The following is a 57671-nucleotide window of genomic DNA, read 5'->3' as shown; positions in this document are numbered from 1 at the left end:
CACCCGGATGAACATCTGCTCGTCGTGGCTCGTGGTGGTCGGCGTCAGCGTCAGCTCCACCGCGTGGAGCACGCCGGCGGGCACCGCGCCCCGGGCCGCGGCGACCGCCTCGGCGCAGGCGTGGACGAGCTCGGCCGGCTCGGCCGGGGCGCCGTGCTCGGCCGGGAGTCCGGCCGCCGCGGTGAGGGCGCGCAGGGCGGCCCGGGTACGGGCCAGTCCGGCGGGGGCGCCGGCGAGGGTGGCGGCCTCGACGGCCACCACATCGGCGAGCAGGGCGGTGATCACCTGCGCCGTGCCCGCCCCGGCCACCGCCGACGAGGCGTAGACCGGGCTCCCCAGATAGCTGTCGTAGTCGCCTTCCCGGCCGTCCACCACCTGGGGCAGCCAGTCCGCGAGCAGCCGCTCCGCCGGGTCGGCGGTCCCGGTGCGGGGCGGTTCGACGGCGCGCAGGGCCGTCAGCAGCTCGGCGCCCACCGCGTTCTTGCCGACCGCCCGGTAGTGGCCGAGCACCGCGCGGTACGGGAACCGGTCGGCGGCCCGGCCGCCGGCCCGCCAGCGGGCCAGCTCGTCCAACGCGCGGCGCGGGTCGGCATCGGCCCGGTCCGGCCGGGCGGCGGCCAGGCTCGGGCCGCCGACACCGGGCGCGCGGGCCGGATCGACGGTGGGGGCGGCCTCGGGTGCGGTGGCGGGGGCGGTGCCAGGTATGGACGTCGGGGTCGGCGGGGCTGTCTCGGCGGTGGGCGTGGTGGCCGCGTCGGCGGCCGGGGCCGTGGAGAGGGCGGTGGTCACGGGGCGCTCCGTTCGGTGGTCGGCCGGGCCGGGAACGGCCCGGTGGGGCGGTGCCGCGGGCGGCTGCCTGCGGGCAGGACGGCACAGCCCGGCCGGGCGCGGACCGGGAGGTCCGCGCCGGCCAGGCTGCGGGGTGAAGTGGACGGCTGCGGTGGACGCGCTGCGGCGGACCGGCCGTCAGACGGTCTGCTCGGCGAATTCGGCCGGGTCGGCCGGTTCGGCGGGGTCGGCCAGCACATAGCCGTCGCCCGCCCGGTGCGCGCGCGAGCGGCGCAGATCGGCGAGGACGAAGGTGCGCTGGAGCCACCGGTCGGTGCCGTCGAACCGCGGACTGAACGCGGTGCGTCCGTGCACGGTGATCCGGTTGTCGACGACGGCCAGGTCGCCGGGTTCCAGCCGGGCGGTCCGGGCGGTGCGCTCGAAGAGCCGCTGGAGCTCGTCCAGGGCGGCCGCGGCTCGCTCGGTCAGGGGCTCGGTGGCGGCCATGTCCACCCGCAGGTCGGGGTCCTCGGGTGCGCCGCCGAGCACCGGGTGCGGCTCGGCGGGGCCGTCGGTGGCGCCGAAGGAGGGCGGCGGCGCGGTGCGGAACTCCGGGCGCCGCAGGTCCCTCCGGGTCCGCTCGTCCAGCAGCGGCAGCACCTCGCGCACACAGGAGGTCCGCAGTCCGGCGAGCCCGTCCGGGTCGGCACGCAGGCAGAGCAGCATGACGAAGTCCGGCCGGTGCGGGTGGAAGGCGTTCTCGTTGTGGAACGTGAGCAGCACCGAGCCCGCGTTGCCCTGGAACTCCTCCTGCCCGGGCACCGGGACGACGTCCTGCACCAGCGCGCCGGTCTTCTCCGGGCGGAAGGCGGCCGGGTCGCCGAGCCCGCACGCGGCGAGCATCAGCACCGCGGCCGGCACGGTGGCCGTGCGCTGCACCGAACCGCCGGTCAGCGGCGTGCGGCCGAGCGCGGGTGCGGCGACCGGGAGTCCGCGCACCAGCAGCGCGCCGCCCGGTCCGGGGTCGCGGCGGAAGGCGCGCAGGGCGCGCCGCAGCCGGGCGGGCAGGTCCTCCCAGCGGTCGCGGGCCGCGGCCACCCAGGCGGGCTCGTCGACCAGGGCCTCCGGCGGGCCGCAGAGCAGTGCGGCGACCCGTTCGGTCGCGGCGCTCTCGGCCCCGGTCAGCACCAGGTCCGGTGCCGAGATCTCGATGTCCGGTGAAACCGGCACAGCTGTCAGCCTTTCTCGAAGTGTTCGGGGGCGCTCGGCCGGTGGGGGCCGGCCGGCGGGCGGTCAGCGCGGGGCGGCCGCGTCCAGCTGCCCGGCGACCACGGCCCAGAGGCTGCCCACGGTCTCGAAGGCCTCCGGTCCCAACTCCTCGTCGGGGATGGCCACCTGGTAGGCCTCTTCGAGCCGCACCAGCAGTTCGACGGTGGCCATCGAGTCGAGTCCGGCGGCGCGCAGCTCGCGGTCGGCGGGCAGCGGGCGCTCCTCGGCGAGCCGGGGCATCAGGTCGGTCAGGACGGCCTCGTAGCGCTCGTCCCAACTGGCTTTCGTGGTCAAGGTGTTCAGCTCCTCGTGATGGTGGGGCGGTGTTCGGTGGGGTGGGGCTCGACGGGGCGGTGTTCGGTGGGGTGGTCGACGGGCTCGGGGGTCTGGTGGCCGGGCAGCGGTTCGCGCCGGAGGACGAGGCGGTCGGCGCCGACCACCCGGCCGTCCCGCACCGTGACCTCGGCCGGGGCCGGGCGGCTCAGGAAGCCGAGCAGGCTCGCGGTGGCGCCGTACGCGCCGACGTTGGGCACGGCCAGCAGGTCGCCCGCTCGCGGCGGGACGGTCTCGGCGGCCCGGCTGATCACGTCGGCGGGGGTGCAGAGCGGTCCGACCAGCGCCACCCGCCGGGTCTCGACCATCCCGTCGGCGGCGGCCGTTGAGCCGGCGAGGCGCAGCGGTTCGGCGCGCAGCGAGGGCAGCCGGCCGACCCCGGAGAGCCCGCCGAGGTGGTTGATCCCGCTGTCCAGCACGCCGTACGCGGTGCCGCGGCTCTCCTTGACCTCGGTGACGGTGCAGATCAGCCGCCCGCTGTCACCGACCAGGTAGCGGCCGGACTCGAAGGCCAGCTCCAACCGGCCCTGCCAGCCCGGCAGATGCTCGTCCAGTGCGGCCGTCAGCGGTCCTCGCAGCGCCTGGTAGCGCGGTCGCTCGCCCGGCGCCGCGTACGGGCAGGCGAAGCCGCCGCCGAGGTCGAGCATCCTTAGCGGCAGGCCCCAGTGGGCCTCCAGTGCGGCGGCCGTGCGGATCGAGGCGACCGCCTCGGCGAGCAGCCCCGCCGGGTCGGCCGCGTTGGTCAGCGGGAAGAAGTGCAGGCCGCACAACTCCGTGCCTTCCCCGGTGAATTCGGCGAGGTCAGGCAGGCCGTCCGCGATGTCGTGGCCGAACTGGGAGGCGCCGCCGGTCATCCGCAGGCCGACGCCCGCACCCGCGCCGGTGCCGTTGATCCGCAGCAGACAGCGCGCGGTGACCCCGAGGGCCCGGGCCTCGGCGCCGACCCGGCGCAGGTCGGCCGGCGACTCGACGGAGAAGGTCCGAACCCCGGCCGTCAGGGCCTCGCGCAGCTCCTGGGCGGTCTTGCCCGGGCCGCCGTAGAGGCAGTCGGCCCCGTCGAAGCCGGCCGCCAGGGCGGCGGTCAGCTCGCCGGTCGAGCAGATCTCCGGGCGGCAGCCGGCCAGGCGCAGGGTGCGGACCAGCCCGGGGTGCGGGTTCGCCTTCAACGAGTAGTAGAGCCGGGCGCGTTCGGGCAGGGCCGCCCGCAGGTCGGCGGCGGCCCGGGCGACCCGGTCCAGGTCGTAGACGTAGAGCGGGCTGCCGTAGCGGCGCACCAGCTCGGCCGCCAGTACGTCCTCCGCCGGCGGCAGGTCCTCGGGCGGCAGGTCCTCGGCCGGCAGGTCCGCGACGGCCGCCCGGCCGGGGGTGGGGGAGTGGTCAGTGCGCATCGGTCTCCAGCGCCTTCCGGTCGATCTTGCCGTTGGGGGTGAGCGGCATCCGGGCCAGGACCCGGCAGGCGGCGGGCACCTTCGCCGCCTCCAGCCGCTGCTCCAGTCCGTCGAGGACCCGGCGCGCGGTCAGGCCCTCCTCGCAGGTGACGACCAGGCGCAGGTCCTGCCCGTCCCGGGGCGGCAGCGCGGCCGCCGCCAGGACGCCCGGCACGTCCAGGGCGGCGGCCTCGATCTCCGGCGTCCCCATCCGGACGCCGCGCCGCTTGAACTGGTCGTCGAGGCGCCCGGCGAAGTAGAGGTGCCCGTCCTCGTCCAGCCGGCCGTGGTCGCCGGTGTGCAGCCGGATCCGACCGGTGCCCGGATCTGGGCGGTAGCGGCGGGCGGTCAGCTCGGGCGCGTTCCAGTAGCCGGACATCACGTGCGGGCCGCCGACGACGATCTCGCCCACCTCGCCCGGCGGCAGCGCGCGGCCCCGCTCGTCGAGCACCTCGACCGTGGTGCCGTCCAGTGCCCGGCCCACCGAGCCGGGGCGCTCCCGGTCGGCATCGGGCTCCGCGATCGTCACCCGCTTGCACTCGGTGATCCCGTACATCGCCACCACGGCCGCGCCCGGGAAGCCGGCGCGCAGCGCCTCGATGGTCGAACCGGACAGCGCGGCACCGGTGTTGGTGAACAGCCGGACGTGGTCCGGCGGCGTGCCGCGGACCGCGAGCCGGCACAGCATCTCGGCCAGCGAGGGCACCACCGGGACGACGGTGGCGCGGCGCTCGCGCAGCGCGGTCAGCGCCCGCACCGGGGCGGCCGCGTCCGCCAGTACCACCTCGGCTCCGCCGATCGCGGCCAGCAGGAGCTGGTAGAGGCCGTAGTCGAAGGAGAGCGGCAGCGCGGCGAGCACCACGTCGTCCGGACGGTAGGCGAGGCGGCGGGCGATCGCCCGGGCGGCGAAGACCACTTGGCGGTGGGTGCAGACCACACCCTTGGGCGCGGAGGTGCTGCCGGAGGTGTAGATCAGCTGGGCGACCGCGTCGGCGGACGGCCGTCCGTCCGGTGCGCGTCCGGCCGTGGTGCCGGTGCCGGTGCCGGTGCCGGTGTCGTGGCCCTGGCTCTGGCCCTGTCCCTGGCCGGTCCAGGGGCCGTGGTCGGCGCCGCCCTCCTCGGCCAGCAGTTCGGCGGGCCCGGCCGACCGGGCACCGCACGCGGCGACCGTCTCCCGGACCGGCTCCGCCTCGGACGGGTCGAGCACCACGACGGCGGGCGCGGCGTCCGCCAGCACCCCGCGCAGCACGAAGGACTTCATCTCCGGGTTCAGCGGCACCGCGACGGCGCCGGCGCGCAGCACGCCGTAGTACAGGGCGGCGAACTCCCGCCGGTTGCCCAGCCGCAGGACCACCCGGTCACCCGGCGAGACACCGCCGGGCCCGCGCAGCCAGGCGGCCACCGTGCGGCTGGCGCGGGCCAGTTCGGCGTAGCTCCAGGCGCCGCCGGCGTCCCGGACGGCCGGCCCGGCGGGGCGGTCGGCGGCGGCCGCGTCGAGCAGGTCGACGACGAGGGTGCCGTCCCCGCCGGGCGCGCCCGCAGGAGAGGCGGCGTCCGGCGCACCCGCGGGGAGGGCGGCGTCCGGCGCGCCCACGGCGAGGGTGCTCATGAGCACCCGCCCGCGGGCTCGGTGATCTCGACGACCGCGCTGGTGCAGCTGTAGCCGGTGCCGCCGCCGACCAGCAGGACCCGGTCGCCCGCGGCCACCTCGCCGGTCTCCAACAGCTCGTTCAGACCGGCGATGTGGTCCCCGGCGCCCAGGTGGCCCACCTCGCGGCAGAATTCCCAGGTGGAGCGCTTCTCGTCGACGCCGAGCTGCCGTTCCAGCTGCCAGAGCATTCGCTGGTGCCCGGTGGCATTGAGGACGACCCGGGCGACGCGCTCGATCGGCGTGTCGGCCTCGGCCAGCGCGGCCCGGATGGACTCCGCCGCCACCTCGGCCGTCCGGACCGTCACGGCCCGCAGGTTGCGGTGGGTGCGGAAGTACTCCTCGGTCCGCGCCCCCAGGTCCACCGGCCGGTCCGCCGCCTCCGGGCCGGGGCGGAACCCGGTGCCCCGGGGCAGGCCCTCCAGCGAGTTGTCCACCCGGGTGGCGGTGGCCAGCAGCCGGCCGACCGCGTTCTCGGGGGAGGCGCTCAGGACCACGGCGGTGCCGCCGTCGCCGTAGACCAGACCCCGCTCGGCCCGCCAGCGGTCGAAGGCCGGCGGCGAGAAGCGGTCGGCCGTGGTCAGCAGCACGGCCTCGTCCCGGCCGGGCTCGCAGGCCCGGAGCCGGCCGGCCGCCAGCTCCATCCCGGCGAGCCCGGCGTTGCACTGCTGCAGCAGGTCGAAGGCGGGCACCGCCGGGCCGACCGTGTGCTGCGCCACGTACGCGGCCGCGGGCCACAACTCGGCACCCTGGAACCACAGGTAGCTGTGGAAGACGGTGCCGATCCGCTCGGCCGTGCGGCCCGCCCGGCGCAGTGCGGTGCGGGCCGCGCGGACCGCCATCTCCGGCGGTGCCAGGTCGTCCGGCCCGCCGGCGGTGGCCGCGCTGACCGAGTCGATCCGGTTGACGGCGTGCTCCCGGGCGTCGTACGCACCGGCCGCGACCGCCGCGGCGGCGTCCGCGCGGTCGGCCAGCCAGACACCCGTGCCGGCCAGGTACACCTGCTCCCAGCGCATGTCCCTCCGATCTCCGGCCCCGCGGCAGCGCTCTGCCGGGGGCGACTGTCGGTGACGATGCTTCCGCCCGCGGCCTGCCGCGCGGTTGCCCTCCACTGGCGCCCGGTCGGTGCTGCGCTGGCCGCCGTCTGACGGCGCACGGACGGCCGACTGACCGGCCGGGGTGGTGCCGCTGACGGCGGACGGGCCGCCCACCGGCGGCCCACGGGGAGCGGACCGGAGCGGCGCTGAAGCCGCACTGAAGCCGCACTGAAGCCGCACTGACAACGCGCTGAAGCCACGCCGGAGCCCGCCCGGGGCACCACCGCAGCCCGCCCGGAGCGCCGCCGGTGCCCGCCCCCGGCCCCGTCGCGCGCCGGTGCCCGGCCCCGCCGAAGGCGGGACCGGGCACCGGGAGTGACTTCCGGAGAGAGCTCCGGGGGCGAGCGCGGCGGCGCGGCCTCAGGGAGTCAGGCGCAGGCGGTCGCGGGCGGCCGCGTCCACCGCCGCCGTCCCGTACGGCCAGGCCAGGCTGTCGCCCCTGGCCCAGAGCGCGGTCTGGTCGGTGTAGGTGTCCGCGGTGGCGTGGCCGGAGGCGCCGGTCAGGTTGATCCAGCGCGAGCGCTCGAAGTCCGCCAGGTCCACCACCATCCGCATCGAGGGGACCCAGATCACCTCGAAGCCCTTCTTCGGGTCCCAGCCGTTGGCCAGCACCGTGTCGGTACCGCCGCCGACGCCGATCGGGTCCGCGTTCAGCAGCCACTGCAGCGGGGCGGGCCCGGCGGTGCCCAGGGTGGGGTTCTCCAGCGTCAGGGTGTGCAGGGCGCCCCAGCGCCACTTCTGCGGGTCGTCGCCGAGCCGCTTCTTCAGGTCGGTGGCGGCCTGCTCCATGGCCCGGCGCAGCATGGCGTCGCGGCCCTGGACGGCGGGGTCGGCGGTACTCGTCCACCAGAGGCTGTCCGGCTTGTCGAGCAGGCCGCGCACCACCTCGAACCAGTGGCCGCCGCCGTCCGGGTAGGCGTAGCCCTTGACCCCGGCCCGGCTCAGCCGGTCGGTGAACGCCTCCTTCAACAGCTCGCGCCAGACCGCGTTGAAGTAGGCGGCCGGTGCCGAGTCGGCGCCCTGGTTGAAGTCCCAGCCGCGCAGCAGCTCCCGGGCCGGCCCGGCCTCGGCGCCGACCTGGACCCGGAGCAGGTGGGGCACCAGGTTGGCGGCGTTGCCGTTCCAGGTGTCCTGGGTGATCCGCTCCATCGCCGCGACGTCCAGCTTGCCGGCCTGCTCGATCAGTTCGCCGATCCGGCGGCTGCGGTGGCCGGTGCCCCAGTCGGCGCCGATCAGGTGCGGGTAGCCGGGGCCGACGACCGCGTTGTTGGCGGTGACGATGTAGCCCTCCGGCGGGTTGAAGCTGGTGGGCAGCTGGTCGAAGGGCAGGTAGCCGGTCCAGTCGTAGGCGCCGGTCCAGCCCGGCACCGGGCGGCGGCTGTCGCCGGCCTTGCGGACGGGGATGCGGCCCGGCGTCTGGTAGCCGATGTTGCCGGCGGTGTCCGCGTAGATCATGTTCTGCACGGGGGAGGCGAAGACCGCGGCGGCGGCGCGGAAGTCCTTCCAGTCCTTGGCCCGGTCGAGGGCGAAGAGGGCGTCCACCGTGGGGGCGGGGTCGAGTGCGGTCCACTGCATCGCCACCGCGTAGCCGTCCTGCTCGCCGTGCGGCGGGACGTCCGGCACCCGGCCGCGGTCGGCCACCTCGTCGGCGGTCTTGAGCACGTCCGAGATCAGCGGGCCGTGCAGGGTGGACCGGACGGTCAGGTCGACCGGACGTCCGCCCGCCACCTTGATCCGCTCCTGGCGTAGGGTCAGCGGCAGCCGGTTCCCCTCGTGCTCGTAGGTGGAAGCGTCGACCCGTTCCACGAACAGGTCGGAGTCGGCGGCGCCGAGGTCGGTGAAGCCCCAGGCGATGTCGGCGTTGTGGCCGATCACCACGCCCGGCATGCCGGCGAAGGTGAAGCCGCTGACGTCGAAGGCGCAGTCCGGGCCGATCCGGGTGCAGTGCAGGCCGACCTGGTACCAGATGCCCGGCAGTGAGGGGGTCAGGTGCGGGTCGTTCTCCAGCAGCGGCTTGCCGGTGGTGGTGCGACTTCCGGCCACCACCCAGGAGTTGGAGCCGATGCCGGTGCCCTGCGGGCCGAGGACGGCGGCCAGGACGGTGCGCACCGCCGCGCTGTCGGCCAGCGCGGCCGAGGCTGCGGCGGGGACGGCGGGGACGGCGGGCGGTGCGGGCTGGGTGGGCGCCGGTGCGGCGGCGGGTCCCGCCTGAGGGTCGGCCGTCCGAGGGTCGGCCGCCGGCTGGGCGGCGGGCGCCCGGTCGGGCACGATGGGCGTCCAGCGCCCGTAGTCGTACGGGGGGAAGAGGTCGTCGGACGCCCCGTCCGGCAGGTCGGCGGGCAGCATCGCGTGCTCGAACTGGTCGATCATGCCGGTGTTGAGGTTCCAGGCCATGGTCTTCAGCCAGGAGACCGAGTCGGCCGGGGTCCACGGCTCGGGCCGGTAGTCGCCGGCGACGAAGCCGAGCACCGGGTACTCGACCGACAGTTCGGCGCCCTCGTGCCGGCCGAGGTAGGCGTTGACGCCGTCGGAGAAGGCCCGCAGGTACTCCTGGGTCTGCGGCGACAGCATCGTCACCTCCTGCTCGGCCACCCGGTACCAGCCGAAGGTGCGGGCCACCTTGTCGGTCTGCACCTCGCTCGGGCCGAACATCTCGGCCAGCCGGCCCGCGGTGACGTGCCGTTGGACGTCCATCTGCCAGAACCGGTCCTGCGCCTGGGCGTAGCCCTCGGCGAGGAAGAGGTCGTGCGCGTTGTCGGCGTAGATCTGCGGGATGCCGGAGGCGTCCCGGACGATCCGGGCCTCGCCGTGCAGCCCCGGCACGGTGGTGGTACCGGAGAGCTGCGGCAGCGAGCGCTGCACCGTCCAGTACGCGTAGCCGGCCAGGCTGCCGGCGGCCAGCAGGACCAGGGCCGTGAGGACGACCGCGGTCCGCTTGAGTATCCGCAGCACGCGCCGGCGCCGTGCGCGCGGCGCGGGGGCGGCGTCGGCCCCGGCCTCGGCGGGCGGGCCGGCGTCGGGCGTGTCAGCGGCTGGGGCCGGTGTGCGCTCGGCCTCCGGTGCGGCTGCGGCCTCCGGTACGGGTTCGGCGGCCGGTGCGGTATCGGCGGCCGGTACGGGTTCGGTGGCCGGACGCGGATCGTCCGGCGCGGTGGTGTCGGTCTGGACTGTCACGGGGTGGTGCTTCCTTGTCTCGACGGGATTCCGGCCATGGCAAGTGCCGCCGTGCGCGCGCGGGCAGGCGCGGGCGCACGGCGGCGGGGGGCAAGCGGGCGGGGACAAGCGAACGGGCAGACGGAAGGGCAGGCGCGGGGCGAGCGCGCGGGCAGAGGGGGCGCGGCGGACGGGCAGGGCCGGCGTAGGGCCGGGCGCCGCGGATGCCGGTCGAGCCGACGTGCGGTCGCGGGGAGTTCACGGTCCTGCGTCCCTGACCGCACCGGGGACGGGGCGGACCGGTGGGGCGCCGGTCCGCCGTGTCAGCGGGCCAGGCGGGTCGGGCCGTCGGCCCAGGGTCCGCGTGCGGCTGCGCGCGGTGCGGGCACGGTGGCCGGCGTCGTGCCGACCAGGGCGAGGTGCGGGCGCCCGACCCCCGGCTCCGTGCGGAGCGCCGCCGTCGCTGCTGCCGGTACGTCATGGCCCGGGGCAGGGTCGGCGCCAGGCTCGACCGGGGTGGCGGGGTGGGCGAGGGAGAGCGGGACGGCGGGGCGGGCCAGTACGAGCGGGTCGGGGCGTCCGGCGAGGATCGCCTCCTCGATGCTGCGCAGCTCCGGCCCCGGCAGCAGGCCGAGGTTCTCCGTCAGGGTGTGCCGGGCCCGCTGGTACGCGGCCAGGGCGTCGGCCTGCCGGCTGCCCCGGTAGAGCGCGACCATGAGCAGGGTCCAGAGCCGCTCGCGGTACGGGTGCTCGGTGGTGAGGACGAGCAGGTGGGGCACCAGCCAGGCGTGGCCGCCGAGTTGGAGCGCCAGCTCGGCGTGCTCCTCGACCACGGCGAGGCGCAGTTCGGCGAGCCGGGTGCGTTCGACGTCGAGCAGCGGCCCGCTGACTCCGGTGAGTGCGGGGCCGGACCAGGAGTCCAGGGCGGCGGCGAGGGTCCGTTCGGCGGCCTCGGGCTGCCCGGCCGAGCGCAGCGCCCGGGCATCGGCCACCGACCGCTCGAAGCGGCCGAGGTCGCACTGGTGGGGGCCGACGGAGAGCCGGTAGGAGGCGCCGATCCGGGTGAGCACGCCGCCGGTGGTGCGCGGTGCGCGGTCGGGTTCGAAGAGCCTGCGCAGCTTGGAGACGTACGCCTGCACCAGGTTGGCGCCGTCCGCCACGGTGGCGTCGCCCCAGATCCCGTCGATCAGGTGGTCGCGGCCGACGGGCGAGCCGGCGCGCAGCAGCAGGACGGCGAGCAGGGCGCGCTGGCGGGGCGCTCCGAGCGGGAGTTCGATGCCGTCCCGCCAGCCCCGGACTTCACCCAGCAGTTCGAAGCTGAGGCCGGCCGGGTGGGTGGGCGGAAGGAGAGGAGTGGTCATGGCAGCCTCCGCCGAGCCGGGGCCGTCGCGTGGCGGCTCGGACGCAGTTGTGGGATCTGGTGCGGGGTCAGGGCCGCGCCGGGGAAGCCGGGTCCGGTCAGGGTCGGTCGGAGCCGGGGTGGCGCGGGTCCGGGCCGGCCGGACGGTGGTGCCGGGCGGCCCGGCGCCGGTTCACCACTGCCAGCCCATGTCGTTCGTGTCCGCGTTGTGGTGCTGGGCGCCCGTGTTGGTGGCGCTGGTGGTGTTGGTCGCGGTGCCGGTCGACGTGGTCGACGTGGCCGGCTCCTGGCCGGCGACGGTGGTGGTGCGGTCCGGCGCCGCGGTCCCGGTACCGGCGGCGAGCCCGGCGGCGGCGGCCAGGACCACGGTGGCGGCGGCGAGGGCGGAGACGAGACGGAACTTCAGGGCGGACATGGTGGCTCCTTTCGGGCATGGGGATGCCCGGTCGTGTGGTGTGGGTGATCGGCGGGGCGGCGGTCGGTGCCAGTGCTGCTCGCCGCGCTTCGACACTTCGATTCTGCCCGGCCCGCAAGCCGGTTGTCCCTGCTCTCGGGTGACACAAGTTGTCGCTGGCATATCTGTGTCAGCGGCCGCGGCCGGATCGTGCCGGGGGTGCCGCGACGGTCAGACGTCCACGAACCACCCGGTCAGTTCGGGGGTCCCGGCGATCGCCTGGGCACAGACGGTCAGGCAGAGGGCGCGCGCGGTGTCCGGGCACGGTGCGATCACGAACATCACGCCGCGCGCGCCGGCGCGCGAGCCGTGCACGCGGATGTGCTCCGGGCCGCGGTGGAGGTGGGCGGCGGCGCGCAGCGCGGTGGCCACCGCGCCGTCGGCCGGAACCGGCGCGTCGCGGGGGCGGGTCATGGTGAAGTGAACGACATGCACGCAGCCACGATGGTGGAAGTCGGGCGCCGACAGGCGGGCCCGGGCGGGCACGTTCTTGCCATGGCCTGCCTGTGCCAGCCCGAAAGTCCGATTTCCTGTGATCGATCCCGTTCTGCGACCGTCGGCCGTCGTCCGGTCCCGGTCCGCTTCCGGTGTGTTCGCGTCCGGTTCCGTCCCTCTGTGGTGGCACCGAACACCGGCTGATCGGCGGGTGCCTGGGCTTTCGGCGACGGTGGTATTTTCTGACCTGGACCTGCTCAGATGTGCATGCCGGGGCTCTGTGTCCATCGCCGTACGTGCGCGAACCGATTCCTGGTCGCGACGCAGCTCGTTTCACGTCAGGGGGCCGATCGAATGCTGACCACGCTGGGACTCACGCGCGAGGCCGAGACCGTCTACCGCCTCATGCTGAGTCAGCCGGACTGGGGCGTGGTCCGCATCGCCGAGTCGCTCGCCTGGGCGGAGACGGCCGTCCGCGCCGCGATGGACGAGCTGGCCGACCACGAGCTGATCCGCCCGTCCTGGGAGGGCGGCGGGGTGATGCGCACGGTCAGCCCCAAGGTCGCCTTCGAGGCGCTGATCGCCCGCCGGCAGGCCGAGGTCGCGCGCAAGCAGCACGAGGTCGAGTCCAGCCGGGCCGCGATCGCCGGGCTGGTCGCCGAGTACTCCATGCTGCGGCCCGAGGAGGGCTCCGGAGGCGTCGAACACCTGACGGGCCTGGACGAGATCCGGGCCCGCCTGGAGGAGTTGGGCGCCCAGGCCGGCCGCGAGACGATGTCCTTCGCCCCCGGCGGCAAGCAGACCCCGGAGAACCGCGAGGCCAGCCGCCCGATCACGCAGGCGCTGCTGGACCGCGGGGTCAAGGTGAGGACCGTCTACCTGAGCAGCATCCGCAACGACCCGGGCAGCGTCGAGCACGCCAACTGGCTGGCCGCGCAGGGCGGCGAGACCCGCACCACCAGCGTCCTGCCGATGCGGATGCAGATCGTGGACCGCGAGGTCGCGATGGTCCCCCTCGATCCCGACGACCTGACCAAGGGCGTCGCCGTGATCCGCGAACTCGGCGCCGTCGCCGGCCTGTGCGCGCTCTTCGACCAGATCTGGGAGCAGTCCGAGGTGCTCGGCGCCGCCCCCGTCACCCCGGCCGGCGAGATCACCCCGCAGCAGCGCGAACTGCTCCGTCTGCTCTCCGCCGGCCTCACCGACGAGGCCGCCGCCCGCCGCCTCGGTGTCTCCCTCCGGACCGAGCGCCGGATGATCACCGACCTGATGGACCAGCTCGGTGCCCAGAGCCGGTTCCAGCTCGGCCAGCGGGTGACCGAGCGCGGCCTCCTCTGACGGGCCGCCGGGCCCGCCCGCCCCCGCTGCTTCCCGGCGCGGACGGGCCGCGGACCGGCTCAGCCTGCGGACGGCCAGGGGACGGTGGTCCGGACCGGGGCGTCGTAGTCGGTCCCGGGGACGTGCCACCCGTAGAGCCGGCCCACCTGCGCCCGGAACCAGTCGGTGTCCGCGAGTCCGGTCAGCGTGTCGGTGGTCGCGGCGGCCCAGCGCTCGTGGACGGCGGCCTGGACCTTCTCGTCCATCTCCCAGCCGTCCAGGCGGATCCGCTGCTGCCCGTCGAGCTGGAGCGGCGCCGCGCCGGTGAGCTGCTGCCACAGGGCGGTGGCCTGCTGGGCGGTGCTCCGGAAGCCGTCACCGAGTTCGGCGCGGAGGAGGCTGGTGTAGAGGGCGATGGACGGGATGGCCGTCGACGCCTGGGTGACGGCCGCGCCCGCGACCACGGTGTGGGCCTGTCCGCCGACCGGGGCCAGGTCCTGCTGGAGGCGGCGCGCGGTGTCCTCCAGGTGCTGCTTGGCCGCGCCGATGGTGCCGGCCCGGTAGATCGGCGCGGTCAGGTCCGAGCCCACGTAGGTCAGCGCCACCGTGTGGAAGCCGGGGTGGACGAGGCCGCGGTCCGTCAGGGCGTCGACCCAGAGCTTCCAGTCGGCGCCGCCCATGACCTGCACGGTCGCGTCCCGCTCCGCCTCGGCGGCCGGGTCGAGCTCCAGGGAGCCGACCAGCGGGGCGTCGCCGTCGAACTGCAGGGTCTTGGCCCGGTAGGCGGACCCCAGGGGCTTGATCACCGAGTGGTGGACCTCGCCGGTGACGGGGTCGGTGCGGCGGGGCGCGGCGACGCTGTAGACGAGGAAGTCGACCCTGCCGTACCGGGCGGCGAGGTGGTCCAGCGCCTGCTCCTTGGCCGCGTCCGAGAAGGCGTCCGCGTTGAGGAAGGCGAAATCGCCGTCCGGTCCGGCGAGCGCCGCGGTGCGGGCCGTCCGGTACCAGCCGCCGGAGGCGGTCCGGCGCTCCGTCTCGGGGGCCTCGAAGGCGATCCCGAGCCCGCGCATCCCGTGGGTGCGCAGCGCGGCGACGGTGGCGGCGAGGCCGTAACCGGCGCTGGAGCCGATGATCAGGGCGACCGGCCCCGGCGCGGTGCGCGGGCCGGCGGGTGCGGGGGTCTGCTGCCACAGCTCGTCCACGACGGCGGCGCAGCCCTCGGGGTGGGAGTTGACGTAGAGGAAGCCGCGGTTGCCGGGCTTGATCTGGCGGAGAGTCATCGGTTTCCTTCGCTGGGAGCCGTCGCCCCGGTGAGGGCGTGCGCCACCGGCAGTGGGCCGGCCGGACACCATCCTGTCCGGCCGGTCCGGAGCGGGACGTGGCGATCTTCGCCAGGCTCTGCCCGGAAATCTTGTTGATCTCCTCCTCGCGCCTGAGGTGTCGTCACGACGGTTTGCCCAACCGCCTCACAGGGCCGGGCGGGCTCGGTAGCGTGACCGCATGGACACGAATGAACGGTTACTCCACGCCTCGTCGTTCGGCGCGGCGGCCGTCGCCTACGCCGAGCACCGTCCGGACTACGCCCAGGCGGCGGTGCGCTGGGCGCTTGCGCCCGCGCCCGGCCCGCGCGTGCTCGACCTCGGGGCCGGGACCGGCAAGTTGACCGCCACGCTGGTCGCACTGGGCGCCGAGGTCATCGCCGTCGAGCCCGACCCGGGGATGCTGGCCGAGCTGCGCCGCTCGCTGCCGTCCGTCCGCGCCCTGTCGGGCAGCGCGGAGGCGATCCCGCTGCCGGACGGCTCCGTCGACGCTGTGCTGGCCGGCAACGCCATGCACTGGTTCGACATGGCCGTCGCGGGACCGGAGCTCGCCAGGGTCCTCGCCCCCGGCGGCGTCCTGGCCGGCCTCTGGAACCTGATGGACGACCAGGTCGACTGGGTGGCCGGGCTCGCGCAGGTGAGCGGGAGTGCGGCCGTCGGGCCGCGGGACACGCCCGCGAGCTGGCGCGCCGAGACGGCCGGGATGCACCTTCCGAAGGACGGCGGGCCGGCCCGGTTCGGGGCGCCGGAGCAGGCCGGGTTCCCGCACGGGCAGCGGCGCACCGCCGACTCCCTCGTCGCGACTCTCGCCACGCGTGCGGGGGTGCTGGTGATGCCGGAACCGGAGCAGGGGGCCCTGCTCGGGCGGATCCGCGCCTTCCTCGCGGGCCGGCCGGAGACCGCCCGGGGTGAGTTCACGCTGCCGATGCTGACCGGGGTGCTGCGCGTCCGGCGGCTCTGACGTGCCGGGCCCGGGCCGCGGTTGGCGGGCCGCCGTCGCCCGGCCGCGGTTGCCCGGCGGCCGCGCGCGCAGCGGCCGGGCGGCGTCAACGGGCCGCGCCGGTCGGCTGGTTGAGAGAAGGAGAGCCGCTACCGCGGGCCGGTGCGCAGGCGAGGTCCTGCGCACCGGCCCGCGGTGCGGCCGCGGGCGGGTGCCTCAGCCCGTGATCGGCTTGAGCGCGGTGGTGAGGATCGCCGCCATGCCGGCCGCGCCGTTGTAGGAGCCGACGGTGGCGTCGTTGGCGGCGTTGATGATGTCGTCCCCGGCGACCTGGTTCCCGTCGCCGACGATGATCGTCCCGTAGTTGCCGCCCGCGGCCTGGGCGGCGTCCGTGGCGGAGCCGGCGACCCCGTTCGACCCGTTGCCGGAGCCGACGGTGGCGTCGTGGCCGGCGTTGATGATGTCGTAGCCGGCGACCTGGTTGCCGTCGCCGACGATGATCGTCCCGTGGTTGCCGCCGGAGACGACCTCGGCGCTCGCGGCGGTCGGTACGGCGGCGAGGCCGGCGGCGGCGAGCAGGGCCAGCATCCGGGCGATGTGACGGTTCATGGCGATTTCTCCACTTCTGTCCGTAGATGTTCCCGTTCGGGCGAAGGTGACAGTAGGCGGAGCTCCCCGGGGTGGCGGACGATGGTCCGCCGCCCGTGGCGTGTCGGCCGGGCCGGTCGGGGCCGGTCGGGTCAATCGCCGGACCCGGGACGCCGGACCCGGGACGCCGGGCCCGTGCGAGCCCGAGCCGTCCTCGTCCGGGTTTCGAGTCCGTTTATCGGACGTCAACCTACCGTTGGTGAGATCGAGGCTCCCTGTCAGCACACCGACAAGAAGGAGTGTCTTCCGTGACCTCTCATCTCAGGCGCGCCACCGGCCGCGCCCGGACGTTGCCGGCGCTGGTGGCGGCGCTGTGCGGGATCATCGGCACCGGCGCGGCCGGTGCGACCCCGGCCGCCGCGGCCGCCGCCGACCAGCGCCACCCGATCTACGCCATCGCGCACCGGGTCGACACCCTGGACGGCGTGGACGCCGCCCTCAACCACGGCGCGAACAGCATCGAGATCGACGTCTGCGCCTGGTGGAACCCGAACGAATGGCGCGCCTACCACGACTGCTCCTCGGCCGGTGACAACCGGCTGGGCCCCAGCTTCGACAGCATGATCGACCGCATCGTGTCCAACGCCAACGCGGGGCGCCGGCTCGCACTGGTCTGGCTGGACATCAAGGACCCGAACTACTGCGGCGAGCAGCAGAACCGCGGATGCAGCGTCGCCGGCCTGCGCGACAAGGCGCAGCGGCTGACGGCCGCCGGGATCCAGGTGCTCTACGGCTTCTACGAGTACCACGGCGGCAACACCCCGGACGTCGGCGGCCGGGGCTGGAAGAGCCTGGAGGGCAGGCTCGGCCCCCTGGAGGGCATCACCACCACCGGGACCCGCGACCAGGTCCGCAACGCCTTCAACCGGTCCGGCTCCGGCTTCCCGGCCGGCCACCGGGTGATGGACTACGGCGACAGCGACATCACCAAGGGCTTCGGCAACTGCACGGAGGCCACCTACAACACCTGCGCGGAGCTGAAGAAGGGCGCCGGCGACCGTGCCGCCGGCCAGCTCGCGGCCACGCTCTCCTGGACGACCACCTACAACGACCCGTGGTACGTCGACAAGCTGCTGGGCGATGCGCGCGTGGACGGCATCATCGCGGGCTACGGCGCCTTCACCGGCGTGCGCGAGTACGACAACAGCTGGCAGTGCGCCAACGCCGTCAACCTCGTCCGCGACTGGGTGAACCGCCACAGCGGCACCCACCGCATGGCCACCGGCGGTGACCGCCTGTTCAGGTAGCGGCACCCCGGGCCCGTTTGGCTGCGCCGCGCCCGCGGGCCGTCCGCCTCCCGCTGGGGTGGCGGATCCCCGGGCCGGCTGCCCGGGCTTCTGGGACCATGCCCCCATGGACACCGAGACGCTCGTACGCACTCGCCGGGCCCTGCACGCGGTGGCGGAGCTGGTCCTCGCCGGGCCGCAGTACCGGGCCGCCGGCACGATCCGGCTGCGCGCCTGCCCGGGCGGCTTCGCCACCGTCGTCGAGCCGGAGCTGCGGGTCGTCGGCGCGGAGCTGGTCGCGCCCGGGCGGGTGCTCTCCCTCGAACGGACCACCTGCACCGAGCTCGGCGCGGCCCTCGGGTCGGCGGTCGGCGCTCCCGCCGGGCTGTACCACGACGGCCCGGGCGTCGCGCCCGACGACGCGGTGGAGGCGGACCCGTCCGCCGCCCGCCGGATCGCGGACTGCTTCGCGCTCGGCGACGCCGCGCTCCGCGGGCTGTTCGCGGGCGCGGACCCGGTCATCTGGCCCGAACACTTCGACATCGGGGTGACCGCCGACGAGGTGAACTACGGCATCTCGCCGGGCGACGCCTTCCAGCCCGAGCCCTACGCCTACGTCGGCCCGCACACCCCGCCGCAGCAGGGCGGGTTCTGGAACGCGCCGTTCGGGGCAGCCCGGACGATCCGCGAACTCGGCGACGTCGGCGGCCTCACGGCCTTCCTGGAGCAGGGCCGCCGACTGGCCCACGGCGCCTGACGGGTCCACGGCGCCTGACGGGCCCGCGGCGTCCGACGGGCCGACGGCGTCCGCCGGGCCCACCGCGCCTGACGGGCCCGGCGGGGGGGCCTCAGGGCAGCAGGATCAGCTTGCCCGTCATCCGGCCGCTCCGGCTGAGCCGGTGCGCCTCCTCGGCCTCGGCGAGCGGCAGGGTCTGCGCGAGGGAGACCCGGAGGCTGCCGTCGGCCACAGCGGCCACCAGCGGCTCCAGCCGCCGGCCGGTGGGCCTGCCGAGGATGCTCCGGGAGCGCCCCGGCGCGACGAGCAGCTGCAGGAGGGAGGCCGGGTCGTCGCCCGCCACCATGATGTGGCGGCCCTGCGCGGACAGCAGCGCCCGGCAGCCGGCGCCGGGGTAGCTGCCGACGCAGTCGACGACGAGGTGGAAGGGGCCGTGGGCGCGGGCCTGCGCCAGCGCGTCCCCCGATCCGTAGTCGATCACCGCATCGGCGCCCAGACCGCCGACCAGCTCCGCGTTCCGCGCCGAACAGACGCCGACCGTGAAGGCGCCCTCCGACTTGGCGATCTGCACGGCGAGTTGGCCCACGGCCCCGGAGGCGCCCAGGACCAGCACCCGGCGCTCGGCCGGCTGCGCCCGGCGGATCCGGCCCAGGTCCACCACCGCCATCCGGGCGGTCACCCCGCTCACCGGGAGGGCGGCGGCCACGGTGAGGTCGACCGAGTCCGGGACGGTGCAGAGCTGGTCCGCGCGCACCACCACCGTGTCGGCGTACGAGCCGCGCTGCCGCCGGGAGAAGTCGGTCCCGCCCACCACCCGGTCGCCGGGCGAGAAGCCCGTGACCCCCGGACCGACCGCGTCGACCACCCCGGCGAAGTCCACCCCCACGACCACCGGCGGCCTCGGCCCCAGCACCCGGGCGGCCAGCCGGAGCGGACCGTAGCTGCGCATCTTCCAGTCGACCGGGTTCACCCCGACCGCCCGGACGCCGACCCGGACCTCTCCCTTGCGCGGCTCGGGTGTGGGCAGCTCCACGAGCTGCAACCGTTCGCCGGCCTTCCAACTGCGCTGCGCCATGGCTCTCATGACGTGGTAGCCTACGGCGCCCCGCGGCAGGCCGCGGTGGATCAGGGCCGCGGCCGGATCGGGCCCGCGCCGGATCAGCCGCCGTAAGCGGACCGCCCCGTCGACAACCCCGGGCAGCGTGATCGTGGGGCGGGCGAACCGGGTGCCGGCCTCCCTCGCCCGGCCGGCTCCCCGGCGGCAGGTCGTCCGGGCCGTCGGGCGGATGACCGCCGCGGAGGCCTGATGGCGGGTGCGGTCCGTCCGGGGCGGAGAGCCGGCCGGCCCTCCGCCCCGCACTACGGGGTCGGCTCATCCGGTCCAGGGAGCCTTCCAGGTCGAGCTCGCCCTCGCGGGTCCGGATTCCGGCCGCCACGGCGGCGCCCTCGTCCGCTACGCCTCCCCGCGGACCGGGGACCCGCCCGGCGAGGTCTCCCCGTCCGGATCCCGGGGCCTCGACCGCAGGCGGCCCCGCGCCGCCCGGCGGTCGAGCCTGCGCTGCTCGGCCTGCGCCCAGCGGCCCGCCCGGACCGGGTCGAGCGGCATGCCGTGGCCGACGTGGAGCCGGGCGGGCTTGAGGGCGAGCATCGCGCGGAGGCTGGCGAGGTTGGCGAGCGGGTCGTCGTGGAAGGGCGGGTTGGCGGGGCGGCCCGGGATCAGGCCCAGGAAGGAGTTGGCGATGAGGTCGCCGGCCACCAGATCCCCGTCGTCGGTGAGGAGCGAGACCGATCCGGCGGTGTGGCCGGGGGTGGGGATGATGCGGCCGTCCACGCCGAAGTCCGAGACGTCGGTCTCTCCGTGCAGGACGATGTCGGGCTCGAACGGCTCGGCCGGTTCGTGGAGCTTCGGGTTGCGGGCCATCAGCCGCCCCATCGGCCCGGTGGGCAGGTACGGCAGGCGGCCGCGTCCGGAGCGGTAGGGGCCCAGGTCGGCGGCGTGCGCGGCGATCGGCGCGCCGGTGAGCCGGCGCAGTTCGGCGGCGGAGCCGAAGTGGTCGAGGTGGCCGTGGGTGACGACGATGAGGCGGACGTCGCGCGGGTCGACGCCGTGCGCGGCGACCTGCTCGGTGATCCGCCGGCCGCTGCCGGGGGTTCCGGCGTCGACGATGATCGGGTGGCGGCCGAGCAGCAGGTGGGCGTTGACTGCTCGCCGGCCCACGACGGGCAGGGCGACGACCTCGGTGCGGGACAACGGGAGACTCCTCCGGCAGGTGGGACGCGGGTACGGTCGGTGGGTTCAGCGGGCGGACGGATGGGGGTGGAACCGGCGCCGGTACTCGGCCGGGGTGGTGCCCAGCCGACGGCGGAAGGCCCGGTGCAGCGTCTCGACCGAGCCGATTCCGCTGGCCGCCGCGATGTCGGGCAGGCTGTGCGCGGACTCCTCCAGGAGGCGGCGGGCGGCCTCCACCCGGACCGCCTCCAGGTAGTCGGCGGGGGTGCGGCCGGTGCACTCGCGGAAGACGCGGGCGAAGTGCCGGACGCTCAGGTGCAGGCGGGCGGCCATGGTCTCGACCGAGATCCGGGCGGTGAGGTTGCCGTCGATCCAGCGGCGGAGTTCGTCGATCCGGTCGTCGGCCGTGCTCTGGAGCGAGAGCGGCACGCTGAACTGGCTCTGGCCGCCGGGCCGCTTGACGTACATGACCATGGCGCGGGCGGCGTCGAGGGCGAGCGCGGGGCCGAGGTCCTCGGCCACCATGGCGAGGGCGAGGTCCAGGGCGGAGGTCACGCCGGCGCAGGTCCAGGTCCGGCCGGCGCGGATGAAGATCGGCTCGGGGTCGACCGCGACGTCCGGGTACTCCGCGGCCAGTCGGTCGGCGGTGAGCCAGTGCGTGGTCGCGGGCAGGCCGGTGAGGAGCCCGGCCGCGGCCAGCAGGTGGACGCCCGCGCACACGCCGCCGACGCGCCGCGCGGCCGGGGCCGCCGTGGCCAGCCACGCGACGACGTCGGGATCGACGACCGCCTCGTGCCGGCCGCCCGCGGCGGTCATCGCGCCGGCCACCAGGAGGGTGTCGACGCCCGGGCCCACCTCCGTCAGCGACCGTGCCGCGACCAGCTCGATCCCGGCTGCGGTGGGCAGCGGGCCGGCCTGCGGGGCGGCGATCTCGACACGGTAGGCCGGGGCGTCCTCGGCCACCAGGCGTGAGGCGATCGAGAACACCTCGGCGGGGCCGGTCACCTCCAGCAGTTCGACGCCGGGGAAGGCGGCGATGACGACGGTGCGCGGTTCGGGCATACGGCGATCCTTCCGCCGGCCCGGCGGTGTCCGCAATGACGGGGTTCTGTCGGATTCGGCCATCGGCCGTCGGCCGTTCGCCCCGGGCGGGGCTCGGGCGAAGATCGGGCGGAGACGTCCGGGCCGTGAGCCCCGGGACCCGGCGCACGGTGCCGCCGACGTGCAACCGCCCCGCGGCGGGCGGCCGTTCGGGGCGGTCAGGCGGTCGGGCAGTCAGGCGGAGCGGCGGTAGGAGGTGACGGAGATCCGGACCGGGCCGTCGTCGGCGGCGGTGGCGAGGGTGCGGACGACGGCGATGTCCTGGCTGCCCGGGGCCCGGACGCAGAAGGCGCGGTCGGGGCGCAGCCGGGCGAAGGGGAGAGTGGCGGCGGGCTGGGTCTCGATGCCCTTGAGGCAGTCGGCCAGGGTGAGCGAGCCGGTCGCGGAGATGTGGGCGTCGCTGTCCTCGGGGAGGTAGAACCGGCCGGCCTGGCGGCCCAGGTACCAGGGGGCGGTGTCCTGCGGGACCACCTTGCCGGCCCTGAGGTCGAACTCGTGGTACTGGTCCGGGGAGGTGAGGTCGACGTCGGTGAAGGCGACCGTGTAGCCGGGGACACCGGTCGGCTGCGGGGGCGTTGCGGGCGCCGCGGTGGCGGACGTGGTGGGACCGGCGGGGCCGGTGGTCGGGGGGAGGCTGCCGGTGGCGGCGACGGTCTGGTCGTCGAGGTCGTCCAGGTACTCGGGGTCGAGGACGACGACGGCCGCCGCGGCGCCGACCAGCAGGGCGACGGTGGTCAGCAGTGCGGTGCGGGCGCTCCGGCGCGCGGTGGCCGCCGCTCTGCGCCGGCCGGGGACCGGTCGCGGCGGTACCTGCTCCGGCTCCGGCAGGACGGCCGTCGCTGCGGGGCGGACGCGGGCGGTCGGGGCGTCGGCTCCCGCCCGGGCCGCGTCGAGGGCCGGGCCCACCGCCGCGTCGAGGGCGGTGGCGGGCGGGGGAGGCGTGGTCGGCAGGTCGGTGTGGCGGTGCAGCTCGGTGCTGACCTGCCGGGGCAGCCAGTCGTCGGAGAAGCGGAGCTCGCCGCCGGTGGCGGGGTGGCGGCGGGCCGCCTCGATCAGCCGGCCGGTGTCCGGGCGGTCCGCGGGGTTCTTGGCCAGACAGTGCCGTGCCAGCTCGTGCAGTCCGTGCGGCAGACGCGAGAGGTCGGGTTCCTCGTGCACCGCCCGGTACAGCGAGGCGGACTCGGGGCCGTCGCCGAAGGGTGCGGTACCGGAGCCGACGTAGGCGATCAGCGCGCCCAGGGCGAAGACGTCGGTGGCCGGGGTGGCGGGCAGGCCGAGGGCCTGCTCAGGGGCCATGAAGCCCGGCGAGCCGATGCGCAGGCCGGTGGTGGTGAGCGGGCTGGCGTCGGCGGCCCGGGCGATGCCGAAGTCGATGACGCGTGGGCCGTCGGCGGCGACGAGGACGTTGCCGGGCTTGAGGTCGCGGTGGACGACGCCCGCGGCGTGGATCGCCTGCAGCGCCTCCGCGATGCCGGCGAGCAGCAGCAGGACGGTCCGCTCGGGCAACGGACCGAAGTGCTGGACGACCTGGTGGAGGGACGGGCCGGGCACGTAGGCGGTGGCGAGCCACGGGGTGGCGGCCTCGGTGTCGGCGTCGACGACCTGGGCGGTGTACAGGCCGTGGATGCGCCGGGCGCTGGCGACCTCCTGCGCGAAGCGGTGCCGGAACTCCTGGTCCTCGGCGAGCTCGGGCCGGATCGCCTTGAGCGCGACCGGTCGCCCGCCGGGGGTGTAGGCGAGGTAGACGCGACCCATGCCGCCCGCGCCGAGCCGCGCGCAGAGGCGGTAGCCGCCGATCTCGCCGGGGTCGTCGGGGGAGAGCGTCTGGAAGGCCGAGGAGGCGGGGGCGCCGAAGGGCTCTGCGGACATGGTGGCTCCCAGCGGGTCGAACGGTCGGGACGGAGGGGGTGCGGTGGCACGGGTGGCGGGCCGGGCGGGCTCGCGGGTGCACCGGCGTCCGGAGTCGCACCGGATCATAGCCCCGACTGGAGATTCAGTCAGGTTTGCCCCCGCGAGGCCGTCCGGGACGGCCGGCCGGGTAAGGTGATCCCTTGTGGCTGACCGTCGAACCTTGATCATGGAAGCGGCCGCGCGGGTGATCGCCCGGCGCGGTGTCCGCGGGCTGCGGGTGGAGGAGCTGGCCGCGGAGGCCGGGGTGTCCACCGCGCTGATCTACTACCACTTCAAGGACCGCGCGGGCATCCTCCGCTCCACGCTGGAGTTCATCAACGACCGGGCCGAGCGCTACACGACCGAGCGCGCCGCGGACGCGCCGCCGCTGGACGCGCGCGGCGAGCTGGAGCAGACGCTGCTGCTGGAGTTCCAGGACACCCCCGAGGTGCGGGAGAACAGCACGGCCTGGGGCGAACTGCGGGCGAGCGCGGTCTTCGAGACCGACCTGCGGGAAGACCTGGCCAGGGCCACGCTCGGCTGGGTGCAGGAGGTGGCCGACCTGCTCGGCAGGGTGCGGCCGATGAACGGGGCCGCCGCCCTCGCAGCCTCCGCGGAGCGGCTGACCGCCCTGCTGGAGGGGCTGAGCGTCCGCTGGCTCAGCGGCAGCCTGCCGGTGGAGCACGCGCGCGAGCTGATGGTGGGCGCGATCGAGGGCGAGCTGGAGCGGCTGCGCAGCTGAGCCGCCCGGCGACCTCTCCGCCGGCCGCACCCCGCGCCGCACCGGCGCACCGGCGCACCCGCGCCCCGCGCCGCACCGGCGCACCCGCGCACCCGCGCACCGCGACACCGGCCCCTCGAATTCGCCCGACAAGACCGGGGCCCTTCCGTCGGCGCGGCCGGTGCCGGGCGCGGGGTGTCCGGCGGTGCACAGGCGCGTGGTGGAAGGCCCGGACCTGCGATCAAGGGTTTGACTGAAAATTCAGTCAGTGTCACAGTGGGGCACGCGGAGCCGCCGGTCCACCGGTGGGCGATACTCGATTCTGGAGATCCGTATGAGCAACACCCACGGTGACAGCCGCTCCCTCCTGGGCCGCCTCTTCGGCGCCCCGTCGCCGCGTGCGACGGAGCGCGGGCAGCGGCGCGACCAGGAGGACGAGCTCCGCGGGCACGACCTCCCGCAGTGGTGGGTGGACCGCGACGACGTCCCGCACGCCCGCACCTGGATGTCCTGGCCCTCCCGCAAGTCCGTCTGGGGACGGCAGCTGGGCGGCGTCCAGCAGGACATCGCCCTGATCGCCCGCACGATCGCCCGCTTCGAACCGGTCACCGTGTGCGCCCCGGACGGCTACAGCGTCCGCGAGGCGCAGGCCCTGTGCGGTCCGTCCGTCACCGTGACCGACGCTGTCCCCACCGACGACCTGTGGATGCGGGACATCGCCCCGGTGTTCCGGCGGGACGGCTACGGGCGGCTCGACGCGGTCGGCCTCAACTTCAACGGCTGGGGCGGCAAGCAGACCCACCGTGACGACTCCGAGGCCGCGCGCGGCATCGCCGGGCTGCTCGGACTCCCCTTCTCCTGCGCGGAGTTCGTCGGCGAGGGCGGATCGGTCGAGACGGACGGTGACGGCACCCTGCTGGCGACCGAGAGCAGCCTGGTCAACAAGAACCGCAACCGCGGTATGAGCCGGGACGAGATCGAGGAGGCCGTCCTCGACGCGTACGGCGCGGACAAGCTGATCTGGGTCCCCGGGATCAGGGGCAAGGACATCACCGACGACCACATCGACGTCACGTCGCGGTTCGTCCGGCCCGGTGTGGTCCTGGTGCAGCTGCCCCCGGCGGACCGCAAGGACGTCTGGGCCCGCGACGCCCGCGAGCAGTTCGACATCCTCTCCCGCGCCACCGACGCCCGGGGCCGCCGGCTCCAGGTGATCCGGGTGGACGGCCCCGACACCGTCCGCTCCCGCGATCCGAAGTTCGTCGATTCCTACCTCAACTTCCACGTGGTCAACGGCGGTGTGATCACGGCCCAGTTCGGCGACGCGGCCAAGGACGAGGCGGCCCGCCGCACCCTCGCCGCCGCCTTCCCCGGCCGCGAGGTCGTCCAGCTCGACGTAGACCGCCTGATGGCCGGGGGCGGCGGCATCCACTGCTCGACGATGCAGGAACCGCTGCCGTAGCGGCTGTTCCCGCCCCCCGAGCCCCGAGCCCCGCGCTCCCCGCACCCGCGCACCCCTGCCTCCACGCACCGTGGCCCCACCGGGGCGGTACCACCCCCGCTCACGCACGTCCCGCACACCCTCGTTCAGCCGGAGTGTCCCGTGACCAACCCCTCCTCCTGGTTCTCTGCCGCCCAAGCCACCCCGTCCCGCCGCACGATGTTGCGCGCCGTGGCCGGCGCCGGCCTGCTCACCCTCGGCGCCACAGCCTGTGCCCCCTCCGACGAGGCCGACGAGGTGCTTCCCTCCGGGTCGGCCACGCCGTCCGCGCCGGGCACGTCCGCACCGGGCACCTCGGCCCCGCCGTCCCCCGGTGGGACGGGGCCGGCGGCCGGACGGCGGTTCGGCGCGGAGTGGGAGAGCCATGCCCGGACCTTCATGTCCTGGCCGGCGTCCACCGGCATCTGGGGCGACCAACTCCCCGACGTGCGCGGCGACATCGCGCGCCTGGCCCGCGCCGTCGCCGGCTACGAGCCGGTCGTGATGTTCGCCCGGCCGGCGCAGGCGGACGCGGCGCAGAACGCCTGCGGCAAGGACGTCGAGGTCGTCCCGCTGGCCGTCGACGACCTGTGGGCCCGCGACACCGTGCCCGTCTTCGTCGAGGACGGCGGAACGCTCAAGGGCGTCGACTTCAACTTCAACGGCTGGGGCAACAAGCAGAAGGAGCACGGCAACGACTCCGCGCTGGCCGCCGCCGTCCTCGGGAGGTACCGGGTCGAGCGGGTCCGCACGCCGGTGGTCGCGGAGGGCGGGTCCTTCGAGACCGACGGGGAGGGGACGCTGCTGGTCACCGAGAGCTCGGTGGTCAACCAGCGCCGAAACCCCGGCCGGAGCCGGGACGAGATCGAGGCCGAGCTCAAGAAGGCGCTCGGCGTCACCAAGGTGATCTGGTTCGCGGGCGTACGGGACCAGGACATCACCGACGCGCACGTGGACTGCCTGGTCCGGTTCGCGGCCCCCGGGGTCGTCCTGCTCGACCAGCCGTTCCCCGGGGCGCCCGCCGACGTCTGGTCGCGCTCGGCCGCCCAGGCCCGTGAGGTGCTGAAGAACGCGACCGACGCCCACGACCGCCCGCTGCGGGTGATCGACCTGCCGCAGCCCGACCCGGACCGGATCAACGGGCGCGGCGACGCCTTCGTCTCCTCGTACATCAACTTCTACGTCGCCAACAAGGCCCTGTTCCTGCCGCGGTTCGGCGACGCCAGGGCCGACGACCGGGCCCGGCAGATCCTGCGCGACCACTTCCCCGGCCGCGACATCGTCCCGGTGACGATCGACAACATCGCCTCCGGCGGCGGGGGGATCCACTGCTCGACCCACGACCAGCCCGGCACGCCCGAATCCTGATGGTGCGCAACGCCCGCACCGGCCTGGTCGAGGTGCACGGCGGCACCGGGCCGGTCTCGCTGGACGGCGAACCGCTGCACTCCGAACCGGCCGACAGCGTCTCGCTCGGCCGGCTCTGCTTCCGGTAGCGGGCGGGCACCGAACCCGGCCCGCCCGCAAGCGACTTGGGCCTTCGGGCCGCTCGAAGGAGCGGTCCGGGATGTCGCGGCCAAGATATTGACTGAACTTTCAGTTAGGCCCAAGATGTGGTCACCCCAACCTCCCGACCCCCTCAAGGGAGCCCCCATGGACACCACCCCCACCCCCACCCGTCGCAGCCTGCTGAAGTTCGGCGCGGCCGCCGTCCCCCTGGCCGCCCTCGGCGCGGTCCTCCCGGCGAGCGCCTTCGCCGCAGCGTCGCCCGCCACGTCGGAGGCCACCTCGGCGGCCGGCGACGTGCTGCGGATGCCGGCGGAGACCGACCGGCACACCCGCACCTTCATGGCGTGGCCGGCCCTGTACTCGGTCTGGCGGAGCGACCTGTCGGCCGTCCGCCGGGACATCGCCAACCTGGCCTACGAGATCTCCCGCTTCGAGCCGGTCGTCGTCCTCGCCCGCCCCGGGCAGGCCGCCGACGCGCGCTACTACTGCGGCTCCGGCGCCTACTACGCCATCGACGTCCTGGAGATCGCCAACGACGACCTGTGGATCCGCGACTTCGGGCCGACCTTCGTCGCCGCGCCCGGCGCGATCGCCGGCGTCGACACCAACTTCAACGGCTGGGGCAAGACCGGCACGCCCTACTACCAGCCGTTCGCCAACGACGCCGCGGCCGCCGCCACCCTGCTCGCCGAGTACGGCGTCGACCGGATCCGGGCGCCCTTCGTCGGCGAGGGGGGTTCACTGGAGACCGACGGCGACGGCACCCTGCTGGCCACCGTCAGCTCACTGGTGAACCCCAACCGCAACCCGGGCAAGTCCCGGGACCAGGTGGAGCAGGCGCTGAAGTCCTCGCTCGGGATCGACAAGGTCGTCTGGGTGCCCGGGCTGGCCGGCCAGGACATCACCGACTGCCACATCGACTGCCTGGCCCGTTTCACCGCTCCGGGCAAGGTGATCCTGGACAAGCCCGGCCCGGGCGTGGAGGCCCGATGGGTCGCCGTCTACCAGGAGACGAAGCGGATCCTGAGCACCTCCACCGACGCCCGCGGCCGCCGCCTGCAGATCACCGAACTCCCGGGCCCGGACCGCGCCCTGATCCGCGGCCGCGGCAGGGACTTCCTCTCCAGCTACACCAACTACTACACCGTCAACGGGGCGGTCCTGGTGCCGCAGTTCGGGGACGGCCGCGCGGACGGCGTCGCCCGGGCGATCCTCCAGGCCGCCCACCCGGACCGCCGGGTCGTCCAGCTCGACATCGACACCATCGCGAGCGGCGGCGGGGGCATCCACTGCGCCACCCAGTCCCAGCCCGCCGTTCCCCCCGTCCTGTGAACCCGGCTCCCGCCGAACCCCGACCGATCGTCCGAGCAGAGATGAGTCCCACCGTGAGTACCCGTGGTTTCCGCATGCCCGCCGAGTGGACCGAGCACGAGGGCTGCCTGATGGCCTGGCCCACCAGGGCCGAGCTCTGGGGCCCGGCCTTCGACGAGGCCAGGCGCGAGTACGCCGAGGTCGCCCGGGCGATCGCCGCGTTCGAGCCGGTGACGATGGTCGCCCGGCCCGGTCAGGGAGCGGAGGCCCGCGCCCTGTGCGGGGAGGGTGTCGAGGTGGTGGAACTGCCCATCGACGACTCCTGGTTCCGCGACTCCGGCCCGATCTTCGTGCTCGACGGGGACGGCCGCCGCGCCGGCGTGGACTTCCGCTTCAACGCCTGGGGGGAGAAGCACCACCCGTACGACACCGACGACAGGATTGCCGGAGTCCTGCTGGAGCGCCTCGGCGTCGAGCGCATCGACTCCCGGATGATCCTGGAGGGCGGCGCCGTCACCGTCGACGGCGAGGGCACGCTGATCACCACCGAGCAGTGCCTGCTGCACCCCAACCGCAACCCGGGCCTGACCAAGGCCGAGATCGAGGCCGAGCTGGTCGCCAAGCTCGGTGTCACCACGGTGATCTGGCTCCCGTACGGCGGGCTGCTGGACACCGAGACCGACGGCCACGTCGACGGCGTCTGCGCCTTCGTGGCGCCGGGCCGGGTGGTCGTCCAGCTGCCGGGCGACCCGGCCCACCCCGACTACCACCGGATGCGCGCGAACCGGGCCGTCCTGGAGGCCGCGGTCGACGCCAGGGGCCGCAAGCTGGAGATCGTCGACCTGCCGCAGAGCGCCTTCGTCGAGGTCGACGGCAGGCGGACCGAGGTCGGCTACCTCAACTTCTACATCGCCAACGGCGGGGTGGTCGTCCCCGTCGCGGGCGTCCCGGAGGCCGACGAGGGGGCGCTCGCCGTGATCGCGGCCGCGCTGCCCGGCCGCAAGGTCGTCGGCGTGCGCTCCCGGGTGATCGCCTACGGCGGCGGCGGTGTGCACTGCATCACCCAGCAGGTCCCCGCGGCGCGCCCCACCGCGTGACGCCCGGCCCCCGATGACCGGACCGGCGGGCCGCGGCCCACTCCTGACGGCCCGCCGGTCCACCCTCTCGCCCATCCCCGTCGCCCACGGAAGAGAGCCACCCTCATGCCAGACCTCCGGAACGGGTCGAGAACGACCCGCAGATCGCCACGCCGCCGGCACCCGCTGACGGCCCTGGCCGCCGGCACGCTCGCCGCGTCCCTCCTCGCCACCGCGTGCGCCGGCCCGCCCAAGAACGGGGGGCCCGACGGCGAGACCTACCGGCTCTCCGCCGGCACCCCCGCCGCCGCGGGCGGGCTGGAGTCCTTCACCTGGGCCGTCTACGCGGAACCGCCCACCCTCGACTACATCGCCGCGTTCGACTACCCGCAGAACACCGTGCTCTCCAACGTCTGCGAGAGCCTGATGCGGTGGACGCCGCAGCTGACCCTCGCCCCCGGGCTCGCGGAGAAGGCCACCAACCCAGACCCCACCACCTGGGTCTACGACCTGCGGCCCGGCGTCCGCTTCCACGACGGTGGCACGATGACCGCCGACGACGTGGTCTACAGCCTCGGCCGGCAGACGGACCCGCAGAACGCGGCCGCCTGGGCCCAGCAGTTCCAGAACGTCAGCTCGATCACCAAGACCGGGCCGCTCCAGGTCACCGTCGAACTCACCCAGCCCGACTCGCAGTTCAACCAGTACATGGCCACCGCGGCCGGCGTCGTCGCCTCCCGGGCCGGGATCGAGGCGGCCGGCAAGGACTACGGCACCGGCGGCAGCCTCGCCTGCACCGGCCCGTACCGGCTGGGCACCTGGACCAAGGGCCAGTCGATCGAACTGCAGCGCTTCGACGACTACTGGGGGGCAAAGGCCAAGTCGGCCAAGGCCGTCTTCCGCTTCCTCACCGACCCCTCGGCCCGGGTCAACGCCCTGCTCAGCGGCGAGGCCGACGGTGGCTACCTGATCCCGACCGAGGCCTACGAGCGGCTGCGCGCCGCCGGCCCGGGCACGCTCTACTTCGGCGAGGGCCTCAGCACCGTCAACGTCAACGTCACCAGCATGCAGGGCGTGCTCGGCGACGTCCGGGTCCGCAAAGCGCTCTCCCTCGCCCTCGATCGCTCCGGCTTCGTCCGCACCGGGCTCGGCGGCGCCGGCAGCGTCACCGGCTCGCTGACCACCCGTGCGGCCTGGGCCGGCGCACCCGAGGAGGTCCGCCGGGAGGCCTTCGACGGCCTCACCCCCACCGCGCCCGACATCGATCGGGCCAAGGCGCTGATCCAGGAGGCCGGCGCCACCGGCAAGACCCTCACCGTCGCCACCAGCCCGATCGGCCAGGACGTCTCGGTGCTGGCCACGGCCGTCCAGTCGGCCGGCGCGAAGATCGGCCTGGACGTCCGGCTGAAGACGATCGCGCCCAACGCCTTCACCGCGCTGTTCACCGACCCCAAGGCGCGCGAGGGCATCGACATGTTCCCGGAGACGTACTACGACTCCGTCACCGACCCGCTCGACCTGCTGGCCAACTTCAGGACCGGCGCCTACCAGAACTACGCGTCCTTCAGCGACCCGGCCTACGACGACCTGGTCCAGCAGGCGGTCAACGCCACCGACCCGGCGGCCCGGTTCGCCGTCACGGCGAAGCTCCAGAAGACCGCCTCCGAGCGGCTGCTCTGGATCCCCGTGGCCGAGTGGCCCACCGCGGTGTTCCTCAACAAGCGGATCACCGGCGCCCCCACCACCATCTCCTACCTGTACTACCCCTGGGCCGCGGACGTGGGGGCGGCCCGGTGAGCTTCCTGCGATTCGCCGTCCGCCGGCTGGCCGAGATGGCCGCGACCCTCGCCGGCGCCTCCTTCCTGATCTTCGGTGCGCTGCACCTCGCCCCGGGCAGCCCGGCGAGCTTCCTGCTCGCCGGCCGCTCGGCCTCCCCGGAGGCCCTGCAGGCGATCAACGCCCAGTACCACCTGGACGACCCGTTCCTGCTCCAGTACCTGCGCTGGGCCGGCCGGATCCTGCACGGCGACTTCGGCCGCTCGATCACCTACCGCACCGACGTCTCCCGGCTGCTGGCCGACCGGCTGCCGGCCACGCTGCTCCTGGTGGCGATGGCGCTCGTCCTCGTCGTCGCCCTCGGCCTGCTGCTCGGCTGGATCGGCGCCGTCCGCGGCGGCGCCGTCGACTCGGCGGTCCTGGTCTCCACCACGGTCGCCGTCGGCACCCCCTCCTTCGTCGCCGCCGTCCTGCTGCAGGGCCTGTTCGCGGTGAGGCTGGGCTGGTTCCCCAGCGGCGGCACCGGGGACGGCCTCGGCGAGATGCTCCGGCACCTCGCCCTGCCCGCCGTCGCCCTCGCGCTCTACCTGATCGGCATGCTCGCCCGGGTCACCCGCGCCGCGATGGCCGACGTCCTCGGCCACGAGCACGTCACCGTCGCCCGCAGCCGCGGCGTCACGGGACACCACGTGGTCCGCCGCCACGTCTTCCGCAACGCCCTGGGCACCGTGCTGACCACCGGCGGCCTGATCGTCTCCACCCTGCTGGTGTGCACCGTCCTGGTGGAGACCGCGTTCAGCGTCGGCGGCGTCGGGCAGCTGCTCGAACTGTCCACCACCACCAAGGACTTCCCCACCGTGCAGGCCATCTCCCTGATCATGGTCGGTCTCTTCATGGCCGTGAACCTGGTCGTCGACCTGCTCCACCCGCTGGTCGACCCGCGGGTCACCCTCGGCACCGGGAAGGCCGCCGGATGACCGCCGCCCTGCTGCGCCGGCCCGGCCTCGCCCGCCTGCGCACCACCCGCGCCCCGCTGCACCGGATCTGCCTCGGCTTCGTCGCCGTGGTCGTCCTCGCGGCGCTGCTCGCACCCTGGATCACCCCCGGGGACCCGAACGCCGTCGACCTCGGCGACGCCCTCGCCGGCCCCTCCGCGGAGCACCTGCTCGGCGTCGACGCCTCCGGACGCGACACCCTCGCCCGGCTGGTCACCGGCGCCCGCACCTCCCTGCTCGGACCGCTCGGCGTGGTCGCCTTCTCCACCGCGGCCGGCGTCGCCGTCGGCGTCACCGCCGCCTGGCGGGGTGGCTGGCTGGACTCCGTCCTCTCCCGCGGCACCGAGCTGGTCTTCGCCTTCCCCGGCCTGCTGCTCGCCATCCTGATCGTCTCCGTCTACGGGGAGGGCCTGCTCGCCCCCGTCCTCGCCCTCGCCGTCGCCTACCTGCCCTACGTCAGCCGCCTCACCCGCTCGCTCGTCCTCGCCGAACGCGCCCGCCCCTACGTGGAGGCCTACCAGGTCCAGGGCCACTCGGGGCTCCAGATCTGCCTGCGCCACGTCCTCCCGGGCATCGCCCCGGTGGTCCTGGCCCAGGCGACCGTCAACTTCGGCTACGCCCTGATCGACCTGGCCGGCCTCTCCTTCCTCGGGCTCGGCGTGCCTGCCCTCACCCCGGACTGGGGCCGCATGGTGTTCGACGGCCAGTCCGCCGTCCAGCACGGCTACCCGCTGTCCGCGGTCCTGCCCTGCCTCGCGATCGTGCTGACCGTGGTCGCCTTCAACGTCGTCGGCGAGCGCTGGGCCGACCAGGTCGCCCGGAGGGACCGATGACCGCACCCCGCACGACCGGAGCCGGGACGGCTCCGACCGGTGCCACCGTGCCCGACACGACCGCGCCCGGCAGCGCCGCACCCGACGCGGCCGCGCTGGAGATCCGGGGCTACCGGCTGCACCTGCCCGGCACCGCCCGCCCCGTCCTGGCCGGCGTCGACCTCACCGTGGCCGCCGGCGAGACGGTCGCGCTGGTCGGGGAGTCCGGCTCCGGCAAGAGCCTGACCTCGCGCAGCGTCCTCGGACTGCTGCCCGAGGGCGCCACCACCGAGGGCACCGTGCGGGTCGGCGGCGAGGACGTCCTCACCATGACGCCGGAACGGCTGCGCCGCCTGCGCACCGGCACCGCGGCGATGATCTTCCAGGACCCCCGGGCCGCCATCAACCCGCTGCGCCGCCTCGGAGACTTCCTCACCGAGAGCGTGCGGCTCAGCGGCCGGCTCACCGCCGCGGCGGCGACGGAGCGGGCCGTCGAGATGCTGGACGCGGTGGGCCTGCCCGCCACCGTCCTGGAGCGCCACCCCGGCCAGGTCTCCGGCGGCATGCTCCAACGCGTCATGATCGCCGCCGCCCTGATGGGCGATCCCGCGATCGTGCTCGCCGACGAGCCCACCACCGCGCTCGACGTCACCTCGCAGGCCGAGGTGGTCGCACTGCTGGGCGACCTCCAGGAGCGCTTCGGCACCGCCCTGCTGTTCGTCACCCACGACCTCGGCCTCGCCGCCGCCATCAGCGACCGGGTGGCCGTGATGTACGCCGGGCGGATCGTCGAGACCGGCCCGGCCCGGGCACTGTTCGAACAGCCGCGCCACCCGTACACGGCCGCGCTGCTCGCCTCGACGCCGCGGCTGGAGGCCCCCGGGGGGCGGCTCGCCGCGATCGAGGGGCGGCCGCCGAGCCTGCGCGACGAGGTGACGGGCTGTCCGTTCGCGCCGCGCTGCCCGCTCGCCACCTCGCTCTGCGGCCGGGAGGAGCCCGTGCTGCTGCCGGTCGGGGCCGGACCGGCGCGCCGCGCCGCCTGTCACCACAGCGACCGTACGGGGGAGGGGAGCGCGGATGCGTAGCCCCGGTTCCACCGCCGCCCGTCCGAAGGGAACACCGCCGATGCCACAGCCACCGAAGGGGATGGCCGTGCTGGAGGCCGTCGGCCTGCACCGCGCGTACGGCAGCGTCCGGGCGGTCGAGTCCGTCTCCTTCACCCTGGCCGAGGGCGGGTCACTGGGCATCGTCGGCGAGTCCGGCTCCGGCAAGACCACCACCGCCCGGATCGTCGTCGGCCTGGAACGGGCCGACGCCGGCCGGGTCCTGGTGCACGGCCGGGACCGCAGCGAGCACGGGCGCGGGCGCGCCCACCGGCTCGCCCGGGCGCGCGAGGTCCAGATGGTCTTCCAGGACCCGTACCAGTCCCTGGACCCGCGCACCACCGTCGGCGGCGTGCTGCGCGAGACCCTGCGGCTGCACTTCCCCGAGGCGGACCACCCGCGCCGGATCGCCGAACTCCTCGACCAGGTCGGCCTGGGCGAGCGCGAGGCCGGTGCGCTGCCCCGGCAGCTCTCCGGCGGGCAGCGCCAACGGGTGGCGATCGCCCGGGCGCTGGCCGTGGAGCCGGCCGTGCTGGTCCTCGACGAGGCGGTGGCGGCGCTCGACGTCTCGGTCCAGGCCCAGATCCTCAACCTGCTCGCCGACATCCGCGAGCAGACCGGCGTCGGCTACCTGTTCATCACCCACGACCTGGGTGTGGTCCGGTGCGTCACCGACGACGTGATCGTGATGCGGCACGGGCGGATCGTCGAGTCCGGCCGGACCGCCGAAGTCCTCGCCCGCCCGCAGCACCCCTACACCCGGCTGCTGCTGGACTCCGTCCCCAGGCCGGGCTGGGACCCGCGGTCCATCGCCGCCGCCCGCCGCGCCCTGGCGGAACGGGCGCCGTAGGGCTGGTCGGACACGCCCCGGGGGCCCCTGTGCCGGGTCCGGACCGCCGGCGCCCCCACGGCGGCGGTCCGGACCCCTTCCGCGTTCCCCCGACCGGCGGCGGGCCGGTTCACCGTCCCGCCGCCCGGCCGCCCCTACTGTCGGATATCGCCCGCTTTCGGGTGAATCCGAGCCGTGAGGGGACCGTGCCATGAGAGAACCAGGCCTGACCCGCCGGGCCCTGCTGCGCTCGGGGGCCGCGGCCGCCGCGCTGTCACTGCTGGAGGGCTGCGGTTCCGACGAGGGCCCGTCCGACGAGTCGCCGTCCGCGGCTGCGACCGCCCCGGAGACGGCGTCCGCCCCGGTCGCGTACGCCATGCCGGCCGAGTGGCGCCCGCACACCCGGACGTTCATGGCCTGGCCGGCCCTGGAGGAGGTGTGGGGCGGCCAACTGCCCGCCGCCCGCGCGGACATCGCACACGTGGCGCAGGCGGTGGCCCGGTTCGAGCCGGTGGTGCTGATGGCCCGTCCGGACCAGAGCGCCGGGGCCCGCCAGGCCTGCGGAGCCGGCGTGGAGGTGATCGACCTCGCGGTGGACGACCTGTGGGCCCGCGACACCGGGCCGACCTTCGTCACCGGCCCGGGCGGACTCGCCGGTGTCGACCTGAACTTCAACGGCTGGGGGAACAAACAGACCCACGCCGAGGACGGCCAGGTCGCGCGCAGGCTCCTCGACCGCTACGGGATCCGGCGGATCGAGGCGCCGATCACCGGGGAGGGCGGCGCGATCGAGGTGGACGGCGAAGGCACGCTGATGGCCACCGAGAGCTCGTGGGTCGACGAGAACCGCAACCCGGGCAGGAGCCGCGACCAGATCGAGGCGGCCATGAAGCAGCTGTTCGGGGTCGGGAAGGTGATCTGGTTCGCCGGGGTGGCGGGACAGGACATCACCGACTGCCACATCGACGCCCTGGCCCGGTTCGCCGAGCCGGGCGTCGTGGTGATCCACCGCCCCGGACCGGACTCCCCGCCGGACATCTGGTCCCGGGCGTCCGACCAGGCGCTGCAGGTGCTCCGGGACGCGACGGACGCCAAGGGCCGCCGGCTGCGGGTGGTCGAGCTCGCCGAGCCGGACCTCAGCGGCGTCCCGGACCCGGGCAAGGACTTCCTGGCGACCTACCTCAACTACTACGTGGTCAACGGCGCCGTGATCATGCCCCGGTTCGGCGACCCGGCGTCCGACGACCGCGCGGCGGGCGTCCTGGCCGACCTCCACCCCGGGCGCGAGGTCGTCCCGGTGGACATCAACGCGATCGCCGCCGGCGGCGGGGGCATCCACTGCTCCACCCAGCAGCAGCCGGCGACCTGACCCCGGCGTCCCGCCGCTCCGCGCCCCCGGCGCGGCGCTGCTCCGGCCGAGCGGACTGCGTCGCCGCTTCCGGGACACGGCCCGCCGCCGCGGCGGGGCGGCGGCGCCCGGCTGCTACAACGGCTTCGGACCGGACCCGGGACGAGCTCGGCAGCTGCGGTGCGGCTCGCCCCCCGGCCGCGAGCCGCGGCCGGCGCGCGGGCGCTCCGGCCCGGCGCACGCATCGGCACCTGGAGGCGGCTCATGGACGGACCAAGCGGCAGCCCGCATCCGGCGACGGGCGCCGTCGGCCCGGCCACGGTCGCCCGGGTCGCCGGGGCGGCGCGGGGGCCGGCGGCCCCGCTCGACCTGGTCACGCCCGGCCCGCAGCTCACCGGTGTGACCGTCGGCGCCGGCCGGAGCGTGACGCTGGAGTGGACACCGCCGCCGTCGTCGACGCTCACCGCCGTGCAGCCCGTGGTCCTGTGGGGAGGCACCGAGGTCGACCTCCCCGCCCAGCCGGCCCCCCGCACTCCGATCGTGCTGACACTGCCGGCCGGCATCCCCAACACCGCCGCGATCGCCCTGCGCGCGGTGGCCAACCTCTCCGTCAGCCTGCTGGGCAACGCCGCCGTCCTGCTCACCACCGCACCGACCGGCGTCACCGTGGCGTACGACGGTGCGGTGCTCCGGGCGTCCTGGGACGCGCTGTCCTCGCCGCTGGTCGACGGGTACCGGGTCTGCACGGTGGCCGGCGGGAAGGAGACCGTGCTCGGCGACACGGCGGCGGCCTCCGGCAGCTGGCCGGTGGAGATCGGCGACGCCTCCACCACGGTCGTCGTCCGGCCGCTCGCCACGCTGGCGGTCGGGGCGTCGTCCGAGCCGGTCCCGGTGTTCACCGAGGCGCTGGTGGTCGGCGGTTCGTACATCGCGCCGCAGCTGGGGCCGGTGCTGACGGCGGCCGACCTCGCGCTCGGACTGCCCGAGCTGTTCGTGACCCCACAGGTCGACGCCGTCGAGCTGCCGCTCGGCCTCGTCCTCACGCCGGCCGGCGCCGGGCCGTACGCGTACACCCTGCTGATCCCGGCGACCAGCCCGGTCTGGGACTTCACCGACCGCCCGGACGTGATCGCCCGGTGGGCCGCGCTGCTCGCCGCGCTCCAGCCGCTCGGCATCACCCCGTACGGGGTCGCGGCGCTCACCGAGGCGGTCTCGCGGTCGATGCCGCAGACCTTCGCCGAGACCCTGTACTTCGCCTACGGCCTGCGCTTCGACCGCGGCTGCTTCGACCTGCGCCCCGGCCTCGTGCTGCGGGTCGAGTACGAGGCCTACCAGCTGGCGCCGGGCGCCCAGGGCGACCCGCTGTCCGGGTTCGTCACCACCGGCGTCGCCGACTACGAGGTCGCCTCGTACGAGAACGCGGGCACCTGGACCAACAGCCTCGACGCGTTCCTCGCCGGGCTGGCCCAGCAGAACGGCGTCGAGGTGCCGGACCCGTCGAGCCCCTCCGCGGGCCGGCTGTACGGCAGCGGCGGCGTGTTCGACCTGTTCGCCAAGGCCCTGCGGCTGCCGTACGCGCGCCTGGTCTTCCCGCGGGCCCTGCTGCCGACGACCACGCCGGGCTCGCTCTGGCCCCAGCAGAACGTCGTCCTGCTGTCGGCGGCCACGCTCGACGCGCTGGACGCGGCCACCGAGAACGTCCGCCGGCAGGACCCGCCCGGCAACGGCGTCGCCGCGGCCTACCTGCGCGGCCGCGCGGTGGTCCGCGCGATGGTGCGGATCAGCGTGAACGGCACCTCCCGGCTGGTGCCGGTGGGGACGACGCTGGGCAACGTGCTCGCGAGCGAGGGCCGGCGGCCGTCCGCCGTCCCCGTGCCGCTGAGCGGAGTGACGATGCACCGGCCGCGCACGGCGGCGGCGCTCGACGGGCCGGTCGGCGACTGGCCGGTCCTCCCGGGCTGGCGGCCGCGTGATCCGGCCGCGCTGGGGCTGCCGCTGCTGCACGGCGACCGCCTCGACCTCGCGACGGGCCTCGGCTGATGGCCGAGCCCGCGTTCACCCGGGCCGGGGACACCCCGCTCTACTGGGCGGATGCGGCCGCAGACCCGGCCGGTCCCGCCGGTCCGGCGGACCGCGTGGCGGCGTTCCTCGCCTCCGACCCGGGAGGGCTCGGCGACCGGCCGACGCTGACCCGGACATGGGCGGACGGCCGCGGGGCCTACGTCTTCCTCGGCGCGCCGGCGCCGGACTCCGCGGGCTTCCTGGCGGCGCTGCGGACCTGGCTCGGCCTCTGTGCGCCCGGGGGCCCGCCGCGCTTCCTCTGGGTCGCCGACCCGACGGCGCCGCCGATCCGCTGGGAGACGACCGTCCTCACCGGCCGGCCGGACCACGACGGGGACTGGGCGGCGGACGGCGCCGCCTTCCAACTCGCCGACCACCGGCTCGCGTTGGCCGGTGGCGGGGCGGTCGCCCCGGCCGAGACGGCGGCGGGCTGGGGCTTCGCCGTCGCGGACGCGGCCGACCGGTCCGCCGTCACGCTGTACTCGCCGACGGCCCGGTTCCCCGCCCGGCGCGCGACCACGCTCCTGTCCATGGCGGCCGGGCACACCGGTGCGTGGCGGTTCGTCATCGACGCACCGGCCGGCGGCGGGGACGCGTTCACCGGGCTCGGCGCGGGGCTGCGCTTCTTCACCCCGGGGGACGGTGGCCTCGTCAGCACCGTCCGGTTCGCCGTCGTCCGCCAACCGGACGGCGCCGACCTGGAGTTCCACGCGCAGATCGACCCGCTGCGGCCGCTGGACGGCGAGCGCACCTCGCTGGGCTTCTTCGCCCGCACGACGGGCGCAGGCGACCCTCCGGCGCTGCCGTCCGGGTACGCCACGGTGCTCGGCCACGGGGTGGCGCTGCGCCCGCTCTCCGCCGGTACGGGCGCGACGGGCCCGGCCCGGCTGGTGTTCGGCCTCGCGCCGTACCTCTGCGACGAGGAGGGGAACGCCGGCTACCACCTCGTCCCGGACGGGCCGTTCGCCGTCGAGACCGCGGCCGCGGGGCCGCGCGTCATCTGCGGCACGTCCGGCCTGGAGTACCTCGGCCTGCCCGCCGAGGGCTGCACGCTGGTGTTCCGGCCCGGGCAGCCGGCGTACGCACCGCCTGGGCCGGGGCGGACCGGCGCCGACTCGCTCACGGCGCACGGCACGACGTCGTGGGTGTCGGTCGCGTCGGACGCGGAGGCCGTGACCTACTACAGCCAGCCGGAGGACGCGCCGCTGTACACGGCCGGCGCCCCGGCGTCGGCCGGCGGCGTAGGTCTGCTGGACTTCTGCGAGCTCCCGGCCGCGGCACCGACCGGGACGGCCTTCCCGATGGCGCCGTTCCACGGGCTCGCCGACGACGCGCTCTCCCGGGCGGTCGCGGTCGAGCAACTGGCGATCGCACCCACCCGCCGCGCGGTGCTGCTCCCCGGCGAGGGCGGCACACCGGCGGCAGGAGCCGGGACGACCGTGGCCGTGACGCCGCAGGGGCTGGCCGTGGGGCTGGCGTCCGACGCGAGCTGGAGCTGGCTCGGGATCGGTCACGACGGCGCCGCGGCGGCCGAGCCGGACCTGCGGTTCACCGCGGTCACCGGCCCGTTCCGGCAGGCGATGCAGACCAACAACCTCTTCCTGGTGCTCGGCGACCCGCAGGAGTTCCACCGGTTCGGCTCGGTCGCGTACGAGCTCGGCACGGCGACGCTCGACGTCATCGCCACCGTTCCCGAGGAGCACGGCGGTGTGCCGGCGGACGTCCTGCGGGCGGTGCGCGGCGCGATGCACGACACCCCGTACGACACGCGGACGGCGTTCCTCGCCGCGCTGGCCGAGGCGGTCCCCGGGATCACCGAGGCGGAGCAGCGCGTCTTCCTGCGGTACGGCGGCCGGCTGACCCCGGTCGCCGGCGGGTGGCCGTTCCGGCTCTCCCCGGACAACTGGCGGGAGTCGACCCACCTCATCGTGAAGTTCGTGCTGGGCCGCAGCATCGTCGACCTGGTGGAGGACGTGTCGACCTGGGCGTGGCCCGAGGCGGCCTCCCGCACCGGCCGGCCGGCCGACGCCCGGGCGGCGATCCGCGGGGTCGTCGACGCGGCGAGCAGCGCGCCGGCCGGATCGCCCTACGCGTCGTTCCTCCAGGTCGTCCGGGACCCGAACTGGACCGGGGTGCTGGCACTTTCGGCCGAGGTCCCGCTGGAGCAGCTCCCCGCCGAGCTCCAGGTGCTGGCGGCCGGGATCGACCCGGCGAGGTTCGCCGCGCACCACTTCGGGATCTCGCTCACCCCGTTCCGGCTCGCGGACGGGCAGCTGGCCTTCGAGCGCTCGGCGATGTTCGGGCTGATCGACTACCTCAACCCCGAGGACCAGTACTTCAGCGAGAACATCCACTTCGCCTTCCGCGTCCTGCAGTTGACGGTCGGCGTGCAGAACTCCGCGGTCACCGCGTTCAGCAGCCGGGCGGAGCTGCTCGTCAACCGCCTCTTCGGCGCGCCCGCACGGCTGTTGCCGACCACCCGCGGGAACAACATCGTCCTCGACGGCGCGCTCCAGCGACAGCAGCTGCCCGACGGCACGGCGCACGACACCTTCGTGTTCGCCATGGCCGGCCAGAACACCTTCCGGCTCGACGGACCGGTGCTCCAGAGCGTCGAGCTGCTGTCGACCCAGCTCGTCACCGCACAGGCGGCGGACCCGGCGTCCGGCCGGGCGACCGTCGACGCCGTCTTCCAGCTCGCGGGCAACCTGCGCTTCCACGAGCCGGAGCGCTTCGACCCGTTCTGCTACGGGCCGGAGGCGGCAGGGCCCGATGCGGCCGGGGAGGACGCGGAGGGCGGGGCGGACGGCTGGCTCCGCTTCGGCGGCCTGGCCGTCGCGATGTCCTTCGACCTCGGCGATCCGGCCGGGACGACCAGGTTCACACTGCGGGACGGCAACCTGTCGCTGGACGCGGCGAACAGCAGCGCGCGCGCCGGCTCGTTGGTCGCCGGTTTCCCGATCCGGCCGAACGGGCTGATCGCCACGCCCGATCCGGCACTTGCCACGGGTGCGCCCCCACCGCCGCAGACGCCGGCGGACCTCGGCTACGTCTCCGTCACCGCGCCGCTCGACCAGGGGACGCTCGCCCAGCCCTGGTACGGGCTGGACTACACCGTGGACCTCGGCTCGCTCGGCGCGCTCGCCGGGAGCAGGGCGCTCGCCCTCCAGGTCCTCGCCGCCTGGAGCCCGGGCGCCGGCAGGACCGGCCCGGCGGTCTACCTCGGCGTGCGACTGCCGGGTGCCGACGGGAGGCTCGGGGCCGCGCTGCCGCTGCAGGGCGTGCTGACCATGGGCTTCCGCTCGGTGGAGTTCCTGGTCGGCGAGGAGCCGGAGCTGCCGCGGACGTACACGCTGCGGCTGCGGGACTTCGCGCTGCGGCTGTTCGGCCTGGCCGTCCCGCCCGGGCACAACGACGTGATCCTGTTCGGCAACCCCGACCAGGGCGGTGCGTCGAAGGTCGGCTGGTACCTCGCGTACGCCTCGGCGGACGACCCGAAGCGGCTGCCGCCCCCGCCGGTCCGGGCGACGCTGCGCTCCGCCGGGACGGGGTGAGCATGCAGAAGCAGGATGCGCTGAAGCAGAACCCCCTGACGGTGGTGAAACTGCTCTGGTGCGGCCAGGGCAGGACCGCGCTGGTCGAGATCTACAACGACGGTGTCGAGAAGGAGGAGGCCGACTTCCTCGGGCTGGTCGACTGCGGCGGGGACCGGGAGTACGCGCAGGGCGCGCTGGACTACATCGCGCGCAAGGTCAAGGCCCGCTACCGCAAGTGGCTCGACCTCGTCGTCGTCACCCAGCAGGACGCGTCCCACGTCGGCCTGTTCGAGGACCTCGGCAGGCGCCTCCAGCCCCTCCGCGCCAGGGTGTTCACGGTCTTCGTCGCCGGGGGCAAGGGCTCGGTCCCGGAACCCGTCAAGGCGTTCCTCACACTCCTCAAGTACAACCTGCGCCAGGTCGAGTTCGACTCCCCGATGCAGAACAGCTACCTCCGGGGCACCCGGGCCGGGCTCGGCTGGATCTCCGAGCACAACGGCACCTACTTCCGCATCCTGGCGTCCAACCTGGTGACCCGGTGCTTCACGGAGCGTGCGGCGTCCAACGTCCTGGTCGTGGAGAACGGGAGGTTCGCCGTTGTCCTGCCGGGCGACGCGGGGATCGACACGATCAACGAGATCAACCGCATCCCGAACCTGGGCGAGCTCCTGCCGCCGGTCCTGGCCTTCGCGGTCCCGCACCTCGGCGTGCTCGCCACCGCGGTCAGGAACCGGGTGGCGGGCGGAAGCGGGCCGGACGACCAGTGGGCGGCCGTCGAGAAGTTCGCGAAGGCCGTCAGTCCGCAGAACATCGCGGCGAGCGCCGGCCCGTTCAACCCCTTCGACCATCCGGCCCAGGAGGTGATCGACCTGTTCAAGCAGCCGGTGCCCGACAAGGCCCACTGGTACGTCTCCTACGTCCTGCGCGGGCAGGGCGCCGAGAGCGAGGGGTGGCGGACCTGGCAGTCCGAAGTGGGGATCAGGACCACCGTGGAGGCCTTCGGGGACGTGGTGATGCCGGGGACGGACCCGGCGGCCGTCCACGACGGCACGCGGTTCTGGTACGGCGACATCGTGTACAGCTTCCGGCTGCGCCCGCTGCTGCCCGAGCCCGAGGCGACGGTGGAGTTCGTCCCCCGCGGGACGCCCCGGACACCCGGGACGCCCGGCGCGAACGAGGCCGTCGTCCGGGCCCCCGAGCCGTAGGAGGACTTGTGTCATCACTCGACGACATCCTCGCTGCGTTCGAGGCCGCCGCCCGCGACGGCAGGATCACCGGCGACACGCTCCCGGGGCTGGCCGAGCTGCTCGACGCGCTCGGCGTCGGCGCCCTGGACGTCTCCGGCGGCCACGCCTCCCGCGGGTCGGACAGCGCCTGGCTGACCGGGGCCGCCGGCTACCTCGGCACCCCGTGGACGATGCGGCTCACCGGTACCCCGCGGCCCGGCGCCGGGCCTGCGGCCCTGGTGCTGGAGCTCGGCGGCACGGCGGCGCCCGCGACGTGGACCTTCAAGAAGGCCTTCGGCGCGCTGCCGGGCAGCCGTCGCCCGGTGGCCGGCGGGAACGGCGGGCTGGTCGTCGGGGCGAGCGTCATCGGCCCGCTGATCCTCGACCAGCCGTCCGTCATGGCCGTCAACGTGCCGGCCGGCGCCCGGCCGCGGTTGTCCGGCACGCTACTCGTGCGCGGCAGCGGCTCGGTCTCCGGCAGCGACGTCCTCGCCCCGTACGCGGACTTCCTCGGCGACCGCCTCCACGTCGAGGGGCCCTTCTCGTTCCCGGCCGGCGAGCCGCCGGTGATCGAGCTCCGTGCGGTCGCACCGGGCGTCCGGCTGGAACTCTCCAAGCTGGACGTCTCGGCCGTCGGCCTGATGCTGACCACCGACCACCCCGACCCGTGTCCGCTACCCGAGGCCGGCGAGCGCCGCTCGGCCGTCCTGCTGTTCGCGGAGGCGGGCCTGCCGACCGAGCCGGTGGAGACGGCCACCATCACCGCACCCCTGCTGAGCGGCGACTACGTCTGGCCGCTGGTCGTCACCCTCGACCCGCCGCTCGGCCTCGAAGGCGGGATCCAGGCACTGACCGCGCTGACCGGCGGCACGGCGACGAACTTCACCTTGCCGAGCGGCATCGCGGCGATCGACCGGTTCGGCCTCCAGGACCTCGAATTCGGCATCGTGCCGGTCGCGCTCGGCGGGCCGGGTCTGTCGTACACCGCGGTCGGCATCGTCTCGAACGAGCCGTGGGATCCGCCGGTGCCCTACCTGACCGTCGACCGGGTCGGCACCCGCTGGGTGTTCAGCTTCGCGGGCGGCCGGACGCTGATCTCGGGCCTCGTGTTCGGGACCATGCGGTTCGGGCAGAAGACGGGGTCCTCGCTAGGCTCGCAGGCACCCTTCACCGAACGCGTGGCGCGCGGGCTGCTGCCGCGCACCGGCTTCGACGACGTCGTCGTGACGGTCCGGCTCTCCCTGCCCGACCTCGGGGTCTCGGCGTTCACCGCGGCGCCGTTCACCCTTCCGATCGCCGAGGCGTTCCGGGCGTTCTTCGGCGGCGACGGCCCGCCCGTCGACGCCGACCTGACCTGCGAGTCGCTGACCATGGACGCCTCGCTGCTGCAGAAGGAGTTCGCCGCCGGCCTGACCGTGAGCGGCGACTGGCCGATCCACGCGGGGAAGGTCACCCTCGCGCTGACCGGCCTCCGGCTCCAGGTGCAGGTCTCGCAGAACCGTGTCTCCGGCCTGCTGATCGGCAAGGGCGAGATCGCCGTGCCGGACGCCGATCCGATCGAACTGCTCGCGCAGGCGCAGTACCCGGGCACCGGCGGCTGGGAGTTCGGCGCGATGATGACCGGCGCCGTCGACCTGCCACGCCTCGTCCACGGCCTCCTGGGCGAGGAGCCGCCGGACTGGGTGAAGGACCTCCACATCGAACTCGCCGGCCTCAGCGTCCGGTTCAGCACGGCCGCCGGCAACCCCTACGCGGCCTCCGGCACCCTCCAGGTGACGGTCGGGCAGGAACTGCTCGGCATGGAGCTGCGGCTGCTGCTGACCGCCGCCGTCGAACGCGCGCTGCGCGCCACGCCCGCCGACGAGCACCTCGCGATCGCGCTGCGCGACACCGCGCAGGTGGAGCCGCTCACGGTGACCACCGGCAGCCTCTCCGGGACCTTCACGCTCGACAAGTTCGAGGTCACCGCCTCGGTGTCGGTCACCGACGCGGGCAAGGACTACACCTTCAGGATCGCCTACGGCGACCTCTCGCTGAGCGCGCTCACGTCCTGGGCCGGCGAGGGGACCGACCGGCACCGGATCCTCACCGTCCGCCTCACCGGCACCCTCGGCGAGCTGATCACCGCCCTCGTCGCACTGGTCAACCCGAATGCGACGTTCCGGCTCGACCCGCCGTGGGACTTCCTCGGCGGCATCGACCTCACCGGCCTGGAGCTGACCGTCGACCCGACCAGGCAGCAGGTCGCCGTGAAGCACGACCTGAAGCTGGACCTCGGATTCGTCAGGATCGCGTCGGTCGGCCTGAGTTACGACCGCTCCAGCGGCACCCCGGCGGTGAACGTCGTGCTGGACGCCCAACTGCTCGGGGACGCCGCGGCCAAGCCGCTGAGCTGGGATCCGGTCACCCAGGCACCGCCCCAACCCGCCGGTACGGGCCAGAAGTTGTTCTCGCTGCGCTACCTCGGTCTGGGTCAGCACGTCTCACCCACGGACCTCGCCCGGTCCGCCGGCGTCGCCGAGGTCGTCGACGCGATGGTCCGGGCGATGCGCCCGGTCGCCCCCGCCACCGGCAAGCCGCCGCTCGACCCGGCGACGACGGCCTTCGACCCGGCCGCGCAGTGGCTGTTCGGGATCGACGCGACCTTCCTGGACACGGTCGCGGTCAAGCTGGTGATGCACGACCCGGACCTCTACGGCGTGCTGCTGGCGCTGCGCGGGTCGCGGGCGGGATCGCTCGCCGGGCTGAACGTCGAGCTGCTGTACCGGAAGGTCACCGACGACATCGGCGTCTTCCACGCCCGGCTGCAGATCCCCGACGCCTACCGGCAGTTGCAGTTCGGCGCGGTGTCCGTGACGCTCGGCGTGATCACCGTCGACATCTACACCAACGGCAACTTCCGGGTCGACCTCGGCTTCCCGACGGGCCGCGACTTCACCGACTCGTTCGCGATCGAGGCCGGCGTCTTCAACGGCCGGGGCGGCCTCTACTTCGGCGTGCTGAACGGCGCCACCTCCACCCGGGTGCCGCGGATCACCGACGGGACGTTCAGCCCGGTCCTCGAACTCGGGGTCGGCCTCTCCATCGGCGTCGGCCGCACCTTCCAGCGCGGCCCGCTCAAGGCCGACCTGTTCGTCAACCTCGTGGTGATCTTCGAGGGTGTGCTGGCCTGGTACCACCCGGACGATGACGGCCGGAGCAGCGAGCTCTACTACGCCTGCCGGGGCACCGTCGGCATCGTCGGCCGGCTGACCGCGACGGTCGACTTCAAGGTGGTCCGGGTCGACGTCAACCTCCAGGTCGCCGCGATGGCGACCGTCGAGCTGGCCGCCCACCGGGCGACCGTCGTGGCCCTGAGCCTCTCGGTGCGGGCCAACGCCAGTGTGAAGATCCTCTTCGTCACGGTCTCGTTCTCGTTCTCGCTGACGCTGGAGACCTCCTTCACCATCGGCTCCGACAGCACGCCGCCGTGGCGGCTCGCCCCCGGCGTGGCCCGCCGGCGCCTCGCCGCCCCGCGCGCCCGCATCGCGCCGAGCAGGCCCGTGGCGGCGGAACGGCCGCCGTACCGGCTGCACTTCGACCCGGACGCGCACGTCTTCCCCGACGGCCTGCCCCGGACGCTGCACCTCACGCTCGTCCCCGGCTACACGATCGCCGACGTCCCGGTCGACTGGACCGGCCTGGCCCGGCCGGCGAACGACGAGCCCGCCTACCGTCTCGTGATCATGCTGCTCGCCGACAACGCCGTGGCGGCGGACGCGGTCACCATCGCCGGGACGGAGCGGCCCGACGTGTCGCGCAACCCGCGCGCGGACACGCCCGCCGACACCTCGTTCAACCGGCTCGCGGACGGCCTGCTGCGCTGGTGCCTCGACGCGCTCGGCGTCACCTCCCCGGCCGTCACGCTCGACGACCTGCTCGACCTGGTGGAGCAACTGGCCCTGGCCGAGGCCGAGGACACCGGCTTCACCTGGGCCAACCTCCGGGGCTTCCTGGCCAACAACGTCCACCTCGTGATCGGCGGCACCCCGGAGGGCGACGCCCGGGAGGCCACCTCCGGGACCCCGTTCCCGATGCTCCCGGTGCTGAAGTGGACCGCCACCGGTCTGCCGGACCCGGCCGACCGGGAGCGCGACTTCGCGGCCCACCGGCAGATCGACGCGACCTACGAGGCGGAGGCGATCGCCCACTTCGCCGAGCTGGACCCGATCCCGGCCGGCGAGCGTCCCGCCGCCCGCGCCCCGGCGGACGAACCCAGCGAGTCCATGGCGACCTTCGTGCTGCGCGACTACCTGCGGATGGTCGCCCGCGCCACCGTGCAGGCCGCCGCGAACCTGCTGGCCGCCTACCCGCACGAGGTGACGGAGGACGACTCGCTGGGCTCCATCGCCGCGGGCTTCGGGACGACCACCACGGCGTACGAGGTCGCTCCCCGGGACACCGTGGACCACGCGGCCGAGGCCCTCGGCGTCACGGCGGCCGAACTGCTCGCGCTCGACCCCGGCCTGCCGGACCGGCTGGCCGCCGCGCGGGCCGGCGACACGCTCGCGGTCGTGCGCGGTGTCACCCCGCAGTCGATCGCCGTCGCCAACCCCGACTGGCCCGTCGTCGCGGACACCGAGGTCACCCTGGGCACGCTGCCGGTGCAGCTCGGCGCCGGCGGGACGCTCGCCGGGCTGGCGCACGCGTACGGCAGCGACCCGACGGCGCTGGTGGACCACCTGCGCGACACCACCCCGCTGCTGCGCGCCGGCGCGACCGTGCCGCTGCCCGGCCTCGTGCACGCCGGGCTCTCCGTCGACGACACGGCGGCCGTCTTCTACGTCCGGCTCGGCCGCACCCTGCCCGGCGACGTGCCGTTCGCGAACTGGTACCAGGCGGCGATCGACCGGCTCAACGGCGACCCGGCGCAGCCGCTGCCCCCGACCCTCCAGGTGCCCGCCGGCTACCAGTCCACCGGCACCCTGACCTGGACCACCCTGCCGGGCGACACCGTCCTCGACGTCGCCGCGTACGCCGCGCTGATCCAGAACGTCGCCCCCGGCACGCCGTTCGCCGCGTGGCTGGAGGCGGTCCGCACGGCGAACCGGACGGCGGACCCGGTCGGCGTCCGCCTCCCGGCCGGCGCCGCGGCCGTGGTCCTGCCGAACGACACGCTCCGCTCGCTCCAGCACCGGCTGCTGCTCCCCGACGCGTCGTTCGAGGCCTTTGCCGCCGCTGCGGACGCGCTCGTCCCGCTGGTCACCGTCGAGGTGCCGGACGCGGTCGGCACGACGGGCTCCGGTCTCACCCTGCTGGCGCTGGCCCAGACGTACGGGCTCGGGCTGGAGGATCTCGCCGGGCGGATCGCGGACGACCGGGGCGTGCTGGCGGCCCGCCCGGGGCTCACCGTGCCCGACGTGCCGTCGATGCGGATCGACGAGCTCCTCGCCGCGATGCACGACGGCCCGGCGATCGCCGGCGTGAGCGGCCAGGTCGCGCGCTTCATGCTGGGCGGGCTGCGGCTGCCCGCCCCCGTCCGGGTCGACGGGGTGTACCACGCCACCGGGCCGATGACCGGAGGCTACGAGCTGATCGGCCAACAGGTCACCGGCCCGCCGCCGCCCCCGGCCCAGCCTGCGGAACCGGCGGAGGACCCGGTCGTGACCGTCACCGTCGACAAGGCCGTGCCTGCCGACTGGCTGACCTTCGCCGACCCGGCCCGCCACGAGGACGCGGGTCGGCCCGCTGTGGCCGGGGCCGACAGCGCGGTCGTCGCGATCACCGCCGCCGACCTGCGCGAGCACTACCCCGCCACCGGGCTCTCGCCGGTCGTCGAGAGCCCGCTCGCGGCCCTGCCACCGGCGCACGGGATCGGCACCCGCCACGCCGTCACCCGGGCGGTCCCGTGGCGGACGACCACGCCCGTCCACCTGCCCGGCACCCCCGCCGGCCCGCCCTCGCTCTGGCCGCTGCCGAACGACCTGACCGCACTCGCCGGGTCGGACCGCAGCGGCTCGGCGTTCCTGCTGGAGCAGACCACGCCGCAGACCGGCGCGACCGCCCGCTCCACCGAGCTCGGCTGCTACGCCTGGGCGACGCTGGTCTCCTTCACCGTGCGCCGCATTCCGGGCCTCGCCGGGACGGTCGAGGTGCTCGGCGCGGACGACGCCGACCGGCAGCGGATCGCGCAGCTCCTGGCGTACCTGCGGACCGTCCCCGGGGGGCCGGCGACCGGCGCCCACCCGCCGGCGCCGCCCGGCGAGCAGCTGCTGCTCACCCCGCTCTGGCAGCTGCCGCCGGCCCCCGGCCTCACCCCGGGCCTGACCTCGACCCCGCTCGCCGCCGACCGCACGTTCATCGTCCGGACCGACCTCGGCACCGGGACCCACAGCGGCTCCGCCGCCGGGAGCGCCACCGCGGGGCAGCACTTCGCGGCCCTCGCCGACGGCCCCCGGTTCCTCACCCTGCTCTACGAGTGCAGCGTCGTCGGCGGTGGCGGCTACTGGCTGCAGTACCGCGGCCAAGCACCCGACGGGGCGGCGCCCGGTGCGGCACCTGACGCGGTGCCCGACGCGATCTTCGACCAGGACGGGCTCGCCCGGCTCTCCCTGCTGCTCCAGCTCTCCTCGCAGTGCGGAGCCGACCCCGACCGGCACCTGTACGCGTTCACCAACCTCGCCGTGGTCGGCGACGGGGTCGACCCGGCCACGACCGCCCTCGCCGCCCGCGCGGTGGACCCGCCCGAGCTGAGCCCGGTCGCCACCGTCGACCCCGGGCAGGTCGGGTTCACCGCACGGTTCGCCAACCCGCTGGCCGACGACACCCCGCAGGGCCGGCTGCGCCGCCTGTACGGGCTGCTCGGCTTCCAGCTCGACCGGACGGAGTGGTTCGAGGGCAGCGGCGAGGGCCGGGCGGTGTCACCGCAACCCGCCGACGGCACGGACGAGCTCGGGCTCCGGGTACCGAGCGAGGCCGCCGAGGAGGTCTGGGACCTCACCCGGATCGTCGACGTCAACCGGTTCGCCCGGCACCGCGCGAAGGCCGTCCCCACCGCGCCGCCCCCGGACGGCGATCCGTACGCCGGCATCGCCGCCGGTGCGCAGACCCGGGTCTCGGTGTGGTTCCAGGACGTCTTCGGCAACCGGTCGGGCACCCCGGAGCAGACCGTGCTGCCCGTCCGGTACACCGACCCGGTCGTCGGCGTGGGCGCCTGGCCGTCGACCACCCTGCGGTACGACGTCCGGCCCGCCGGCGACCTCGCGGAACTGGCCGTCACCGTCGACTTCCAGGCCGTCGCCCACCAGCCGGGCGCGGCCGGGACCGGCGCGTCGGCCGCCGCCGCGGCGGAGCGCGACCGCGACCGCCTGGTACCGGTCTACTACCAGGTCGCCCGGCCCGATGTCCGGGCGGCGCTGTCCACCTCGCTGCAGCAGCCGCCCGGAGCCGGCCCCACCCCGCTCGCCGTCGACGTCGGGGTCCTGCGCCGGTACGTGACCGGCGCGCACGCGCTGCTCGGCTCGCTCGCCGCGACCGGCTCCGCACCGGCCACGGACGCCGCGACCCTCGACGACCTCTGCACCACGTACGGGGTCGGCTACGACGCGCTCGGCACCGCCAACGCCGACACCGCCGTCGATGCCATGCTCGACGCCGACGAACTCGCCGTACCGGTGGGCGCCGCGTTCCGCAACGGCGACACCGTCGCCGGGCTCTGCCACGCCGTCGACCCGGCGCTCGACCCCGAGCAGGTGCTGCTCGACGAGGACAACACCGCCGTGCCGCTCAACCCGTCCGTCGAGCTCACCACCCCGCCGCGCGCGGTGGTGGTGCCGCCCGACTCCCGGGCCGACGAGCTCGCGGCCCGGCTGCGCTGCCCCCTCCGGACGCTGGTGGCGGCCAACCGGGACCGCCCGGGGCTGCTCACCCCGGGGTTCGTCTTCGACTGCAACGGCGTCAAGGTCCAGGTGGCGGACGATCCGCCGGCCAGCGAGGCGACGCTCGCCGGCGTCGAGTCCGCCTACCGGGAGCTCGGCGTGCCGTTCGACGCGGCCCAGGTGGTCTCGCTGAACGCGGACCGGCCGGGCATGCTCCGGGCGGACGCCGACCTGCTGGTCACCGGTTACCTCGTCGAGAGCGGCGACACCCTGGGCGACAACCGGGCCGGCCTGACACCCGCGCAGCTCGCGCCGCTGAACACCACCACCGTCGACCTCTTCACCCCCGGCACCGCGGTGCTCCTCACCACCACCCCGACACCGGTGCCACCGGGCGAGCCGCTCGGGCGCTTCGCCGCCGTCAACGCCACCACCCCCGGTGCGCTGCTCCGGCACAACGGCCGGGTCGAGGTCCTCGCCGACTCACCGCCGGTGGTGCCCGGGATGTGGGCGTGGCCCGGGGACCGCGACGCGCTGCGGGTGCCCTGCACCGTGCGCGGCGGCGACTCGCTCGACGCTCTCGCCGTGCACTTCCCCGGCGCCGACCTGGTCGTGGTCAACGCCGAGATGCCGGAGACCGTCGCGCCGGGCGTCACCGTCACCATCGGGGGCGAGAGCGTGACGACGGCCGCCGCCGCCTCGTTCGCCGAGGTCTGCGCACTGTTCGGCCCGCCGGTCGGCCTCGCCGCACTGGCCGCCGCCATCGGGAGCCGGACCGACGTGCTGGCGGCCGGGGCGCTGCTGGTCTGCCCGCCCGGCGAACTCCCCGGGCGGCCGGCGGAGGGCGGCGTGACCCCGGAGGCCGCCGCCGCCCGGTTCGGCGTCACCGCGGTCGCCCTGCTCGGGGCCAACGCGGGCGCGCCGCAGCTGCTGCTGCCCGGACAGGTGCTGCGTGCGCGGCAGCCCGACCGGGACGGCGCCGTGCCCACCGAGACGACCGCGGACCACGACACCCTCACCGCCGTGGTCGAGCGGTTCCGCCGGCGCGGCGTGGCGACCGGCATCGATGCCGTCGCCGCGGCCAACGCGGACCTCGCCTTCCTGCGGGCCGGTGCCCGGGTGGTCGTCCCGCCGGCCGCCGCCCTGCTCACCGCCGGGCTGGGGGAGCCGACGCCGGACGGCGTGCAGTGGTCGTTCCCCGCGCCCGTCTTCCCCCTCACCGTGGCGCTGGAGCTCTCCCGCGACCCCGCACTGGTCGAACCGGCGCTCGCCGCGACCGCCACCCGCGCCCGGACCGCCGTCCCCGCCGCCCGGGGCACCGATCCGGCCCAGGACGGTGCGCTCACCCTGGCGGCCTTCGCCGAACAGGTCCAGCGCGCCGTCCCCGCCCTGCGGCTGGCCACGGCGCCGGGCCGGACGTCCGACACCGACGTCTGGGCGGTCGTCTTCGACGCAGACGGCATCGGGAGCGTCCGCATCGAGCCCCCGTGCGAGATCGCCGGCACCCGGCAGCCGCGCACCTTCGCCCTGCGCCCGCTGAGCACCACCCTGACGGCCCGCCGGCAGGTGGCCACGCCCGGCTTCGACGTCCGCACCGGCGAGCTGACCGAGGGCCGGGCGCGCGACTACCAGGGCATCGACCTGGAGGTGTGGGCCCGCTCGTTCCTCGACGACGTCGAGCTGCTGCTGTCGCCCGCGTACCTCCAGGGCGTCTACGCGCTGCGCCGGGACCTGCTCGACGGGATCATCGGCCTGAAGAAGGCGCTCGCCGCAGCCGTCGCCGAGGGGCTGCACCGCCTCCTGCCGGGGGACGCCCCGGCGACCGGCGGCGACCCGAAGCGGGCGGCGGCCGTCGAACGGCTCCGCCAGGAGCTGCTGGCCTCGCTCACCCGCGGCTACGCGACCTCGGCCGTCGTCCAGTACGACACCAGCGCGTCCACCCCGTGGACGGAGCAGTACGCCCGGCTCTCCGGCAACCCGGTCGTCGACTACCGCGACGTCCCCGACCACCTGCGGACCGCGACGGTGTCCAACGGCAACGTCCCGCTCGCCGACGGCGACGCGCAGATCACCTTCCTGGTCACCGTCCCCGACGTGGCGGCGCACGCCGCGCTCGACCTCTCCCTCGACTTCGCCGGCATCGAGCTGGAGTGCGGGATCGAGCAGGAGGCCGACGGCTACGACCGCTCCGACCGGCTCGCCTTCGTCACGCCGCTCGCCTCCGGCTCACCGCCCGCGCTGGACTTCGACCTCGGTGCTCCGCGGGTGCCGATCCCGCTGCGCGCCTACCCGCCGCTGCCGATCCTGCTCGACCAGCACGCCGACGCCCCGACCTCGGCCGACACGCTCGGCGACGCGCTGCACTGGACGTACCGATGCTCGGTGCAGCACCAGTCGGCCGAGCAGGACACGCTCGAACTCCGGGTCGCCTTCAACCGGCCCGCCGGTGCGGCCGCCGCCGCGGCCGACGACGACCTGTTCACCGCGCTGGCCCGGTACACCGCGGTCTCCGCCCCGATGCTCGGCCTGCTGGCCGGGCTGCCCGACTGGGAGCACGCCGACACCGACCGGCGCACGGCCCTGGCCAACGCGCTGGAGACGTACCGCACGCTCGCCTCCGCGGTTGCGGACGCCTGGGCCGCGCACTGGGCCGGCGGGCCACCGCCCCCGCCGCAGGCCGGCGCGTCCACCGGCGGCCCGGTCCCGGACGTCTACCGGTACGCGTTCGGACTCGACGCCCGGGACGGCTGGTACACGACCCTGCGGCTGACCCGCACTGTGGAGACCGGACCGGGCGGCGTGGGCTGGCCGACGGGCATCCGGGTGACGGTGGACGGCGCGTGCCACGAACTCACGCCCGCCGCCCCGGAACAGTGCGGCTGCACCGACACCGGGCACTGCCGCTGCTACGCCTTCCCGCCCCGGACCGTCGCGGCGTTCACGCTGCTCACCTTCGAGCTGACCTTCCCGCCCGTGCACATCGCGGCCTACCAGAACGCGTCGGCCGGGGCCCGGGTGACCCGCAACGCGCGGCTGCTCGGCGAGGGCTGGCCGGACACCGAGCCGGCCTTCGTCTACCGGACGCCGGAGGCCGGCTGGGCCGAGCCTGTCGTGCCCTTCATCGACATCACCGGCGCGATCGGCATCGGACCTTGGGACCCGACCGACGACGTCCCGCTCCGGTCGGTCTTCGACGCGGTCTTCGACGGCGACCCGGCCGACCGGACCGTCGCGATCGGGGCGCGCTACGCGTACACCCTGGTCGCCGGCGACCCGCCGGTGTCGGCCCTGCTGCCGGTCGTCCAGTCGACCGTGGGCACGTACGACGCGGCGACGGTCCCGGCGCTCATGCGGGCCCTCGTCGCGTGGAGCGAGCGCGAGCAGCCCGCGACGGCGGGCGGGGCCTGGGCCTTCCGGCTCAGCCTCCACTCCGCCCTCGACCCGTCACTCCGGCGGCCGGTGCTCCAGCTCAGGCACCTGTCGTCCCCGCTCGACCCGTCCCCCAGCTGAGTCGGCGGCGGTCCGTCGCCGTCCCGAGCCCTTCCTGGAGCAGCCATGTCCTCCGCACGACACCATCTCGGGCCGGCCACCGAGGTGGCCCGGACGGCGGTCCTGGGCGGTGCGCCCGCCGTGCAGCAGCCGTCCGGCGCCTTCCTGGGGTTCCCGCTGGCGGGCGCGCCGGAGGTGACCCAGGTCTCCACGAGCTGGGCCGGCTATCTGGTCCACGGCGGACCCGGGGCGTTCACCACGGTGGAGGCCCGTTGGACCGAGCCGGCCGCGGACTGCACGGACGCCCCCTACGACACGCTCGCGGCCATCTGGGTCGGCCTGGACGGCAGCGCGGGAGGCAAGGGCACCGTCCAGCAGACCGGCACGGTGTCGAGCTGCACCGAGGGCGAGCGGGAGTACACCGCCTGGTTCGAGATGTGGCCGGACGTCGCGGTCTTCTACAACGACCCGGTCGAGCCCGGTGACCGGCTCTGGGCCAGGGTCGAGTACATCGGCAACGACACGTACGAGCTGTTCCTCCGGAACATCACGAAGAAGTGGACGGAGGTCACCTACGCGAAGCCGCCGAAGGGAACCGACCCCAAACGGGCCTCCGCCGAGGTGATCGTCGAGGCGGGGATGGGGCCCCGGGGGACTCACTTCCTGACCAAGTTCGCTCGGGTGGCGGTCACCAGCGCCAAGATCAACGGCAAGTCGCTCGGAGACTCCGACGCCTGGAAGGTGATCATGAAGCAGGACGGTGTCCTCAAGGCCACCACCTCCGGACTGACCGGTGGCGGATCGTCCTTCCGGGTGACCTGGAAGGACTGGGGGACCCGGATCAGGGGCACGCATCGCCGGCCCCGGTGACGGCGGGCCGGCACCGGGGTCACGGCTGGGCGGCCGTACCGGGGCACCCCGGGCGGTCGCCGGCGGGCGGGAGCGACCAGGGGTTGGGGCCTTGGCGCAGCCGCCAGGCCGGTGTGGGCAGGAGGTCCCGCTCCCAGTACCAGTGGTCGGGCGCCGGCGGGGCGCCGGGGCCGGGGAACGGGGCGGCGACGCGCAGGTCGGGTGCGTCCGGGGTGTGCGGGTCGGTCGCCCGGGACCGCCACAGGACTTCGTGCAGGGCGTCGGGGTGGGCGTGGAACACCGTCACGCGGTAGGTGTCGAGGGTCTCCCGGAGGCGTTCGGGATGGGTGGCTCCGACCGGGTCCGCACACAGGACCTGCGGGGCCCCGAGGGCCAGCGGTCCGGTGACAGCCAGCGGGTGGCGCACCAGCCGGTCGAGCTCGGCGGCGCACCAGAAGACGTCGCCGGGGCCGCGGAGGCCGAGGCGGACGGCGGCGGCACGCTCGTCGGGGACCGGAGCGGACGGGCCGCGTCCGGCCGGGCCGCGCCCGGCCGGGGGCGCGCTGCGGGCGGGGTGCCACCCCGGACTCCCGCCCTCCTCGGCCCGGCCCGCTCCGTCGGCCGGACGCACCGTCAGGACCGGCGGCGACGCGGGTGCGGCGCCCCCGCCCCCGGCCGGGCGCGCGTCGTCGGTCGTCACCAGCAGGTGGACGCGCCGCAGGCGCCGCCGGGCCAGCTCGTCGGCCGGATCGTGGTGCCGGGACGCCGGGGGGAGCGTGGTGGCGACGGCGCCGATCCGGGTGCAGGCCAGCAGCGCGGCCACGGCTTCGGGGGCCGGCGGCAGCTGCAGGGCCACCCGGTCACCCGGGCGCACGCCGAGCCGGCGCATCGCGGCCGTGGTCCGGTCGACCTGTGCAGCCAGTTCGCGCCGGGTGACGGCCCGTCCGGTGCCGTCGGCGTCGACGGCGTACAGTGCCACCGCGCCGTCCGGGTCGGCCGGGGCGGGCTGTGGCGACAGGCGGGCGGTGGTGGTGTCGGTGTCGGTCGACGGCATGGCGGGCTCCGATCGGTCGGTGCGGTCGGTCTCGGGCGGGCCGGTCAGACGCCGGTCGGGGCGGACAGCCCCTGGGGGCTCCACCAGGCGGCCCGCGAGGAGCAGTCGCCGACCGCCAGCGGCACGTCGGCACCCTCGTCGAGCAGACAGCCGGTGCCGTCCTGGGTCCTGATCCGCAGACAGTCGGGGGTGGCGGAGCCGTCCGCCGAGGCGGCGCCCGGCTGCGGCCGGCGGTCGGTGAGCTGCCAGCGCTGCGCCGCGGCTTCGGCGGTGCCCGCGGCGGCCTCGTCCCGGACGGCGGCGGTGCCGGCCGGCTCCGCGGTGAGCAGCCTGGGCACGGGGGCGCCGCTGGAGAGCAGGGACTGCAGGACGAGGCCGCCGTCCGGCTCGGTCCAGGCCAGCCACTCCTCGCCGTTGGCGCCGGTGGGCCCGGTGGCGCCGACCCGGGCACCGTCGGGCACATCGGTCAGCGGGGCGTCCAGGACGGCCAGGCGCCGCCCGGAGTCGCAGGCGGTCAGCGTGCCCAGGCCGCCGTAGGCGGGGGCGCGGGGACCGTCGGGGTCGAACACCGTGCCTCCGGTCGGCGCGGTGGCCGGATCGCCGAGGCCGCCCGGAGGCACGGCGTCCTCCGGAGCCTCCGACCCGTCGGGGAAGACGCTCGCTGCCGCGGCCTGCTTCGCGGTGGCGGCGCCGGTGTGGGTTCCGGGTCCGCCGGCGCAGCCGCAGGTCAGCAGCACGGCGGCGGCCGCGAGGGCGGCGAGCGGCCGGTGCGTCGGAGGGCCGGCGGCGACCCCCCGCTCGGTTCGTTCCGTCGTCGCCCTGTGCTGCGCCATCCGTTGTTCCCCTTCCTACCGTCCCCCGATGGGCGAGGGGCCGACCTGTGCGTGACGGGTGCGGCCGCTCGACGGAGCCCAACCGTCGGACGCCGCCGGTGGTCACGCTAGGACCCGCCGGACGGGGACGGATGACGGTCGGAACCGAAGGATTTGGCCGGTTGACGGGGTTTCGGCCGGTGGTGCTGAGCCGGGGTGCGGTCCGACCGGTGGCCGGCCCGGTACCGAAAGGTTTGGGGCCGGGTACCGAGAGTTCTTCCCGTTCCGGGCCGGAGCACTCGTCGGCGGCCCCGAGGATCGGGAGGAGCCGCCGGGAACGGCCGCCTCCCGCCGAGAACCGGTGGGGAACAGCAAGAACAGCATGAGGAGTGCGCGTTGAGCAACGAGAGCCTGGCCAACCTGCTCAAGGAGGAGCGGCGTTTCGCCCCGCCGGCAGAGCTCGCCGCCGGCGCCAAC

39 protein-coding genes (1 of these 39 running past the window's edge) are annotated in these 57671 nt (G+C 75.3%); 21 read left to right on the top strand and 18 right to left on the bottom strand.

Going from position 1 to position 57671, the window contains the following annotated elements; genetic code table 11:
- The 10 genes from ACIPSC_RS36375 to ACIPSC_RS36330 all read right to left on the bottom strand — a co-directional run.
- On the bottom strand, positions 1-789 hold the 5' portion of the coding sequence (locus ACIPSC_RS36375; RefSeq protein ID WP_400833719.1) for a hypothetical protein. It extends 486 nt beyond the left edge of the window; only the first 789 of its 1275 coding nucleotides appear in the window; the start codon lies at positions 787-789; its stop codon lies beyond the left edge, outside the window.
- A gap of 177 nt (positions 790-966) precedes the next feature.
- A complete protein-coding gene (locus ACIPSC_RS36370; RefSeq protein WP_400833780.1) occupies positions 967-2007 on the bottom strand; it encodes a TauD/TfdA family dioxygenase in 1041 nt (346 codons plus the stop codon).
- Positions 2008-2061: 54 nt separating this feature from the next.
- Complete coding sequence (locus tag ACIPSC_RS36365) at positions 2062-2331, bottom strand: phosphopantetheine-binding protein (protein ID WP_400833713.1); 270 nt, start codon at positions 2329-2331, stop codon at positions 2062-2064.
- 5 nt (positions 2332-2336) lie between these two features.
- The gene (locus ACIPSC_RS36360; RefSeq protein WP_400833706.1) at positions 2337-3758 is read right to left on the bottom strand and encodes a type III PLP-dependent enzyme; all 1422 of its coding nucleotides are present in this window, start codon (positions 3756-3758) and stop codon (positions 2337-2339) included.
- Positions 3748-5406 (bottom strand): class I adenylate-forming enzyme family protein, encoded by a 1659-nt coding sequence (locus tag ACIPSC_RS36355; RefSeq protein WP_400833704.1) that lies wholly within the window; start codon positions 5404-5406, stop codon positions 3748-3750. The genes ACIPSC_RS36360 and ACIPSC_RS36355 overlap by 11 nt, the downstream gene beginning before the upstream one ends.
- Positions 5403-6461 carry a ketoacyl-ACP synthase III family protein gene (locus tag ACIPSC_RS36350; protein WP_400833699.1) on the bottom strand — a complete coding sequence of 353 codons (1059 nt, stop codon included), beginning with the start codon at positions 6459-6461 and terminating at the stop codon, positions 5403-5405. Before ACIPSC_RS36350 ends, ACIPSC_RS36355 begins: the two co-directional genes overlap by 4 nt.
- A gap of 441 nt (positions 6462-6902) precedes the next feature.
- The gene (locus ACIPSC_RS36345; RefSeq protein WP_400833696.1) at positions 6903-9716 is read right to left on the bottom strand and encodes a penicillin acylase family protein; all 2814 of its coding nucleotides are present in this window, start codon (positions 9714-9716) and stop codon (positions 6903-6905) included.
- A 302-nt stretch (positions 9717-10018) separates the two neighbouring features.
- On the bottom strand, positions 10019-11056 hold the full coding sequence (locus ACIPSC_RS36340; protein ID WP_400833693.1) for a BTAD domain-containing putative transcriptional regulator: 1038 nt from the start codon (positions 11054-11056) through the stop codon (positions 10019-10021).
- A 171-nt stretch (positions 11057-11227) separates the two neighbouring features.
- Positions 11228-11470, bottom strand: a complete 243-nt coding sequence (locus ACIPSC_RS36335; RefSeq protein ID WP_400833685.1) for a hypothetical protein — start codon at positions 11468-11470, stop codon at positions 11228-11230.
- Positions 11471-11680: 210 nt separating this feature from the next.
- Complete coding sequence (locus tag ACIPSC_RS36330; RefSeq protein WP_400833682.1) at positions 11681-11944, bottom strand: hypothetical protein; 264 nt, start codon at positions 11942-11944, stop codon at positions 11681-11683.
- Between the two features lie 354 nt (positions 11945-12298).
- On the opposite strand from ACIPSC_RS36330, the gene ACIPSC_RS36325 reads away from it, so the two are divergent.
- Complete coding sequence (locus ACIPSC_RS36325) at positions 12299-13282, top strand: helix-turn-helix transcriptional regulator (protein WP_400833678.1); 984 nt, start codon at positions 12299-12301, stop codon at positions 13280-13282.
- Between the two features lie 59 nt (positions 13283-13341).
- Here ACIPSC_RS36325 and ACIPSC_RS36320 read toward each other — a convergent pair whose 3' ends face one another.
- Entirely contained in the window at positions 13342-14541 is a 1200-nt protein-coding gene (locus ACIPSC_RS36320; RefSeq protein ID WP_400833671.1) for an enoyl-[acyl-carrier-protein] reductase FabV, read from the bottom strand.
- 220 nt (positions 14542-14761) lie between these two features.
- Between ACIPSC_RS36320 and ACIPSC_RS36315 the strand changes: the two genes are divergently transcribed.
- Positions 14762-15541 (top strand): class I SAM-dependent methyltransferase, encoded by a 780-nt coding sequence (locus ACIPSC_RS36315; RefSeq protein ID WP_400833668.1) that lies wholly within the window; start codon positions 14762-14764, stop codon positions 15539-15541.
- Between the two features lie 195 nt (positions 15542-15736).
- Here ACIPSC_RS36315 and ACIPSC_RS36310 read toward each other — a convergent pair whose 3' ends face one another.
- Positions 15737-16129 (bottom strand): hypothetical protein, encoded by a 393-nt coding sequence (locus tag ACIPSC_RS36310; protein WP_400833661.1) that lies wholly within the window; start codon positions 16127-16129, stop codon positions 15737-15739.
- Positions 16130-16416: 287 nt separating this feature from the next.
- Here ACIPSC_RS36310 and ACIPSC_RS36305 point away from each other — a divergent pair, with 287 nt between their 5' ends.
- Complete coding sequence (locus ACIPSC_RS36305) at positions 16417-17415, top strand: phospholipase (protein ID WP_400833654.1); 999 nt, start codon at positions 16417-16419, stop codon at positions 17413-17415.
- Positions 17416-17521: 106 nt separating this feature from the next.
- Complete coding sequence (locus ACIPSC_RS36300) at positions 17522-18151, top strand: hypothetical protein (protein WP_400833650.1); 630 nt, start codon at positions 17522-17524, stop codon at positions 18149-18151.
- Between the two features lie 91 nt (positions 18152-18242).
- Here ACIPSC_RS36300 and ACIPSC_RS36295 read toward each other — a convergent pair whose 3' ends face one another.
- The 4 genes from ACIPSC_RS36295 to ACIPSC_RS36280 form a co-directional block, all read right to left on the bottom strand.
- Positions 18243-19214 carry an NAD(P)-dependent alcohol dehydrogenase gene (locus ACIPSC_RS36295; protein ID WP_400833643.1) on the bottom strand — a complete coding sequence of 324 codons (972 nt, stop codon included), beginning with the start codon at positions 19212-19214 and terminating at the stop codon, positions 18243-18245.
- Between the two features lie 369 nt (positions 19215-19583).
- Positions 19584-20381, bottom strand: a complete 798-nt coding sequence (locus tag ACIPSC_RS36290; protein WP_400833640.1) for an MBL fold metallo-hydrolase — start codon at positions 20379-20381, stop codon at positions 19584-19586.
- Positions 20382-20426: 45 nt separating this feature from the next.
- Positions 20427-21422, bottom strand: a complete 996-nt coding sequence (locus ACIPSC_RS36285; protein ID WP_400833635.1) for a GlxA family transcriptional regulator — start codon at positions 21420-21422, stop codon at positions 20427-20429.
- A 213-nt stretch (positions 21423-21635) separates the two neighbouring features.
- Positions 21636-23330, bottom strand: coding sequence for a serine/threonine-protein kinase (locus ACIPSC_RS36280; protein WP_400833630.1), 1695 nt, complete (start codon positions 23328-23330; stop codon positions 21636-21638).
- A 208-nt stretch (positions 23331-23538) separates the two neighbouring features.
- Here ACIPSC_RS36280 and ACIPSC_RS36275 point away from each other — a divergent pair, with 208 nt between their 5' ends.
- From ACIPSC_RS36275 to ACIPSC_RS36195, 17 genes are all read left to right on the top strand, one after another.
- Positions 23539-24093, top strand: coding sequence for a TetR/AcrR family transcriptional regulator (locus tag ACIPSC_RS36275; protein ID WP_400833774.1), 555 nt, complete (start codon positions 23539-23541; stop codon positions 24091-24093).
- Positions 24094-24406: 313 nt separating this feature from the next.
- A complete protein-coding gene (locus ACIPSC_RS36270; protein ID WP_400833625.1) occupies positions 24407-25534 on the top strand; it encodes an agmatine/peptidylarginine deiminase in 1128 nt (375 codons plus the stop codon).
- Positions 25535-25732: 198 nt separating this feature from the next.
- Complete coding sequence (locus ACIPSC_RS36265; RefSeq protein ID WP_400833770.1) at positions 25733-26920, top strand: agmatine/peptidylarginine deiminase; 1188 nt, start codon at positions 25733-25735, stop codon at positions 26918-26920.
- Entirely contained in the window at positions 26920-27048 is a 129-nt protein-coding gene (locus ACIPSC_RS36260; RefSeq protein ID WP_400833619.1) for a hypothetical protein, read from the top strand. Before ACIPSC_RS36265 ends, ACIPSC_RS36260 begins: the two co-directional genes overlap by 1 nt.
- Positions 27049-27205: 157 nt before the next feature.
- Entirely contained in the window at positions 27206-28393 is a 1188-nt protein-coding gene (locus ACIPSC_RS36255; RefSeq protein WP_400833612.1) for an agmatine deiminase family protein, read from the top strand.
- A gap of 53 nt (positions 28394-28446) precedes the next feature.
- A complete protein-coding gene (locus tag ACIPSC_RS36250; RefSeq protein ID WP_400833605.1) occupies positions 28447-29469 on the top strand; it encodes an agmatine/peptidylarginine deiminase in 1023 nt (340 codons plus the stop codon).
- 105 nt (positions 29470-29574) lie between these two features.
- Positions 29575-31245 carry an ABC transporter substrate-binding protein gene (locus ACIPSC_RS36245; protein WP_400833602.1) on the top strand — a complete coding sequence of 557 codons (1671 nt, stop codon included), beginning with the start codon at positions 29575-29577 and terminating at the stop codon, positions 31243-31245.
- Positions 31242-32201 carry an ABC transporter permease gene (locus ACIPSC_RS36240; RefSeq protein WP_400833599.1) on the top strand — a complete coding sequence of 320 codons (960 nt, stop codon included), beginning with the start codon at positions 31242-31244 and terminating at the stop codon, positions 32199-32201. Before ACIPSC_RS36245 ends, ACIPSC_RS36240 begins: the two co-directional genes overlap by 4 nt.
- Entirely contained in the window at positions 32198-33052 is an 855-nt protein-coding gene (locus ACIPSC_RS36235; protein ID WP_400833595.1) for an ABC transporter permease, read from the top strand. Before ACIPSC_RS36240 ends, ACIPSC_RS36235 begins: the two co-directional genes overlap by 4 nt.
- Positions 33049-34116: an ABC transporter ATP-binding protein gene (locus ACIPSC_RS36230; protein WP_400833592.1), complete on the top strand. Its 1068-nt coding sequence runs from the start codon at positions 33049-33051 to the stop codon at positions 34114-34116. Before ACIPSC_RS36235 ends, ACIPSC_RS36230 begins: the two co-directional genes overlap by 4 nt.
- Before the next feature lie 40 nt (positions 34117-34156).
- A complete protein-coding gene (locus ACIPSC_RS36225) occupies positions 34157-34984 on the top strand; it encodes an ABC transporter ATP-binding protein (protein WP_400833589.1) in 828 nt (275 codons plus the stop codon).
- Positions 34985-35174: 190 nt separating this feature from the next.
- Positions 35175-36332: an agmatine deiminase family protein gene (locus ACIPSC_RS36220; RefSeq protein ID WP_400833587.1), complete on the top strand. Its 1158-nt coding sequence runs from the start codon at positions 35175-35177 to the stop codon at positions 36330-36332.
- Between the two features lie 243 nt (positions 36333-36575).
- On the top strand, positions 36576-38351 hold the full coding sequence (locus ACIPSC_RS36215) for a hypothetical protein (protein WP_400833585.1): 1776 nt from the start codon (positions 36576-36578) through the stop codon (positions 38349-38351).
- Positions 38351-41926, top strand: coding sequence for a hypothetical protein (locus ACIPSC_RS36210; protein WP_400833583.1), 3576 nt, complete (start codon positions 38351-38353; stop codon positions 41924-41926). The genes ACIPSC_RS36215 and ACIPSC_RS36210 overlap by 1 nt, the downstream gene beginning before the upstream one ends.
- 2 nt (positions 41927-41928) lie before the next feature.
- The gene (locus ACIPSC_RS36205) at positions 41929-43113 is read left to right on the top strand and encodes a hypothetical protein (RefSeq protein ID WP_400833581.1); all 1185 of its coding nucleotides are present in this window, start codon (positions 41929-41931) and stop codon (positions 43111-43113) included.
- Between the two features lie 8 nt (positions 43114-43121).
- Entirely contained in the window at positions 43122-54500 is an 11379-nt protein-coding gene (locus tag ACIPSC_RS36200) for a hypothetical protein (RefSeq protein ID WP_400833576.1), read from the top strand.
- A gap of 45 nt (positions 54501-54545) precedes the next feature.
- Positions 54546-55349 (top strand): G1 family glutamic endopeptidase, encoded by an 804-nt coding sequence (locus ACIPSC_RS36195; protein ID WP_400833573.1) that lies wholly within the window; start codon positions 54546-54548, stop codon positions 55347-55349.
- A gap of 19 nt (positions 55350-55368) precedes the next feature.
- Here ACIPSC_RS36195 and ACIPSC_RS36190 read toward each other — a convergent pair whose 3' ends face one another.
- Both ACIPSC_RS36190 and ACIPSC_RS36185 read right to left on the bottom strand, forming a co-directional pair.
- Positions 55369-56382, bottom strand: a complete 1014-nt coding sequence (locus tag ACIPSC_RS36190; RefSeq protein ID WP_400833570.1) for an AMP-binding protein — start codon at positions 56380-56382, stop codon at positions 55369-55371.
- A 44-nt stretch (positions 56383-56426) separates the two neighbouring features.
- A complete protein-coding gene (locus ACIPSC_RS36185) occupies positions 56427-57215 on the bottom strand; it encodes a hypothetical protein (RefSeq protein WP_400833567.1) in 789 nt (262 codons plus the stop codon).
- Positions 57216-57671: the final 456 nt, after the last annotated feature.

The sequence above is a fragment of the Kitasatospora sp. NPDC090091 genome (assembly GCF_044747365.1).
Classification (GTDB): Bacteria; Actinomycetota; Actinomycetes; order Streptomycetales; family Streptomycetaceae; genus Kitasatospora.
The sequence above is the reverse complement of the archived record's forward strand: the minus strand, read 5'-3'. Positions and strand labels throughout refer to the sequence as shown.

Bases quoted from the DNA above. Each gene is read 5' to 3' on its own strand.
- ACIPSC_RS36360 (WP_400833706.1), bottom strand. From the start codon at position 3,758: ATGCGCACTGACCACTCCCCCACCCCCGGCCGGGCGGCCGTCGCGGAC.
- ACIPSC_RS36355 (WP_400833704.1), bottom strand. From the start codon at position 5,406: ATGAGCACCCTCGCCGTGGGCGCGCCGGACGCCGCCCTCCCCGCGGGT.
- ACIPSC_RS36350 (WP_400833699.1), bottom strand. From the start codon at position 6,461: ATGCGCTGGGAGCAGGTGTACCTGGCCGGCACGGGTGTCTGGCTGGCC.
- ACIPSC_RS36340 (WP_400833693.1), bottom strand. From the start codon at position 11,056: ATGACCACTCCTCTCCTTCCGCCCACCCACCCGGCCGGCCTCAGCTTC.
- ACIPSC_RS36335 (WP_400833685.1), bottom strand. From the start codon at position 11,470: ATGTCCGCCCTGAAGTTCCGTCTCGTCTCCGCCCTCGCCGCCGCCACC.
- ACIPSC_RS36325 (WP_400833678.1), top strand. From the start codon at position 12,299: ATGCTGACCACGCTGGGACTCACGCGCGAGGCCGAGACCGTCTACCGC.
- ACIPSC_RS36320 (WP_400833671.1), bottom strand. From the start codon at position 14,541: ATGACTCTCCGCCAGATCAAGCCCGGCAACCGCGGCTTCCTCTACGTC.
- ACIPSC_RS36315 (WP_400833668.1), top strand. From the start codon at position 14,762: ATGGACACGAATGAACGGTTACTCCACGCCTCGTCGTTCGGCGCGGCG.
- ACIPSC_RS36310 (WP_400833661.1), bottom strand. From the start codon at position 16,129: ATGAACCGTCACATCGCCCGGATGCTGGCCCTGCTCGCCGCCGCCGGC.
- ACIPSC_RS36300 (WP_400833650.1), top strand. From the start codon at position 17,522: ATGGACACCGAGACGCTCGTACGCACTCGCCGGGCCCTGCACGCGGTG.
- ACIPSC_RS36295 (WP_400833643.1), bottom strand. From the start codon at position 19,214: ATGAGAGCCATGGCGCAGCGCAGTTGGAAGGCCGGCGAACGGTTGCAG.
- ACIPSC_RS36285 (WP_400833635.1), bottom strand. From the start codon at position 21,422: ATGCCCGAACCGCGCACCGTCGTCATCGCCGCCTTCCCCGGCGTCGAA.
- ACIPSC_RS36280 (WP_400833630.1), bottom strand. From the start codon at position 23,330: ATGTCCGCAGAGCCCTTCGGCGCCCCCGCCTCCTCGGCCTTCCAGACG.
- ACIPSC_RS36275 (WP_400833774.1), top strand. From the start codon at position 23,539: ATGGAAGCGGCCGCGCGGGTGATCGCCCGGCGCGGTGTCCGCGGGCTG.
- ACIPSC_RS36270 (WP_400833625.1), top strand. From the start codon at position 24,407: ATGAGCAACACCCACGGTGACAGCCGCTCCCTCCTGGGCCGCCTCTTC.
- ACIPSC_RS36265 (WP_400833770.1), top strand. From the start codon at position 25,733: ATGTTGCGCGCCGTGGCCGGCGCCGGCCTGCTCACCCTCGGCGCCACA.
- ACIPSC_RS36260 (WP_400833619.1), top strand. From the start codon at position 26,920: ATGGTGCGCAACGCCCGCACCGGCCTGGTCGAGGTGCACGGCGGCACC.
- ACIPSC_RS36255 (WP_400833612.1), top strand. From the start codon at position 27,206: ATGGACACCACCCCCACCCCCACCCGTCGCAGCCTGCTGAAGTTCGGC.
- ACIPSC_RS36245 (WP_400833602.1), top strand. From the start codon at position 29,575: ATGCCAGACCTCCGGAACGGGTCGAGAACGACCCGCAGATCGCCACGC.
- ACIPSC_RS36235 (WP_400833595.1), top strand. From the start codon at position 32,198: ATGACCGCCGCCCTGCTGCGCCGGCCCGGCCTCGCCCGCCTGCGCACC.
- ACIPSC_RS36230 (WP_400833592.1), top strand. From the start codon at position 33,049: ATGACCGCACCCCGCACGACCGGAGCCGGGACGGCTCCGACCGGTGCC.
- ACIPSC_RS36225 (WP_400833589.1), top strand. From the start codon at position 34,157: ATGCCACAGCCACCGAAGGGGATGGCCGTGCTGGAGGCCGTCGGCCTG.
- ACIPSC_RS36220 (WP_400833587.1), top strand. From the start codon at position 35,175: ATGAGAGAACCAGGCCTGACCCGCCGGGCCCTGCTGCGCTCGGGGGCC.
- ACIPSC_RS36215 (WP_400833585.1), top strand. From the start codon at position 36,576: ATGGACGGACCAAGCGGCAGCCCGCATCCGGCGACGGGCGCCGTCGGC.
- ACIPSC_RS36210 (WP_400833583.1), top strand. From the start codon at position 38,351: ATGGCCGAGCCCGCGTTCACCCGGGCCGGGGACACCCCGCTCTACTGG.
- ACIPSC_RS36205 (WP_400833581.1), top strand. From the start codon at position 41,929: ATGCAGAAGCAGGATGCGCTGAAGCAGAACCCCCTGACGGTGGTGAAA.
- ACIPSC_RS36195 (WP_400833573.1), top strand. From the start codon at position 54,546: ATGTCCTCCGCACGACACCATCTCGGGCCGGCCACCGAGGTGGCCCGG.
- ACIPSC_RS36190 (WP_400833570.1), bottom strand. From the start codon at position 56,382: ATGCCGTCGACCGACACCGACACCACCACCGCCCGCCTGTCGCCACAG.
- ACIPSC_RS36185 (WP_400833567.1), bottom strand. From the start codon at position 57,215: ATGGCGCAGCACAGGGCGACGACGGAACGAACCGAGCGGGGGGTCGCC.